Source organism: Streptomyces sp. NPDC057428, assembly GCF_042803195.1.
Classification (GTDB): Bacteria; Actinomycetota; Actinomycetes; order Streptomycetales; family Streptomycetaceae; genus Streptomyces.
Genome location: NZ_JBHVCT010000011.1, coordinates 55,783 through 109,343 on the forward strand (window position 1 = coordinate 55,783; position 53,561 = coordinate 109,343).

A 53,561-nucleotide genomic window follows, 5' to 3' on the forward strand; every position below is an offset into this window, starting at 1 on the left:
CGGCAGAGGCCCTCCGTGCCGAGCAGACTGCTGCCGAACGGCTCAAGGAAGCGGACGGCAGGCTCGCCGACGCTGCGTTCCGGGCCGGGTTCGACACCCCGCAGGCCGCCGCGGCGAAGGTCCTCGGCGACACGGCGCAGCGGGAACTCCAGCACCGTATCGACGCCTGGCAGACGGAAGCCGCCACGGTCGCCGACCGGCTGGCCGAGAAGGACGCCGGGGCGGCAGCGCAGCGTCCGCCTGCCGCGCCGGGCGACGCACAGGCGGCGTACGACCTGTCGGTGAGGGCACTGCGCGAGAGCGCGGCCTCCCATGCCGCCGCTCGGGAGCGCGGCACCGAACTCGGCAGGCTCTCGCGCCTTGCCGCGGACGAGGTGCGCGGGCTGGGTCCGCTGCGCAAGGAGTACGAGCGGGTGGCCCGGCTCGCCGGCCTGACCGCGGGTACGTCGGCGGACAACGAACGCAAGATGCGGCTGGAGGCGTACGTGCTGGCGGCCCGCCTGGAACAGGTGGCCGCCGCCGCCACGGCCCGCCTCCAGCGCATGTCGTCCGGCCGCTACACGCTGGTCCACTCCGACGAGCGCAGCGGGGGCCGGCGGGCGGGGCTCGGCCTGCACGTCGTCGATTCCTGGACGGGCAGGGAGCGCGACACGGCGACCCTGTCCGGCGGAGAGACGTTCTTCGCCTCGCTCGCCCTGGCTCTCGGCCTCGCCGACGTGGTGACGGACGAGGCGGGCGGCGTGCGGCTGGACACACTCTTCATCGACGAGGGCTTCGGCAGTCTGGACGACCAGACCCTCGACGAGGTGCTGGACGTCCTGGACTCCCTGCGGGAGCGGGACCGCAGCGTCGGCATCGTCAGCCACGTCGCCGACCTGCGCCGCCGTATCCCAGTCCAGCTCGAAGTGGTGAAGGAGCGTCACGGGTCGGCGGTGCGGCACCGGGCGGGCGGCACGCTCAGCGGCTGACGGCCCGCCCGGGCAGCGGCGAGGAGTACACGACGCTCGTGGTCACGGAACCGAGGGTGCCGATCCGGCCCGCGACCTGGAACGGCTTGTAGTTGCCGGCGCGGGACCTGCCGGGACGTCTCCCGCGCGCAGGGGCTGCCAGGCACTGCGCGGGGTGAGATCCTCGAACGTCTCGTACCAGCACGGGAGGTGGCGGGGCCCGGTCTAACGGGCCCCGCCACCGGCGCGATCAGAGCCTGGACAGCTCGTCCACCAGGTCGTCGAGGCCGAGCGACCCCTGCGACAGGGCGGCCATGTGCCAGGCCTTGAGGTCGAACGCGTCCCCGTGCGCCTTGCGGGCGTTCTCCCGGCCCAGCAGCCAGGCGCGCTCGCCCAGCTTGTAGCCGATCGCCTGCCCCGGCATCGACAGGTAGCGGGTCAGCTCGCTCTCCACGAAGTCCGCCGGCCGGCCGCTGTGCGCGCCGAAGAACTCCTGCGCCAGATCCGGTGTCCACCGCTCACCCGGGTGGAACGGCGAGTCCGCGGGGATCTCGAGCTCCAGGTGCATGCCGATGTCGACGATCACGCGGCAGGCGCGCATCATCTGGGCGTCCAGGTAGCCGAGGCGGCGCTCCGCGTCAGGCAGGAAACCCAGCTCGTCCATCAGCCGCTCGGCGTACAGCGCCCAGCCCTCGGCGTTGGCACTGACGTGACCGATCGACGCCTGGTAGCGGGAGAGGCTCTCGGCCACGTGCGTCCACTGCGCGATCTGCAGGTGGTGACCGGGCACGCCCTCGTGGTACCAGGTGGACACCAGGTCGTACACGGGGAAGCGGGTCTCGCCCATGGTCGGCAGCCAGGTGCGGCCAGGGCGGGAGAAGTCCTCCGAAGGGCCGGTGTAGTACGGCGCTGCGGCGCCGCCTGCGGGAGCGATGCGCGACTCCACCTTCCGCACCCGCTCGGCGAGTTCGAAGTGCGTGCCGTCCAGGGCTTCGATGGCCTCGTCCATCAACTGCTGAAGCCACTCCCGCACCTCCTCCACGCCCTCGATGTGCTTCCCGTGCACATCGAGATGGGCGAGTGCCTCCCACGGGCCCGCGTCCGGAAGGATCTTGTGCGCCTCGGCCCTCATCTCGGTCAGCAGCCGGTGGTACTCGGACCAGCCGTACGCGTACGCCTCGTCCAGATCCAGGTCCGTGCCGTTGAACTGGCGCGCCCAGCGGGCGTAGCGCTCACGGCCCACGGTGTCCGGGGCGCCCTCGATCGCCGGGGCGTACACCTCGCTCAGCCAGTCGCGCAGCGCGACGAGCGCCGCGGTGGCCTGCGTGGCCGCTTCGTCCAGCTCCGCGCGCAGGGAGTCGGGTCCCTGGGTCACGAAGTCCTCGAAGAACGCGGGGCCGTCGTCGCCCGACCAGGCTCCCAGCTGTCCGATGAACGTGGCGGTCGGTCGCGGCCCGCCGTACAGCTTGCGCTCCAGCCCGAGTGCGAGCGAGGCGCGGTACCCCTCGATCGCGGCGGGAACCGCCCGCAGGCGCTCTCTGACGGCCGCCCAGTCCTCGTCCGTCGCGGTGGGCGTCGCCGAGAAGACGTCCCGCAGGCTGTGTACGGGGGAGTGGATGTTGGAGACGGCCCGCAGGCCCTCCTCGGCCTCGTGGATGGCGAGTTCGGCCGTCAGTCGCTCCCGCAGCAGCCGCGCGCAGCGCCTCTCCTCCTCGGCGTCCGCGCCCGGTACCCGCTCGGCGGCGTCGAGTTCCACCAGGGTGCGCCGGACGAGACCGGCCATGGCCGCCTGACCGTCGGGTGAGAGATCGGGCAGCCTGCGGGAGCTTTCCGCGACACCGAGGTAGGTGCCTGTGATCGGGTCGAGTTCGATGTACGCGTCGACGTATGCGTCGGCGACCTGGCGGGGCAGCGGGCTGCTCGATGTGTCTGACATGTGGACATCCTCGTACGGCCGGGGCCCTCACGTCACGGGTAATACGACTTCGGCCGGGAAAGATCCATTACGGGGCCGGAGGATCCTGATGCTGTTCCTGGACGGCGGCGGGGGACCGCGGGCCGGCCGGTGGCGGCATCAGCGGGCCGCACTCCCACTGCTGGAAGATCAGCCGGGTCTCCACCCGCGCCACCTCCCGGCGCGAGGTGAACTCATCCAGTACCAGCCGCTGCAGGTCAGCCGGGTCGGCGACTGCCACGTGCACCAGGTAGTCGTCCGGGCCGGTGAGGTGGAAGAAGGCCCGGGACTCCGGCAGCGCCCGGATCCGTTCGACGAACGGGCCGATCAGTTCCCGGCGGTGGGGCCGTACCTGGATCAGCAGGAGTGCCTCCAGACCGCGGCCGATCCGTGCCGGGTCGATGCGGAGCCGGTGTCCGAGGATGACTCCCGAGCGGCGCAGCCGCGCGACCCGGTCGAGACACGTGGAAGGCGCCACGCCCACCTCCGCGGCGAGTTCCCGGTACGTCGTCCGGGCATCGTTCTGCAGCAGTCGCAGAATATGCAGGTCTACCGGATCGAGCGCGACAGATTCAGGCATTCGGCGAACGTAGCACGGCGTTCCGGCCCGTTCGCCCGTTGATTGTTCAGGCTGGCGTCATGGACACCGAAGCCTCCTCCCTGACATCCCAGGCCCCCTTCCGGTCCAGGGCGCTCGCCACCGAAGCCGTGCACGCCGGACGCGACGATCTCGCCTCTCTCGGTCTGCACGCCGCGCCGATCGACCTGTCCACCACCTACCCGTCGTACGACTCCCGGGGTGAGGCCGAGCGCATCGACTCCTTCGCCACGACCGGGGCCAGGCCCGACGGGCCGCCCGTCTACGCACGGCTCGACAACCCCACGACGGCCCGCTTCGAGACAGCGCTCGCCCGGCTGGAAGGCGCCGAGAGCGCCGTGGCCTTCGCCAGCGGAATGGCGGCTCTCACCGCCGTCCTGCTGGCCCGGGCGAGCCTGGGGCTGCGGCACGTGGTGGCGGTGCGTCCCCTCTACGGCTGCAGCGACCACCTGCTGAGCGCCGGGCTGCTGGGCACCGAGGTGACCTGGACGGATCCGGCGGGCGTCGCGGAGGCGATCCGCCCGGACACCGGTCTGGTGATGGTCGAGACGCCCGCCAACCCGACCTTGGCCGAGATCGACATCAGAGCCGTCGCCCACTCCTGCGGATCCGTGCCGCTGCTGGTCGACAGCACCTTCGCCACGCCGGTGCTGCAGCGGCCGGTCGAGCACGGGGCCCGGATCGTCCTGCACAGCGCGACCAAGTACCTCGGCGGACACGGCGACGTGATGGGCGGAGTGGTCGCCTGCGACGAGGAGTTCGCCTCGACGCTGCGGCAGGTCCGGTTCGCCACCGGCGGTGTGCTGCACCCGATGGCCGGATACCTGCTGCTGCGCGGTCTGTCCACGCTGCCGGTCCGGGTCAGGGCCGCATCGGCGTCCGCCGCGGAACTCGCCCGCAGGCTCGCGGGCGACCCCCGCATCGCCCGCGTCCACTACCCGGAGGTGGGCGGTGCGATGGTGTCCTTCGAGGTGTACGGGGACCCGCACCGGATCATCGCCGGGGTCCGCCTGATCACGCCCGCCGTGAGCCTCGGCAGCGTGGACAGCCTGATCCAGCATCCGGCCTCCATCAGCCACCGCATCGTGGACGAGGGAGACCGGCGGGCCTCGGGCATCGGCGACCGGCTGCTGCGCATGTCGGTCGGTCTGGAGGACGTCGAGGACCTGTGGGCGGACCTCTGTCAGGCACTCAGTGACGGAACGGCCGTCCCGTCCGTCCGGGTCGGGGGAGCGGCTGGGGCGGCTGTCCCGAAGACCCGGTAGCCGTCCGGTCCGCGGGCTCCGAGGCCGGCCGGGCAGGCGACGGGGCCAGCCGCGCGGTGATGACGAGCGTGCCTTCCTCGATCTGGTAGTCCAGGGGCAGCGACAACGCGCGCATCGCCGCGACCATCCCCGTGTTGTGGGCCTGCGTCACGGCGTAGACGCTCTCGCATCCTGCCTCGACCGCCAGCCCCACCAGGCGCTCCAGGAGCTGTGAACCGATTCCGCGGCGCTGCCAGTCGTCCTCGACCACGAGGGCGACCTCGGTCTCGTCCCCGTCCCAGAGCAGGTGTCCGAGCGCCACCAGGCGGCCGGAAGCCGTCTGCACGGCGAGGGTGCGGCCGAAGCGCGGGCTCAGCAGGTGGTCCAGATAACGGTCGGCGTCGCGGACCGGGCCGTGGTAGCGGAGACCGAGGGTGCGCTCGGAGCAGCGGTCGTGCATGGCGACCGCCGCGTCCAGGTCGCCCTGATCGGCCCGGCGGACCGTGATCTCGTTGCCCTCCGGCAGCGTGAGGATGTCCTCGCTGCGAGGTACCCGGGGTCCGAGCCGGGCGTCGAGCTCCACCAGCGCTCGCGCGCGGGCGAACTCCGTGGGGGTGAAGGGGAGGTAGGGGCGTTCGACGCTGATGACACCGCCGGACGGATCGCGCAGCCTCATCACGGTGTCCTCCAGGGCACCTTCGACCGGCGCGCTCTCCCCGGTGGGCCGCCCGGTGACCGACAGGGCGGGCAGCGAGTGGATGGTGCACCTGCCGAGGAGCTGACGCAGGGCGAGGGGCAGTTCGGCCGCGTCCAGGGCCGTGCGGGTGGCGAGGCCGAGGACCCGGGTGGGCGTGTCGACCAGGTCGTGCGCGTCCGCGCGCTCGATCCATGTGGACGTCCCGCCGGCCGCGGCGATCTCCCGGGTGAGCTGCTGCGCCGGGAGCGCGCCGGGCGCCCGCAGCAGGAACTCGTCGACGGTGCCCTCCGCCAGCGGGTGCGTCTGCAGGGTGAGGATGTCGATCCTGTGGCGGGCGAGTGCGATGCAGAGGGCCGCCAGGGTGCCCGGTGTGTCCTGCACTGTTGTCCGCATCCGCCACAGCACCGTCTCCACCTCCTCGTCCCCGCCTGCCGAGGCGAGGTCCGCCCGTGCGGCGGCCACGGCACCGGTATCCGGGGGCGGTGCGTGGCTGTGCCGGCGTGACCACCACGTGTGGAACGCGGCCGTTGCCGTGAGGGCCATGGCGGAGGCGACGAGCAGATAGGGGCCGTCGGGCTGGTGCCCGATCAGGTTGGCGATCGCGTCGGCCACCGCTACCGCGGTGAAGAGTGCGGCCAGCTCGATCAGATCCCGCCGCCAGTGGTGCGGACGGCGGGCACTCTTCGCGGATGTCACATCAGTCATGCGGCTACTGTGACCGAGCGGTGTTGCCTGACCACGAACGCACTGTGACTGATGGGTTACGTGTGGATCCGGTCGTTCTGGACGCCTTCGGCACCTTTTTTCGGGCGGCTCACTGACCGGCGCGCCCAGGCTTGCAGCACCCTGTCGAAGAGGGACCGTGCCGGCCTGTGCCCGCAGTCGTAGCTTCAGGCGGCGAGGTCAGGGGTCGGCGCGATTCCCGCTGGACACCCTCCGGTGCCTCGGCTGGGATGGCGAAGTGACTGCCGTTCGGTGTGGACGGGGAGGTGGACACCGTCTTCCAGACCGAGGTCACCGACGGGGCCATCCGGTGTGTCTACCTGATCCGCAACCCCGACAAGCTGTCAGGGCTTCACGTCGGCTAGCGCGCGGACCTGCCCGTCCTGCCCGGCCCCGACCGGGCCCCGGGGCTGATCACCCATGGCGCACTCCGCACCGAATGCGCACGGGCGCCGGCCGCTCGGGTGCGTGCTGCCCCCACGCCTGTGGCACTGCGACGTCCCACCCGTAGCCGCGCGGCGCATGCGTCACGACTCCCGACGGATGGTCTGTCGTGGGCTTCGTGTTGCCTGGGCTCACGGCCGCGCGAACGTCCCGTGAACGCTCTGCGGCAAGTGCCGTCTCTCTCCGTTACCGAGCGATGATTGGTCTTGACCAAGGTGGTGAGGCGCCCTAAGGTCTGAACGTTAAGGCAGGAACCTTTAATAAATAACGTCTCGGAAAGCCGTCGAGCGATTGCGGAGGACAGGGTGGGGACCACGCAGCTGGAATCGGTACAGGAGCCGAAGTACTGGCACCTCAAGACCGTGCTCAGTGAGGCGCTCGACTCGGACTTCGCGGTGGGAGAGGTACTGCCCAACGAGCGGGATCTCGCGGCGCGCTTCGGTGTCGCACGTGCCACGCTCAGGCAGGCACTGGAGCAGCTCGAACTCGAGGGACGGCTGCAGCGGCGCCGCGGCGTCGGCACGACCGTCGCTCCGCCGCGCGTAGGGGTGGCCGTCGCCAACGCGCAGCACGGCTGGTCCGGAGACGCGGACGAGGCGTGGCAGCCCGTCGAGTGCACCGTCGGCGCCGCACCCGCAATGGTGGCCACCGCCCTCGGCGTGGACGCCGGTGAGACGGTGCACGTGGTGCGCCGCATCCGGGCCACCCAGGGGCAGGCCGTCGCGGCCGAACTCCTGTACGTCCCGGCATCGTCCGTACCCGAACTCTCCGTCATCGACGCGGCATCCGGTCCGGCAAGGGCCCGTGGGCTCCTGCGGGAGCTGCACCGCCTCGAACTCGACGGCCAGGACCGCTCGGTCGAGCTCGGATCGGCTCGTGCGGACGACGCCAAGGAACTCGACCGGCTGCCGGGCGCCCCGGTCCTGGTGGTCACGACTCGTTACCTCGCCGCGAGGAGCACGGTGGCCGTCTCCGTCGCCACCTATCGGGCGGACACCTGCAGGCTCACCTTCGGGGACTCGGGAGCCCTCGAAATCAGCCACGACGCGCAGGAACGCAAGGCCTCCTGACCGCCTACGGGTGATACAGGGTGTGCCTGAGCCCGACCGGCACAGGTGTGCCGGGGCCGAGGAACGGGCCTCTGCGTCATGGCTTTTCGGTATGGCCCGTCGCTGTCAGCGGCGGGCCGTCACCGTTGTCTCGACGGCGAAGAGCTGCTTTTCCACGTGGTCCAGCGCCAGCCGCAGCGCGCCGGTGGCGACGGCGGCCTCACCCAGGAGCGAGAGAGTGACCCGCGGCGGCCGCAGACAGTAGCGGGCGAGCTCGACACGAAGAGGGTCCAGAACCCCGTCCAGGCCGGCGGCCCAGCCGCCGATCACCACGACCTCGGGATCGAGCGCCAGGACCAGAGCGGCGACGTCGTGGACCAGCCGCTGATTGAACCGGGCGACTGCCGCCTGGGCCCCCGTGTCCCCGTCCCTGGCCTTGGCGAACACCGCGGCGACCGCGTGCTCGTCCAGAGGGTCGAGCGGTGTGTCCGTCGTGGAGAGCAGGTGTTCCGGTGTGACGTCCCTGCCCAGCAGATGCAGCGCGCCGATCTCCCCGGCCGCACCACCGAACCCACGGTGCAGTCGCCCCCCGATCAGCGAACCCGCGCCCGGGCTCAAGCCCGCCAGCACGAACACGATGTCGTCGGACTCCGTCGCCGCGCCCTTCCAGTGCTCGGCCACCGCCGCGGCGTTGGCGTCGTTCTCCACCAGGACCGGACAACGGAAAGAGCGCCGCAGTCTCTCGCCGAGTGGGAGACCGGTCCAGTCGGGCAGCGCCGTCCCCAGTCGTACGGTGCCGTCCGCCTCCACGATGCCCGGACTGCCGACCCCCACCGCACGCAGACTGTTCCGCGCCACCCCGGTACGCCGCAGCAGATCTACGATCATGGCCCTGACCTGTTCGAGCCTGTCATCCGCACACGCAGTCTCCGAGACGTCACGCGAACCCGCGCCGACCACTCTCCCGTCCAGCCCCGACAGGAGGGCGGACACCCGATGAGAACCGATCTCGACGCCCAGCAGGTACCCCGCCTCGGCACGGAACCTGAACCGCCTGGCCGGCCGCCCCTGGCGCCGGGCTCCGCTGTCGTCAGGCAGCGCCTCGACCACCAGACCCTCACCGAAGAGGCCCTCGACGACCCCCTCGACCGTGGGGCGGGACAGGCCGGTGATCCGCGTCAGGTCAGTGAGTGTGGGCGCATCCGCGCCTCGCAGGGCGTGCAGCACCACTGCGGAATTGATCCGCCGAAGCAGAGACGGGTCCCCACCGGTCAGCCTGCCCACCGTGTGTCCTCCCAGGTCGTGCGTGTCAGCCGGATGCTACTCGCTGCCCCCGGCCGCGGCGACCAGCACTCGTGGAGAGGCCGAAGCCGCCGCGTCGGGTGGACGGAGCACGGCGGGGCCGATCCCGGTCGGCTCGGAGTCACGGGCACCGGCACGCAGGCGGCGGTCACCGCCTGGGTCCGATCCCCGGCGCCCAACTTCACCGGAACCGAACCGAGATGACTCTCCACCGCGGAGCCGGCGCGGTTCCGCACGAGCGCGCGGCGCCCTGACACCGACGTAACTCCCCGACCCGGCTCGAGTCGGCCGAACGCCGCGCACACACAGGTACGGGTGATCGCGACCTGTTGGTGGAGCCGGACGCCCGGTGCACTGCCCGACGCACCGCCATGTGTCAGTGGGCAGGGGTTTACTGACGATATGACGACCGCACATCACCTCGGCCTCATCGACGGATTGCGCGCCCAGGACTTCCCTTCGGAGCGAGTTCACTCGGGCACAGGCGTCAGCGGACCCGGCTACCACACAGCACTCCTTCTCCGAGAGGACGTCTGCGGGGAGGGCGACACCACGGATGGGGTGGAACAACGAGCGCAGTGCCTGGCGGAGCATGACGCCTTGCTCGTGCTGCTGACGCTTCGCTGGGGCAAACCTCAGGTCGTCGGAGTGTGGAGCGCCCAGGAGCGGATGGCGGCAGGCGAGGTGATGGCCGAGCCGTGGGCCGAACCTGTCGGTGGGTGCGAGTACCTGCGGCTCTGGCGGGTCGACGGGCGGTGGATAGCGATGGTGCTGTACCTGCGGGAGGCGCGGCCGGGGTGCGAGCTGGGCATCATCGTGACGGTGGTGGACCCGCCCTGACGGAGTGGAGACCGGAGGCGATTCACGTCCTGCTTGCGGCGACCGTCTCCCGGAAACGCGCGTACTCGTCGGCCATGGTCGCCACTGTCCAGTGAGCGTTCAGACCACTGGGGTTCGGCAGGGCCCACACGCGAGCGCCGCCGACGGTGCGCTCCTGCGGACCGATCTGTGCGCGGCGGTCGCCGAAGGCCGTCCTGTACGCGGTGACACCCACCACGGCCAGCCACGACGGCCCGAGCTCCTCGACCTTCGCCGTAAGGGCTCGGCCGCCCGCGCGGAACTCTTCCGTACCCAGTTCGCTCGCTCGCGCCGTGGGTCTTGCCACGACATTGGTGATGCCCAGGCCGTAGTCCAGCAGTTCACGCTGTTCGGACGGCCTCAACTGCCGGGCGGTGAAGCCCGAAAGGTGCAGCACGGGCCAGAAGCGATTGCCCGGATGCGCGAAGTGGTGCCCGGTGGCAGCCGTCATGAGGCTGGGGTTGATGCCGCAGAACAACACACGCAGACCGCCCGCGACCACGTCGGGTACGACGTGGTCGCGGGCGGCCGGTGACGCTTCGGGTGCCATCCGGTGCAGTGCCGTCAGAGGATGGAACCGGGGGTGTACCCAGCGGCCTCGGGGTGCTGCTTGGCGATCTCCTCGATCCGGGCCACGAGAGCGCTGACCTGGTCGCCTGCCGCACCGGTGAAAGAGAGCTTGTCGGCCATCAGGGCATCGAGCTGCTCACGGGAGAGCGGGATGCGCTCGTCGGCCGCGAGCTTGTCCAGCAGTTCGTTGCGCTCCGCGCCCTGTTCCCGCATGGCGAGTGCGGAGGCGACCGCGTTCTCCTTGATGGCCTCGTGGGCCACCTCACGGCCGACCCCGGCCCGTACCGCGCCCATGAGCACCTTGGTGGTGGCCAGGAAGGGCAGGTAGCGGTCCAGCTCGCGCGCGACGACCGCGGGGAAAGCGCCGAACTCGTCGAGCACCGTGAGGAAGGTCTCGAGGAGACCGTCGAATGCGAAGAAGGCGTCGGGGAGCGCGACGCGGCGGACCACGGAACAGGACACGTCGCCCTCGTTCCACTGGTCGCCCGCCAGCTCACCCGTCATCGACGCGTAGCCGCGCAGGATGACCATCAGACCGTTGACACGCTCGCAGGAGCGGGTGTTCATCTTGTGCGGCATCGCCGACGAGCCGACCTGGCCCGGCTTGAAGCCTTCGGTCACCAGCTCGTGCCCTGCCATCAACCGGATGGTCTTCGCGACCGACGACGGTGCGGCAGCCAGCTGCACCAGGGCCGTCACCACGTCGTAGTCGAGGGAGCGGGGGTAGACCTGGCCGACGGAGGTGAAGGCGTGTGCGAAGCCGAGATGTCCGGCGATGCGCTGTTCCAGGTCGGCCAGCTTGTTCGCGTCGCCGCCGAGCAGGTCCAGCATGTCCTGAGCCGTGCCGACCGGCCCCTTGATGCCACGCAGCGGATAGCGGTCCAGCAGGTCCTCGAGCCGCCCGTACGCCACCAGCAGCTCGTCCGCCGCGGTCGCGAAGCGCTTCCCGAGCGTCGTCGCCTGCGCGGCGACGTTGTGGGAGCGGCCCGCGATGACCAGCTCGCGGTACTCCCCGGCCAGCTTGCCGAGGCGGGCCAGGACCGCCACCGTGCGGTCCCGCATCAGTTCCAGCGAGAGCCGGATCTGCAGCTGCTCGACGTTCTCGGTGAGGTCCCGGGAAGTCATGCCCTTGTGGACCTGCTCATGGCCGGCGAGAGCGTTGAACTCCTCGATCCGGGCCTTCACGTCGTGCCGGGTGACCTTCTCGCGCTCGGCGATGGAGGCCAGGTCGACCTGGTCGAGCACACGCTCGTAGTCGGCCAGCGCCTTGTCGGGAACCTCGATCCCGAGGTCCTTCTGAGCGCGCAGCACCGCCAGCCACAGCTGACGTTCCAGCTTCACCTTCTGCTCGGGGGACCAGAGGACGGCCAGCTCCGTGGAGGCATAGCGGCCGGCCAGGACATTGGGGATGCGAGGCTTCGCAGACACAGCAGTCACGTGTCCGGATTCTACTGGCGGTTTCTGCAGGTCCGCGCCGAGGGTCGGTCTGTGGCTTCCTACGAAGAGCTCCCCGTGCGGCAGGAGCGGGGGAAGTCCCCGCGCAGCCGCCCGGTCCGACCGGTCCGGCGCGAGCCGCACCGCGGCCCGGCCCGGTCGTGGCCCGTAAAGCGACGTCAGTGCTCCGGCGGGTCAGCCGTCCAGCCGACGCCAGCCCGTGACGGGTCCGGGAGCCGACGCGTCCTCGGGTGTGATCCAGAAGCCCTGCCCGAGCCCCGCGTCGTACTGCGCGCCGGCCCGTCCGTCGCCCGAGGAACGTCCGGTGAGGCGCCGCCCGATCCACGGCATCAGATGCTGCCTGGCGAACCGCACGTCGTCGACGCGTCGACGGGCCCAGCGAACGGGCGCGGTGGCGGCCATCGGAGTCTGCCAGTCGCTCTCCCCGGGCAAGCCCAGCGTCTGCCAGACGGCCTCCGCGACCCTGCGGTGCCCCTCGGTGTTCAGATGCAGCCGGTCGACGTCCCACATCCGCGGATCGCCCAGCGACGGCGCGCCGTACAGGTCGGTCACCAGCGCGCCGTGGCGGTCAGCCAGGTCTCCGACCAGCGAGAACAGCTCCTCCATACGCGGGCGGAACCGCTCCATGACGGGGCCGTTCCGACCGGGGCTGCGCATCAGGACCAGCGTCTTGCACGCCGGCGCGAGACGCTCCACCGCCTCCTCCAGCCGACCGCGCACCATACCCATGTCGCACTTCGGCCGCAGGGTGTCGTTGAGTCCGCCGACGAGTGTGATCACATCCGGCTGGAGCGCCACGGCGATGGGGACCTGCTCGTCGACGATCTGGCCGATGAGCTTTCCGCGCACAGCGAGATTGGCGTACCGGAAGCCGGGGGAGCGGGTGGCGAGGCGGGTGGCGAGGACGTCGGCCCAGCCGCGGTACGAGCCGTCGGGCAGCAGGTCCGACATGCCCTCGGTGAACGAGTCGCCGACCGCTACGAGACTGGTGTAGGAGGCATTCAATTCCATGGCGAAGCCGATCGTACCGCGTACGCGCCGGGGCACGACGTGGAAGCGGAGAGGTGCGCGGCCACCGCCTCGCACCTCTCCGCCGGCCCCGGCGCGCCGGTGTCAGCGGGCCTGCGGCCTGCCCACCAGCTCGCGCAGCACGTCCTCCATCGTCACCATGCCGGCCAGCCGGCCGTCCTCGTCCAGCACCGCCGCAAGGTGCGTGCGGCTGCGCCTCAGCGCGGTCAGCACGTCGTCCAGCGGGGTCGCGGCGCGCACCCGGGCGATCGGCCTGAGGGCCGACACCGGGAACGGGACGTCTCGCGGCGTGGCGTCGAGGGCGTCCTTCACGTGCAGGTAGCCGATGATGCGCCGCTCGCTGTCCATGACCGGGAACCGCGAGAAGCCGGACTCGTGCGAGAGCCGCTCCAGCTCCTCCGGAGTCGTGCCGACCCTCGCGTACAGCACGCGGTCGACCGGCATGATCACGTCCTGGACCGGACGTCGGCCCAGCTCCAGGGCGTGACGCAGCCGGTCCGCCGAACGGTCGTCGACGAGTCCGGAGTCCTCGGCGTCCTTGACGAGGCGGGCCAGTTCGTCGTCGGAGAAGGTCGCGGAGACCTCGTCCTTCGTCTCCACGCGAAGGATCCTGAGCAGGGCGTTCGCGAAGGCGTTGATCGCGAAGATCACCGGCTTGAGCGCCCTGGCCAGGGTCACCAGGGGCGGCCCGAGCAGTAGCGCGGTCCTCGCGGGCTCGGCCAGTGCGATGTTCTTCGGCACCATCTCGCCCAGCAGCATGTGCAGGTACGTCGCCACCGTCAGGGCGATGACGAAGGAGATCGGGTGCACGAGCCCGTGGGACACACCCACCGCGTCGAAGACGGGCTCGAGCAGATGGGCGATGGCGGGTTCGGCGACGATACCCAGCACCAGGGTGCAGAGCGTGATGCCGAGCTGCGCCGCCGCGAGGAGCGCCGACACGTGCTCCAAGCCCCAGATGACACTGCGCGCGCGCCGGTTCCCCGCCTCGGCCTCAGGCTCGATCTGGCTGCGGCGCACGGAGATCAGGGCGAATTCGGCACCGACGAAGAAGGCGTTGACGACCAGGGTCAGCAGGCCGATGAAGAGCTGGACGACGGTCATCGTTCGTCCTCCGCCGGCTCGTCGTCACCGATCAGCGGTGCGTGCAGCAGGGCGCGAGCCGCACGGTGCCCGGATGCGTCCACGACGTCGATCCGCCAGCCGGCCAGTTCGACGGTGTCGCCGACCACGGGGATGCGGCCGACCTTTGTCGCGATCAGGCCGGCCAGCGTCTCGTAGGGACCGTCCGGCACCCGCAGCCCGATCGTACGGAGCTGGTCCGTGCGGGCCGCTCCGTCGGCCGACCACAGAGTGCGGCCGTCGGCGTCCTCACCTGCCGGGGCCAGGTCGGGCGTCTCGTGGGGGTCGTGTTCGTCCCGCACCTCGCCGACGACTTCCTCCACGATGTCCTCCAGCGTCACGACTCCCGCCGTGCCGCCGTACTCGTCGATGACGACCGCCATGGCCGGCTTACCGGAGAGCCGGTCCAGCAGGCGGTCGACGGTGAGGGTCTCGGGCACGAGCAGCGGTTCGCGCAGCATGTCCGACACCCTCTTGCGGGGCCGCTGGTCGGCCGGGATGGCCAGGACGTCCTTGATGTGCGCGATACCGACGACCGTGTCCAGGCTGCCCCGGTAGACCGGGAAGCGGGAGAGGCCCGTCGCCCGCGTGGCGTTCGCGACGTCCTCGGCGGTCGCCTGAACTTCGAGGGCGGTGACCTGCACGCGGGGCGTCATCACGTTCTCCGCCGTCAGTTCGGACAGGTTGAGTGTGCGTACGAAGAGCTCGGCGGTGTCCGCTTCAAGTGCGCCCTCCTTCGCGGAGTGACGGGCCAGGGCCACCAGTTCCTGCGGGCTGCGCGCGGTGGCGAGCTCCTCGGCCGGCTCCAGGCCGAACCGGCGCACGATCCGGTTGGCCGTGTTGTTGAGGTGGCTGATGAAGGGGCGGAAGACCGCGGTGAACATGCGCTGCGGTGCGGCGACCCTCCTGGCGACGGCCAGCGGGGACGAGATCGCCCAGTTCTTCGGGACGAGCTCGCCCACCACCATCAGGACCACGGTGGACAGCGCCGTACCGATCACGAGCGCCAGCGAGGAGGACACGCCGGGCGACAGCCCGATCGCCTCCAGCGGCCCCCGGATCAGCGCGGCGATGGACGGCTCGGAGAGCATGCCGACCACCAGATTGGTGACGGTGATGCCGAGCTGTGCGCCGGAGAGCTGATAGGTGAGGCTGCGTACGGCCTTGAGCGCTCCCGCCGCCCCGCGTTCCCCCTGCTCGACGGACCGTTCGAGCTGGCCGCGCTCCACCGTGGTCAAGGAGAACTCCGCCGCCACGAAGACACCGCAGGCGAGGGAGAGCAGCAAGGCCGTGAAGAGCAGTAGTACTTCGGTCATCGGTTCACCTCCGTCCCATGATCGGGCAGTGGCTGGAGGATCGCGCGATGTCGGCGGAATCGACTACTGGGGGGCTCGCCCATGGGCGGACGCTCACACCTTTCGAACGGGTCGGACGGTCGAACGTCCATAGTAAAGGGTCGGCAAAAAGCTGACGGCGTCGGACGGTCCCGGCGCGGTCGCCGGCGGCGGCCGGCCGCTGCGCCCCGCACACGGGGACTTGATCCGGCGTCGCCGGTTGTCCTCGCGATGGTAGCGATCAGTGTCGGTGCTCATGCCCGCGACGCCTGCGGCTGTTCCGGGCTCGGGCGCACGGGCCATCGCCGATCAGCTGCGCCGATGGAGCCTCTGGCCGGGCCCTCTCAGCCCGCCTGCGCCATCCGGTCCACCACGGCGGACCTGCGGGCGACGCCGAGCACGCAGGGCGTGGTCGGCAAAGACACCCCTTTCTCCGGGATGCGGAACCTGCGGTACGTCCCCATCCGGAAGTCGGCCTCCTCGATCGCCGCGACGGTGTCCCGCGCTGTGTGACAGCCACCGAACAGGAGCGGCCACACCGTGCGGTCCGCCACCCGCTGCGTCGTCGCCAGCGTCCGGCCGGACGCGAGGGTGTGCTCGAAGAAGCGCAACTCGCCATCCGGCCGCAGCACCCGCTTGATCTCCGCCAGGGCCCGGGGGAGGTCGCGTACGGTGCACAGGACAAGCGAGGCGACAGCCGCGTCGAACGCCTCGCTCTTGACCGGCAGGGCCTCCGCGATTCCCGGCACCACGTCGACAGGCACCTCCGCCCGCATCGCGGCGGCGGCCGCCAGTCGCCGCAGACTTCGCTCGGGCTCGATCGCCACAACCTCCGAGACGGCTCCGGGGTAGTGCGCGAAGTTGAGACCGTTGCCCGCGCCGATCTCGATGACCCGGCCGGACAGCCCTGCGAGAAGTTCCTCGCGACGGGCGGCGACGCCCGCCTTGAGATCGGCCGTCACGCTCATCCGGGCGTAGAAACGGGCGAACACGGGGTGGTGCACGGCGTCGCGGGGGACATTCGTGCTGCGCCGACGCATGGCAGGCCTCCTCGGAGGACGCGGAGATACGGCTCCACTTCGATTCTCCCCCGTACGGGCGTACTCAGCCCCTCAGCCGCACCGACGATTTCCTCCGAGCTCGGGGGCGAGCCAACTCCGCGCGCATGCACGGAAGTCGGCCGGAGCCAGCGCGCCCGCCCCGGCCGGAACCGCGCCGAGCAGCGGAGCCCCCGCAGAGACCGGGAGGTCCTCCATGTTGCACCGGGATGCCAGGTCCGGCTCGGCCGGCATGCTGCCCACGACCACACCGAGGCAGGTCAGGCCTCTGGTCCGCAGCGCCTCCGTCGTCAGGGCGGTGGCGTTCAGCGTGCCCAGGCCGGCGGGGGCCACGACCAGGACGGGCGCGGCCATCAACCGGGCGGCGTCCGCGAGCGTGGACCCCTCGTCGTCGTAGCGCACGAGCAGTCCACCCGCTCCCTCGACGAGCACCAGGTCGTGTTCCGTCGCCAGTTTCCGCGCGGCCTCCACGATCTCGAAGGGGCGTACGGGTGCCATGCCGGCCCGGCGTGCCGCCGTCCCGGGCGCCAGCGGCTCCGGGAAGCGGGCCAGTTCGACCGCGGTCACATGGCCGCCCGCCAGCCGTACCACCTCCGCGGCGTCCCCCGGCTCGCCCGGCGCCAGGCCGGTCTGGGCCGGTTTGAGGACAGCGACCCGCCGCTTCGCGGAGGCAGCCGCCACCGCCGCCGTCACGATCGTCTTGCCGATCTCGGTGCCCGTCCCGGTCACCACCAGGATCGCCATCTCAGCCCTCCTTCGCCGCCGCGCACACGGCCCGGCCGATCCTCGCGACGTCGTCGTCGCCTGTCACGTAGGGCGGCATCGTGTACACGAGATCGCGGAACGGCCGCAGCCACACGCCCTCGCGCACCGCGGCCCGTGTCGCGGCCGCCATGTCGACCTCGTGATCGAGCTGTAGGACGCCGATGGCGCCCAGCACCCTGACGTCACGCACGCCCGGGAGCTCCGCGGCTTCCGCGAGACCGTCCCGGAGCCCCGCACCGATCCGCTTCACCTCCGACTGCCAGTCCTGGCCCAGCAGGAGGTCCACGGACGCGCACGCCACGGCCGAGGCGAGCGGGTTGCCCATGAACGTGGGCCCGTGGGCCAGCACGGGTACCTCTCCGCGGGAAATGCCCTCCGCCACCCGCGTGGTGCACAGCGTCGCAGCCAGCGTCAGGTAGCCCCCGGTCAGCGCCTTGCCGACGCACATGACATCCGGTGACACCCCCGCGTGTCCGGCCGCGAAGAGCTCCCCCGTCCGCCCGAAACCGGTCGCGATCTCGTCGAACACCAGAAGCACGTCGTTGGCGTCGCACGCCTCGCGCAGCACCCGCAGGTAGGCCGGCGAATGGAAGCGCATCCCGCCCGCTCCCTGGACCACCGGCTCCACGATCACGGCGGCCAGTTCGTCACGGTGGGCGGCGATCAGGTCGTTCACGTGCCGTACGTACGCGTCGTCCGGTTCCGCGTCGAAGCCGTCGGGCGGTGCGTCCGCGAAGACCTGCCGGGGGAGCGAGCCCGACCAGAGGTCGTGCATCCCGCCCTCGGGGTCGCACACCGACATCGGCTGCCAGGTGTCCCCGTGGTACCCGCCGCGCCAGGTCAGCAGCCGGTGCTTGCCCGGCCGCCCGGCCGAGCGCCAGTACTGCAGGCACATCTTCACCGCGACCTCGACCGAGACCGAACCGGAGTCGGCGAGAAAGACGTGTTGCAGTGGCTCCGGGGTGATCTCCACCAGCCGGGCGGCCAGCCGGACGGCGGGTTCGTGCGTGAGCCCGCCGAACATCACATGACTCATCCGGTCCAGCTGGCTCCGGGCGGCGTCGTTGAGCACCGGATGGTTGTAGCCGTGCACCGCCGACCACCAGGACGACATACCGTCCACCAACTCGCTCTGCCCGAGGACGGATTCGGCGAGCCGCAGCCGCACCCCGGATGCGGACCGGACGACCAGTGGCTCCTGGCGGCCGGGCATCGGTCCGTAGGGGTGCCAGACGTGGGCCCGGTCCAGGGCGCGGAGTTCGGCGGGGGTGAACAGGTCAGGCATTGGGTGCGAGATCCGTCCCGGCGCCGCGGCGGCGCACCGCCACCAGATCCGTACGTGCCGCCTGCGCCTCCGCCGGCTCCGGGGCCGTCCGAGGGGAGTCGCCGCACGGAGCGCAGCCGCCCTCGTGCGAACCGCAGCCCGCGGAAGGCTCCGCCCGGTGCTCGGGGAGTGTCTGCGTCCCCGCCCCCTCCACCTCGAAACCGGCGTCCGCGATCATGTCGAGGTCGGTCTGCCCCGCCTGGCCCTCGCTGGTCAGATAGTCGCCCAGGAAGATGGAGTTGACCAGGTTGAGGGCGAGCGGCTGCATCGAGCGCAGGTGGACCTCACGGCCGCCCGCGAGCCGCACCTCCACGTCCGGGCACACGAACCTGACCATCGCGAGGATGCGCAGGCACCGCTGAGGAGTGAGGTGCCAGTCCTTCGCGAGCGGGGTCCCTTCCATGGGGATCAGGAAGTTGACCGGCACGGAGTCGGGATCCAGCTCACGGAGCGAGAAGACGACGTCGACGAGGTCGGCGTCGGTCTCGCCCATGCCGGCGATCAGCCCGGAGCACGCCGAGAGACCGGCGGCCTGGGCCTGCTGCACGGTGTCCACCCGGTCGGCGTACGTATGGGTGGTCGTGATGTCCCCGTACGTCCCCTCGGAGGTGTTGAGGTTGTGGTTGTACGCGTCGGCGCCGGCGGACTTGAGGCGCTCGGCCTGACCCTCGGACAGCAGACCGAGACAGGCGCACACCTCGACGTCCTCGTGCTGCCCCTTGATCGCCTCGATCGTCTTCGACACCCGGTCGACGTCCCGGTCGGTCGGCCCCCGGCCGCTGGCCACCAGACACACGCGCTTGGCGCCGCCGGCCACCCCGGCGGAAGCGGCCTTCTCCGCCTCGTCCGGCTTGATCCAGGTGTACTTGAGGATCTCGGCCTTGGAACCGAGCCGCTGCGAGCAGTAGGAGCAGTCCTCGGGGCAGAGCCCCGACTTCAGGTTGACCAGGTAGTTGAGCTTGACGCGCCTGCCGAACCACTGGCGGCGCACCTTTCCGGCAGCGGCCACCACATCGAGCAGTTCGTCGTCGGAGGTCGCCAGTACGGCGAGCGCTTCGTCACGGGTCGGCAGTTCGCGCCGCAGCCCCTTGTCCACCAGCGTGTTCAGCAGGTCCATGGCGTTGATCCTGACGTACGACACCGCCTCCGGCCAAGGAGGAACCGGACAGGACCGTCGGACGATGCTGTGTGTATTGCCACACCCTGGCCTGTTGCGCCCCGGGCTAGGGTCTGTGAACTGCCTACAAAGGGACCCGCTCATGTCCTACGCCCCGTTCGACTGGATCGACGACGAGACCCGCCGCCGCACAGACGCCGGACTCGTCCGGACCCTGCGCCCCCGGGCCTCCCGGACGGATCTGCTGGACCTCGCGAGCAACGACTACCTGGGGCTGACCAGGCATCCCGAGGTCACCTCCGCCGCGGCTGACGCAGCACGTGAATGGGGCGCGGGAGCCACCGGTTCGCGGCTGGTCACCGGAACCACCGCGCTGCACGCCCGCCTCGAACGCGAACTCGCCGACTTCTGCGGCTTCGAGGCGGCCCTGGTCTTCTCGTCCGGCTACGCGGCCAATCTCGCCGCCCTGACCGCGCTCACCGGACACGACTCTCTGATCGTGTCCGACGCCGGCAACCACGCCTCGATCGTGGACGGCTGCCGGCTCTCCCGGGCCGCCACCGCGGTCGTGCCGCACGCGGACCCCGAGGCCGTGCGCAAGGCGCTCCGGACGCACACGGGACGGGCTCTGGCCGTGACCGACTCCGTCTTCTCGGTCGACGGTGACGCAGCCCCGCTGGCGCCCCTCGCCGAGGCATGCAGGGACGCGGGCGCAGCCCTCCTGGTGGACGACGCACATGGTCTGGGCGTGCTGGGGGACGGCGGGCGCGGCGCCCTCGCCGCCGCAGGACTCGCGGGCGGGGAAGGGATCGTCGCCACGCTCACCCTCTCGAAGTCACTGGGGAGTCAGGGTGGAGCGGTGCTCGGGCCGGACAGGGTCATCTCCCATCTGGTCAACTCCGCCCGGACGTTCATCTTCGACACCGGTCTCGCCCCGGCGGCTGCCGGCGCGGCCTCCGGTGCACTGCGGCTGCTGCGCCGCGAACCCGGACGAGCAGGCCGGGCGCGGGAGGTGGCCGCCGAACTTCACGGCCGGCTGACCGCCGCCGGGCTCACCGCGGTGCGCCCGGACGCGGCCGTCGTCTCGGTCCGCGCACCGTCGGCGGAATCCGCGGTGCGCTGGGCCGCGGACTGCCGTGCCGCAGGCCTCGCGGTGGGGTGCTTCCGGCCGCCTTCGGTGCCGGACGGGATCTCGCGACTCCGGCTGACGGCCCGGGCGGACCTGACGACGGCGCAGATCGAGTCCGCGGTGGCCACGATCGTCGGATCGGCGCCCCCGCAGGTCAGCTGAGGTCCCCCGACGCGGTCACCGCGGACCCGGCGGGCGTGGAGTCCGGTGACGAAGGATCGGTGTGCCACCAGCCGCTCCCAGTGGCCAGTGGGACCATAGGGAAGCAACCGTCACCTTCCGAGCGACCCGGTCTCGGTGTGCGCTGGGCCGTCCCGGCCCAGACCTGACCGGGGTTCACGGCGTGCCGGTCCGGCCGAAACCGCTCCGCAGCAGCGCCAGGAGCGTCGTGGCGGCCGCTCGCGCTCATCTGGAAACCGGCCGGGGACCGCCTCCGCAGGTGGCTGCGCCGGCCGCGTACCGCCCGCGCTGTCGAGGGCGGCGGCGGCGCGGCGTTCACCGCGCTGGGACTCGTGCTGGTGACGGGTCCCTGCCGCACTGGGCCAGGTGAGGAGCGGTGCCGGCGTCAGAGGTGCCGGCACCGGGCGGGCGCAGGAGTCAGCGGACCCTCCCGTACCAGACGCTGTTCGACCAGATCTTCTCCAGCCGGACCACCGCCCCGGTCTTCGGTGAGTGCCAGATCCTGCCGCTGCCGGCGTAGATCCCGACGTGGTAGACACTGCGCCCCGCGTGAAAGAAGACCAGGTCGCCGCGTTTCCGCTGCGACCTGGAGATATGGCGGGTCTTGTTGTACTGCTGCTGCGCCGTGCGGGGAAGTTTCTTGCCCGCTTTCCGGTACGAGTAGAGCGTCAGCCCGGAGCAGTCGAACCGGTGCGGACCCGCGGCGCCGTATCTGTAGGGCGCGCCCTTCTTGGAGGCGGCGATGTCGAGAGCCCTTGTCGAACGGCTCGCGGCCTCGGCGTCGTCGACGAAGCCCGGGGCCAGCATCGTGGTGCCTACAGCGAATGTGAGAACCGAGGCCGTACCGACCCGGGCGAACAGAGACGGGACATGAACCTGCGCAGTCATGCGCAACCCTTCGTCAGCCGCCTGTGAAGGATGACCTGTCGGGTTCGGGCTGGCGAAGTTGCCCGGCCGCGCTAGGCGGCTTCACCCCGAGGGCCGTCCGGATGTCCGGGCGGCCCGTTGTGCTCGGGTCCTCCACTCCTGCCGATCCACTCCTGTCGACCAGGCATCCGGACAGCGGCAGGACTCGGCGTCCGCCCGGACCGCCCCGCCGCGGTGGCGGGGGCTTGTCGTCCCACGGATCTTTACGCACGCACTGCCGGATTTCCTCGTTGAAGCTGCGATATGTGAGAGTCGTCACCACTCATCCGTTCGGGTGGACGGGGCTGATCCGGGCGGCCGGCGGCTGTGCCGGACCAGCCCCGTACCAGCGGCGGAACGACAGATTCCGTTCAGTGTCCGTGCTAGTTGCGCAAGTTGGGCTGTCCCTCGGGTGGGGGACCTTCTACGCCGAACGAGCGAGGAAAACTCATCGGGTCGTCGGGCGTGTCGGCGCGGGACGCCGAGAAGGTCCTGTTTGTCGCAACCTCACCTCAACGCACCAAACGTGGGGGCCGTTGAGTCGCCGTTCCCGACCGGCGGTTTTCGGCTGCGGAGTTTGGACGTGTTCGCGTCTGCCGCCCACCCGCGGGCCTGCGTCGCCGGCAAGCGCAGGCAGATCAACGTCAGGACCACCTCCCACGGGATCACCTCGCGTTTTCTCCCACGCCAACGGCCAGAGAGCCGCCACGAGCTCTGACCGGCCAAGCTGACGACTCCACTGAGGGGGATCACCGCGGTACTCGGGTACCCGAGCGCCATCTACACATCCCCCTGCCTCTATCCGGACGGCACTCTTGTCGGAATGACACGGCACCGTCATGCTTGGCCCGGCCGGTATCTACTCGCATAGATTCCGGCCTCTTCTCCGCCCTGGCCGTACGTCCCATGCGTTGCACGCTCCCAGGAGGAATGCTCTCGTGAGACACCACCACACTCGTCGGCGCGGCGTTGTGCCCCTCATCGCCGCCTGTCTGCTGGCCCTGCCGGCCGCCCAGACCGCCACCGCGCTCCCCGCCACGGAGGCACCGCGAACGCAAGTACCGTCTTCCACCGTTACCGAGACGGAAAACCAGGCCGCCCGCGCCATCGCCACATCACTGTCGGACTCCACCTGGCGCGCCCGGATGCGCGATGCCGCGCTCACCTCCGATGAGTTGGCTGTGACCGCCCTCGCAGGCAAGGCTCCCGGCCGGCTCCAGGCCGCCCTGATCAGAGCCGACCGACGGATCGCCACCGCCAAGGGTCTGGACCCGGGGGTCGGCTCGCTGCTGCGGCTGAGACTCGGAGCCGATTCCATGCGCGGCGCATTGGCGGCCGGTGCCACGCCGTGGGTGGCCGCGAGCGCCGTCGATGAGGACGCCCGCACTGTCACGGCTTACGACAGCCTGGGCCGGACCCACATACTCGACGCTGGTGCGGTGCCCAGCCACCCGGTGTACATCGTCGACATCGACGCATCCAAGGCCCTCGCGGCGGGGCTCAAGGTGCTCAACGACGAGCTCAGCCGTCAAGGTCTGACCTCACCCGCCGAGACGCCGTCGGCTGCCACTTCGGGGTTCTGGACCACCCGCATCTCGGAGATCAGGCTCTCCGACGACGAGGAGCCCTGGGTCAAGGGTGACGCAGAGATCTACACCCTCGTCACAGGGTTCGGCCTTGACGGCAAGGTTCGGGTCGACCCGGTCGACATGCCGTACCTGGACAACGACGGAACCACATACCGGCCGAACCAGATCCTGGTGAACTGGTCCAACTACAAATACAACCTGGCCGACGCCGTCATGATGGAGGAGGACGGGAGCACCAATTACCGCGACTTGGCCAAGGCCATCGCCGCCGTTCTGCTCACCGTCACCGATCAGGGTGTATACGTCCCGCTGGTCAACGCCGTGCTGGACGCCATTCCCGATGACTGGTGGACCGACGACCCCGACTATGTCGACTCCTGGTACACCCTGGCACAGAGCGATAACGGTATCCGGTACGGGGCACGCGGCAACGGCTGGATGGGCGTGCAGCCGTACTACGTGGAACAGTTCTGACACCTGGTACCGAGCGGAGTTGTGCGGCGTGAAGTCGGGGGTGCGCCCTTCCACAACGACGGCGGCAAGACATCCCGACAGGCCTGGGTCCGCTAGGCGATGTCGCCGGTAGTTGCCGGGCGGGGACATAGTTCCCGCCCGGCACGACTCAGCGGACGTCGTGCAATTGGGCTCAGCTTTCGCCGTGCGGTCTGGCGCCGGTGGGCGATAGCGATGACGGGTGAGCTTGCTGTGCCTGCGCGGCCTTGAGTTCGACTGCGCCCGAGCCCGGCAGGGTGTCCAGACCGTGTGGCGGTTCGGCGAAGAACTGCGCAGAGAAGCCCCTGAAGGGGTCAAAGCACCCCTCGAGGGCCTGAGTTCGCTCAGCGGGACAGCGCGCACCGGCTATTGGTTCGGTAAAGAAACAGGTGTACGCCCTGTTCTCAGCAACCTCACAGACGAAAGGATCTGCCGGACGCACGACCAACGGCGCCGTCATCGGCGGCGCATCACCTAGGGGGAGGTGCCACTTTGAGACGCACAGCACTGCTCGGTTCGGCCGGCACTCTGATCGCGGGCACGCTCATAGCGGGCGCGATAGCCGCACCGGCCGCCGGTGCCGACGGCCGCCACCACGGCGACCGCGAGGCGCGCGGGGTGCAGACTGCCGCCGCCAGGGCCGCCAGGGCCGGTATCGACTGGAAGGACTGTCCGGCGGACTGGGCGATCGCCGCTCCCATCCAGTGCGGGTGGGTCAGCGTCCCACTCGACTACAGCAAGCCGGACGGCAAGCAGATCAAGCTCGCGGTCGACCGGCACACCAGCACCGGCACGAAGGCCGAACGGCAGGGCGCCCTAGTCTACAACCCCGGAGGCCCCGGCGGCTCCGGAATGGCGTTCCCGAAGCGCATCGTGACCAAGAACCCCCTCTGGACGAACACCGCGAAGTCGTACGACTTCGTCGGCTTCGACCCGCGCGGGGTCGGCCACTCGGCGCCGATCTCCTGCATCGACCCGCAGGAGTTCGTCAAGGCCCCGAAGGCCGACCCGGTTCCCGACAGCGAGGCCGACAAGCGGGCACAGCGCAAGCTGGCGGCCGAGTACGCCGACGGCTGCGCCGAGCGCAGCGGTCAGATGCTGCCGCACATGACCACCCCCAACACCGCACGCGACCTGGACGTCATCCGTGCCGCGCTCGGTGAGCGGAAGCTCAACTTCCTGGGTGTCTCCTACGGCACCTACCTGGGCGCGGTCTACGGGACGCTCTTCCCGTCGCACGTACGCCGCATGATCGTGGACAGCGTCGTCGACCCCTCGACGGACAACATCTGGTACGAGGCCAACCTCAACCAGGACGTCGCCTTCCAGATGCGCTGGGACGACTGGAAGGCCTGGGTCGCCAAGAACGACGCAGCGTTCCACATCGGGAACACGCCGGCGAAGGTCGAGCAGGCCTGGCTGACATTGCGTGCGGCCGCCAAGAAGAGCCCGATCGGTGGCGTCGTGGGACCCGCCGAGCTCATCGGCTTCTTCCAGAGTGCGCCGTACTACGACTCCGCCTGGGCACCCACTGCGCGGGTCTGGAGCGCCTACCTGGGCGGCGACACCCAGGCCCTGATCGACGCCGCGGCACCCGACCTGTCGGACACCGCGGGCAACATCAGCGCGGAGAACGGCAATGCCGTGTACACGGCGGTCGAGTGCGCCGACGCCAAGTGGCCCACCAGTTGGAAGAAGTGGGACCGCGACAACACGAGGCTGCACCAGGACTACCCGTTCATGACCTGGGCCAACGCCTGGATGAACCTGCCCTGTGCGACCTGGTCGGCCAAGCAGCAGCGCCCGTTGGAGGTCCGAACCGGCAAGGGGCTCCCCCCGGTGCTGATCGTGCAGTCCACGCGTGACGCCGCCACCCCGTACGAGGGCGCCGTCCAGCTGCACAAGCGCTTCAAGGGCTCGCGTCTCATCACCGAGAAGGACGCGGGATCACACGGCGTGACCGGACTGGTGAACCCCTGCATCAACGAGCGGGTGGAGACCTACCTGCTCACCGGGGAGACCGACAGGCACGATGTGACGTGCACCCCGCACGCCACGCCGAAGCCGTAACACCCCTCTGGACGTGGGCGGGCGGCCGATGTTTCCCGGCGGTCGCCCGCCCACCCCGGTGGGCGCTCACGCTCCCCAGCGGGCCCGGGCCGCTCATGAATCCGGACGGTACCGCTCCAGCCAGGCATCCTCGGCCGCGTAGTCGAAGAGCGCCTCGCCGTAGGTGCGTGCCATCTTCGGGAAGGCCTGCCACCACTCCCGCCCGTCCAACCGCGCCGCCAGCCATTCGACGGTCTCCGGCAGCGACCGGACGTAGTCGGTCACGGGGCGATAGCCCAGCGCCCTCCCGGCCGCGGCCATGTCGTAGACGACGGGATGCGCACCGCTCCACGGTGTCTCGCCGATTCCGCCTCTGGGCGGAGGACCCGCCACCAGCACCGTTTCGGTCTTCAGCCCGAGCACGTCGTCCACGGCCACGCCGATCTCGGCGACGGTCGGCGCGTCCGGATCGGCCGCGTTGAGGACCCGTGAGGCCGGCCGCGCGGCGGCGAGCCGGATGAGCTCGGCGACGTTGGACACATGGACCGGATGGAACCGACTCAGCCCGTCGTGGGCGAGTACCCGCCGCCGGCGGCCGTCCATCAGCCGCTTCACGAAGTAGAGCTCGCGCGGTGTGCGGCAGTGCTTCCCGTGGACCGCTCCGGCCCGCAGGAAGGTCACGGGCAACGCGGCGCCCAGCGCCAGCAGTTCATGCTCCAGCAGCACCTTCCGTGTCCCGTACGTGGCGTCGCCCGGGGCGACCGTCCGCTGCGACTCGGGGATCGGCACCGGGCAGCGCGGGAAGCCGTCGGGCTCACCCTGTGTGTCGAAACTGCGGCCCCGGTCGTCCTCGTACACCGCGCCGCTGGATATGACGACCGCGGATCCGGTCCGGTCGGTGAGGGCCGCCAACTGCGCCGCGTGACGCCGGTCGAACGCGACCATGTCGACGAGTACGTCGCATCCGTCGCCCAGCGCGGCCTCCAGCGCCCCCTCCTCGCCACGGTCGACAGCCACGACGCGGACATCGTCGTGCCATCCGTCATCACGGCCGCCACCGCGCGAGGCCGCTGTCACGTCCCATCCGTCCTCGGCCAGGGCACGCACGGCGACCCGGCCGATCTGTCCCGTGGCGCCCAGCACGAACGCTCGTCCTTTGCTCATACGGAAGACGCTACGGCGCATCCGGCGGCCGGACCAGGCGGATCGGCTGCCAGCAGATTTCCCGCTCAGCGTGACCGGCGTGGGAACTTCTTGGGCTGGTCGGTGGCTTGGGCCGCCTTCGCCTTGACCGCGTACTCGTCGACGTACTCCTGCCCGGAGAGACCGAGGATGGCGTACATGATCTCGTCGGTGACCGCCCGGATGGCAGCCTTCTGGTCCTCCAAGCCCGCGTAGCGGGAGAAGTCGAGCGGCTCGCCGAAGCGGATCGCGACGCGCTTCACCTTGGGCATCTTCTGTCCGGGCGGCTGGATCTCGAAGGTTCCCACCATCGCGCACGGGATGACCGGGACCCCGGCCTTGATCGCCATCACCGCGACGCCGACCTTGCCCTTGTAGAGCCGTCCGTCGTGGGACCGGGTGCCTTCCGGATAGATGCCGAGCAACTCGCCCCTGCTCAGCACTCCCAGCCCTTCGCGGATGGCGGCCTGTCCCGCTTCCTTGCCCGAACGGTCCACGGGGATCTGGCCGATGCTGTGGAAGAAGGCCGCGGTCAGCTTCCCCTTGACGCCGGGGCCGGTGAAGTACTCGGCCTTCGCGAGGAAAGTGATGCGCCGCTTGAGGATCGCGGGCATCAGGAAGTGGTCGGAGAAGGACAGATGGTTGCCCGCGACGATGGCCGCACCGTCGTCGGGAATGTGTTCCAGCCCCTCGATGCGGGGCCGGAAGACCAGCCGCAGCAGGGGGCCCAGCACGACGTACTTCAGGACGTAATAGAACACAGCTTCTCTCCTAGCCTTCTTGACCGGGCTGGTGGCCGCGTTCTGCCAGGTCACGCATGATGTTGTCGCTGGCAAGGTCCGGTCGGACCCCCGTCGGCTCCTCGCCGACCTACCCCGATGCGTCCCCTCGGTATGGGCCGGACCGTCTCCGGTGATCGATCGTAGCCGTGTTCCAGTTGCCTCCAAAGGCTCTGGGAAGCAGATCGTTCCGATCGTGTGCGGACGGCCGCGAGAGGGTGCCCAGGTGAGCACGCACCCGGGCCTGGGCAGTACGCTCCGCGGGTGGCGCCCCGTCACCTGACCTGAAAGAGCGTCACGTCACGCTGCCTTGTCGTGTGCCCACCCAGGCTCTGGGAAGCAGACATGACGCCCGAGCGGCGGCGCCAGGTCCTCGGCCGCCCTGAGGCGCCGGAGCGGCGGCGCTCCGGACCGAGCAGGTGTGTGGCGCCGAGATCGGGTGTGGATCTCCCGGCGGGGACGGCGCAACCTCCGGGAAGGGCCGCAGGAACAAGGCGGAGCAGCCGAGGGTTTCAGCCGGGCCGGCTCACCCCGGGTTCCGGGACAATCCTCAAGTGCGGCGGCGGGCGCGGCCGGTGGCCTTGCCGCCCGACCGCGCTGCCGCGCTGCCGGCCTTCCTCGCCGCAGGCTTCGCGGAGGACGCCTTCCTTGCCGCTGTCTTCTTGGCGGGGGAGGTCCTTCTCGCCGGAGCGGTCCTGTCCTTCGTCTTCGTACCCGAGCGCGGCTTGTCCGCACCGCCGGCGTGTCCGGCACCGCTGGACTTCGAGCGGCGTCGCTCGGGAGCCCGGTGCGGACTCCTGGTGGGTGCGTGTTCCTCCCCCTCGCCGTGCGGCTCCGTCTCGGTCCGGGCGACCCCGACGGCGTCCTCGGCGCCAGCGTTCACGGCACTGTCGCCGACGGCTTCCACACCCCCGCGGATCACTTCTCCGGCGTCTGCACCCTCCACCGCCGTACCCGCGCCCTCACCGACGGCCTCGGCTGCCGACCCGGCGCCGCGCCCGACATCGCTCACCGCCGTGCCGGCTCCCTCGCCCAGTTCTCCGACGGCCCGCCCGGTGCCGGACGCGATGTCCTCGACCGCCGTGCCGAGGTCGCGTGTCAACTGCTCCAGCACCTGGGGATTGCGGTCCACCGTGGTGAGGAGTCGGGTGACGATCACGGCGATGTTGTGGAGCCGCACCCTGAGCTGTGCCTGCACGTCCACGCCCTCGATGTCGAGTTTCACGTGTCCGAGCCGCACATCGGCGCCGACGTTCAGTTTGAGCAGGTCCAGTACCTCCGCCTGCAAGGAGACGTGGGCCTCGAGGTCGTCGACCTCCAGGTCGAGTTCGTCCACATGGAGAGCGGGAACATCGAGAAAGACGTCCGACGGTCCCCTGTCGGGGCTACGGTCCTGCGGGCCTCCGATCTCGTGGCCGTTCGAGCCGTTGGTCTCGCGATCGGCGCTTTCGGAGCTGGGCATGATGCGCACACATCCTCGATCGTTGTCCCTGGCGATCTCCCCGTTCAAGTGTCGACCGGGCGAAACCGAGACGCAATCTCCGAGGCGACGTGCGGCAGTCAGCTGGAAACAGCGGGTGCCGCACCCCGGATGCGCGCCTGAATGGGCATCCTGTTCGACGGAGAAATGCCTCGCGGTGCGGTCGAGATGCGGAATGCGCCGGCCGGCACGCGTCCTCGGTGGCGAAGAGCGCGGAGTTTCTGTCCCACCCCACAGGGTACGAGGCGGATGAACGTGATCGCGGCGCCGTCAGAGGCGCTGCGACGACGAAAAGAAGGAGACCCTCACATGCTCAAGGCAATCGCGGATGTCCTCCGTTCCATCGGTGGAGCCATCGCCACGGTGGTGACCCTTCCCTTCCGTGCCGTCGCCCGGCTCTTCGGCGGCGCCTCCGACACAGCGCACGGCCACCACTGAGGCGTCGTGCGGCGGAAACGGGCGTGCCGGTCCGCCCGATCGACGCGGAGCGGCCGAGGCTGCTCTCGGCCCGCTCCGGGTCGGGGTATGAAAGCGCCGATCCGGTGACGCCCCGGTATCGGAATTCCGAAGCGCGAGGAGTACTCCGCCTTCGGTAAAACATAGGACGTCGGTGCTGCGCGTCGGCCTGCCCGGCGGATATCGCCCGACTGGCATCCCGATTTCACGGCCTGACTTTTCTGGCCGCCTGGGGGCGTGGGAAAGGCCGCCCCCTATGCGATTGGCCCGCGGAGATCGACGCCACGCAGCATTACTTCCGCCTCAGGCGTATGCGGCTCCGAACAACCGCTTTCCCCCGGCTCCGACCCGCCCCCTCTGCGACAGATGGACGAAATTGCGCATAGGTATAGCGGCGTGCGATCAGATCGCCCCCAGCCCCCGGACACGTCCGGTGTCCGGCGCTCAGCCGCCGGGGAGGAAGTGGCAGAACGGGTGGCCGTGAGGGTCGCGCAGGACCCGCACGTCCCTCTGGGGCTGGTGTTCCTCGAGTGTGGCGCCCAGGGCGCAGGCCCGCTCGGTCTCGGCGTCGATGTCGTCGACCTGCAGGTCCAGATGCGCCTGCATCTGCTGAACGCCCGCGCGCTGGGGCCAGGCCGGGGGAGTGTGGTCCGCTTCGAGCTGGAAGCTCAGGCCGGGCCGCTCCTGTTCCGGAGCCCGCAGCCGGACCCATCCGGGCTCCCGGTCGACTTCCTGCCACCCCAGCAGGGCGCGGTAGAAGTCGGCCAAGGCGGGCGGATCGGGAGTCCCGAGTACGAAGGCGCCGAGGGTTGTCGTCATGGCCACACCCTGCCCCCGGACGCGGCCCTCACGCCCTTCGTACGCCGTCGGGCCCGCAGTGCTGCCCGGTCGGCCGCCGAAGCCGATCCTCCGGGGTGGGCGGGCATGATCGTCCGGTCCACCGGGCGAGTCAGCCCCGGACCAGCCGGGCCAGCGCCCATCGCGCCGGAGCCGCGTAGGCCGCCAGGGCGACAGCCGGGCCCTCGACGACGAGGCTCGTGGCCGAGCCTCCCGGCCGGCGGAACACCTGGTGACGCAGCCGCAGACGGACGGGGCCGAGCCGCACCCGCCACACCCACTCCCACCGTTCGTCGTCGACGGAATCGACGACGAACGCCGCCGTCACGCCGAACAGCGAGACGACCTCGCCCCGCATGCCCGGAGCCAGGCGCTCCCCGTCCGCGCGGACGGCTCTGATCTGTGGGGACCAGCTGGGCCAGCGTGCCGGCGTGACGTAGCGCAGCCATACGTCCTCCGCCTCGGCGCGCCCTGTGGCGCGCAGCGTCATGACGGCCATCGGTCGGCTGCCCCGCCCGTCAGACCTGGTCGTTGACGAACTCGTTGAGAGCTATGCCAGGCCGCAGGCTCGCGCCGCCGTCGGCGTGGTGGAAGCTGCCGAAGCCCATCAGGGTGACCGCTCCGCCCGTCCGGATCGCCTCGGCGATCGCACCCGCCTCGGCGACGGTTCCGAAGAGTGCGTCGATGACGCGGCCGATCCGCTCGGCCGACAGCTCGGCGTCGTCCGCCGTCCTGCGCGCGACCGCCTCGATGAGCCCGGACCTGTCCATACGGAGCACCTACTTCTCGACGTCGGGACCCGTGGCCGGCAGGAGCGTGAAGCGACATCGGCCGCCGGGTATTACACAACGTCACCATCGTGGCACTTTCTGTACCTGACCGCACCCGGCGGCGGGCCACGCCGGCGCCGCCCCTGACTACGCTGGGCGTGTGCACAGTGTGGAACTGCTGCCCGACACCTCGACGGAGAGCGCCGTCCGGGACGTGTGGGAGAGGCTGGCGCGTGCGGGGCTGCCCAGCCTCGCCGCCCATCGCCATCCGACGAACCGCCCGCACCTCACGCTGGCCACCGCCCACGCTCTTCCTCCGGAGGCTCGGGAGCGGCTGGGTGAGGCGCTGGCAGTCCTGCCCGTCCCGTTGCGCCTCGACGGCCTACAAAAGTTGAGGCCCGCGCCGCACGGGCCAGGTCACGTGTCCGGACATACGCACCCACTCCGACCGCACGTGCATGAGCCGACTGCGGCGGTGCGGCCCCTCAGGTGTCGCGGGTGGCGGCCATCCCCAGGGTGGCCAGCCCGAGCACCACCCAGAAGAACCAGAGCCAGCCGTTGCTCCCCAGCGCCACCGTGTACGCGGTCACAGCGACCAGCGTGGCGACAGTGAGTACTCCCATGGTCTTCGTGGATCCGGGCATGAGCGCACGCTCCTCACCGGCCGCACGGCCGTTGAAGCCATGGTCACCCCTGGAGTGCCCCCACCGCTACCGTCCGCGTGCCTGCAAAGACGCGAGATAGGCGTTGTACGCGTTCAGCTCCTGATCGCCGTCACGGTCGGCGGCACGGTCGGAGCGCTTGGCCGTCCGCTGCTCGGAGCGGTACCACTGGAAGACCAGCGCGATCAGCACCAGCACGGACGGGATCTCGCTGAACGCCCAGGCGATACCGCCCGCGACCGACTGGTCACTCAGGGCGTCGATGCCGAGGGAGGCCGGGGGGTTCTCGTAGACCTTCACCATCGGCTGGCTCGCCATCATGAGGGCGATGCCGAAGAAGGCGTGGAACGGCATGCCCGCGAAGAGCTCGAGCATCCGCATCACGTACCCGGGCCTGTGCGGCCCCGGGTCGACACCCATGATCGGCCAGAAGAACACCAGGCCGACGGCGAGGAAGTGCACCATCATCACGAGGTGGCCGGTCGTCGAGCCCATCAGGTAGTCGAACAGCGGGGTGAAGTAGAGCCCGTACAGGCTCGCGATGAAGAGCGGGATCGTGAACGCCGGGTGCGTGATGATCTTCATGTAACGGCTGTGCAGCAGCATCAGCAGCAGCTCGCGCGGGCCGGTGCGGCCCCGTCCGGCGACCGGCAGGGCCCGCAGCGCCAGCGTCACCGGAGCGCCCAGCAGCAGCAGGATCGGCGAGACCATGCTGATGACCATGTGCTGCACCATGTGCACGCTGAACATGACCATGCCGTAGTCGTTGAGGCCCGTGCACATCACGAGGGCGATCGACAGCACGCCGATGACGAAGAAGACGATCCGGTTCACCGGCCACCCGTCGCCGCGGACGCGCAGCCGCACGACCCCGTACCCGTACAGGGCGAGGGCGAGGACGCAGCCGATCAGGAAGACCGGGTCCGCCGAGAACGCGAGGCCCCGCCCCAGCGTGAACGGCGGCAGATCCATGTTCATGCCGTGCCCGCCGTGATCCATCTGTTCACTCCCGCTGGGGACGTCCCCGTTTCGTGCCGGTTGTCCGGACCAGACTAGAACCGCCCCCGGCCGCTGATGCGGCCGGGGGCGGTTCACGGTGCGTCGTGGCGCTCAGAGAACGACCTGTGCCTCGGCGTAGCGCTCGGCCGGGACCGTCTTCAGGGTCTCCACGGCCGCCGCCAGCGGAACCATCGTGATGTCCGTGCCGCGCAGCGCCGTCATCATGCCGAACTCACCGCGGTGGGCCGCCTCCACCGCGTGCCACCCGAACCGGGTGGCGAGGACGCGGTCGTACGCGGTCGGGGTGCCGCCGCGCTGGACGTGGCCCAGTATGACGGGGCGCGCCTCCTTGCCGAGGCGCTGCTCCAGCTCGCCGGAGAGCTGCGTGGCGACTCCCGCGAACCGTTCGTGGCCGTAGATGTCCTTGGTGCCCTGGTTGAAGTCCATGGAGCCCTCGCGGGGCTTCGCGCCCTCCGCCACCACGACGATCGCGAACTTCTTGCCGTCGGAGAAACGCCGGCCGACGAGTTCGGTCAGCTCCTCGATGTCGAACGGGCGCTCGGGGACGACGATCGCGTGCGCGCCCGCCGCCATTCCGGAGTGCAGGGCGATCCAGCCGGTGTGGCGGCCCATGACCTCGACGATCAGCACGCGCTGGTGCGACTCCGCCGTCGTCTTCAGACGGTCAAGGGCGTCGGTCGCGACCCCGACCGCCGTGTCGAAACCGAAGGTGACGTCGGTGGAGGCGATGTCGTTGTCGATGGTCTTCGGCACACCGACGATGGGCAGCCCCGCCTCGGAGAGCAGGTTGGCGGCCTTCAGGGTGCCCTCGCCGCCGATCGGGATGATCGCGTCCAGGCCGAGGTCCGCCACATGGCCCCTGGCCCGCTCCACGCCGTCACGCAGGTGTGCGGGCTGGACACGGGAGGAGCCGAGGATCGTGCCGCCGCGGGCGAGGATGCCGCCGACCGCGTCGAGGTCGAGCTTGCGGTAGTCGCACTCGAGGAGCCCCTTCCACCCGTCGTGGAAGCCGATGACCTCGTCGCCGTGGTCGACCACCGCACGGTGCACGACGGATCGGATGACTGCGTTGAGGCCGGGGCAGTCGCCGCCTGAGGTGAGCACACCAATTCGCATTGCCCGAGAAACCTTTGCAACGTGGGCCGACGCCGGACCACGTCGTCCGGTTGGATCCCCGCCACCCTACCGGCGCCGGGTGGCCGGACCGAACCCACTGTCCGACTGCTGGACGGCCGCCGGATGTACGAGGGCCGTTGGATGTGCCGGACCGGCCCGTGAACGGGCCGGTCCGGCGTGATGCGTCAGGCGGGCTGCGTCGCCGCCGAGATGCGTTCGGCGCGCAGCGCCTCGTACCACCGGTCGTCGCTCGGCGGCAGGGCGTTGACGTCCAGGGCCAGCTTCAGCAGGTGGTCCGCGATCAGCGGATTCCGTGCCAGAACCGGTCCGTGCATGTAGGTGCCGAACACGGTGTCGTTGTACGCGCCCTCCGTGCCGTCACCCGTGCCGTTGCCCCGGCCGAGCCGGACCCGGGCGAACGGGCGCGCCGACGGTCCGAGGTGGGTGACGCCCTGGTGGTTCTCGAAACCGGTCAGGGGCGGGAGCCCCAGATTCGGGTCGATGTCACCGAGTACGTCGCCGACGCATCGCGCGCCCTCGCCCCGGGTGGAGACGACGTCGAGCAGCCCGAGGCCGGGCTCGCGCTCGCCGAGGTCGTTGATGAACTCGTGGCCGAGGATCTGGTAGCCCGCGCAGACGGAGAAGATGATCGCGCCGTTCGACGCGGCCCTGCTCAGTCCGCCGTCGCGGCGCAACCGCTCCGCCGCCAGCCGCTGCGGCCGGTCCTCACCGCCCCCGATCAGGTAGATGTCGCCCGACGTCGGGATGGGCTGGTCGCTGCGCACGTCCACGCGCGACACGTCGAGGCCGCGCTGCCGTGCCCGGCGCTCCACGACCAGGGCGTTGCCCTGGTCGCCGTAGGTGCTGAGGAGGTCCGGGTAGACCCACACCAGCCGCAGGCTGTTGTTGCTCATGCTTCGTCCTCTCCGGGGGGAGCCCGCGCGGGGGTCAGTTGCCGACACGACGGCGCAGATCCTGGAAGGCGGTGTAGTTCGCGATGACCTCGATGCGGCCGGGCGGAGACATCTGGACGGCCTCGTCCAGGTTCTCGCAGACGCGGAAGTCGAGCCCGGCCACCTCGAGCCGGACCGCCAGGTCCAGCTTGCGGTCACCGAGCACGAAGATCGGGTGGCCGTAGAGCTGGGTGTAGTCGACGTCCCACAGCCAGGAGGTGTCCGTGCCGTCGGCGCCACGTGCGTTCACCGAGAGGATGACCGGCGTGGGCGGCGGGTCGATCAGGGAGAACGTCTCGAGCCAGCCCGCCGGGTTCTTCGCCAGCAGGAGCCGGAGCTCGCGGCCGAGGAAGGACACGACGTCGTAGCGGCCGGCCACCGCCTGCACCTGGTACATGCGCTCCAGCGCGACCTGCGGCGGGACACCGAAGACCGCGGCCACGGCGGCCGAGCTCGTGGCATTGGCCTTGTTGGCGCGGCCCGGCAGCTGGAGGTGGATCGGCCACGCGGAACCGTGGGGATCCAGGACGTAGTCGCCGTTGAGCGCCCAGCTGGGTGCGGGGCGCCGGAAGCCGCACTCACCGCAGAACCAGTCGTCGCCCGGGCGCTGCATCACACCGCCGCAGGACGGGCAGGACCAGGCATCGTCCTTCCATGCCTGCCCCGCCGCCACCCACACCACGTTGGGGGAGGAGGAAGCGGCCCAGACGATCAGCGGGTCGTCGGCGTTGGCCACGATCACGGCCTTGGAGCCCGACAGGCCCTCACGCCACTTCTCGGCCAGCATCCGGGTCTCCGCCGCGCGGTCCAGCTGGTCGCGGGAGAGGTTGAGCAGCGCGATCACCTTCGGGGTCGTGTCGCGCGCCACGCCGGCGAGGTACTTCTCGTCGACCTCGATCACGCCGTACCTGGCGTCCGAGCCGCCCGCCAGCGCGGAGGTGATCCCCGCCGGCATGTTGGCTCCGAGCGCGTTCGACACGACGGGCCCCGCGGCCGTCAGCGCCTCCGCGATCAGCCGGGTCGTGGTCGTCTTGCCGTTCGTCGCGGACACGAGGATCACGTCCAGGTGCTGCGCCAGCCGCCCGAGCAGGTCGGGGTCGAGCTTGAGCGCCACCCGGCCGCCGATCACCGATCCGCTGCCGCGCCCCGCGGCGCGCGACACCGCCGCCGCGGCCTTGCCCGCCGTCACGGCGAGCTTGGCCCGCGGCGACAACGGCTCCGTGTTGCCTGCCATCGTCCTAGGTCCTCCTTGCGTAAGTCCGCGCCCAGCCTATCGATGTCCGGTGCGGCGACCGCACCTCGGCACCATGCGGAACGTGGAGGTCACGTGGAACGTACGCTTCTCCCCATGCGAAACCGCCCGATCCCCGGCAGTTCCGGACGCGTTCGTGCCATGAGCCTGTTCGGCGCACCCGCGCTCCACAGCCCGTGCGACGACGTCACCGACTTCGGGCCGTCGCTCGCCCGGCTGGTGGAGGACATGTTCGCCACCATGTACGCCGCGAACGGTGTCGGGCTCGCCGCGAACCAGATCGGCGTCCCGCTCAAGGTGTTCGTCTACGACTGCCCGGACGACGACGAGGTCCGGCACCTCGGTCACCTCGTCAATCCGGTACTCGTCGAGGCGGACGGGATCACCGTACGCGGACCGGAGGGGTGTCTGTCGCTCCCGGGTCTCGAAGCGGGTACGCCGCGTTTCGACCACGCCGTGGTCGAGGGACGGAGCGTGACCGGGGAGCCGGTGCGGATCACCGGCACGGGCTGGTTCGCCCGCTGTCTGCAGCACGAGTGCGACCACCTCGACGGCCGCGTCTACACGGACCGGCTGTCCGGGTTCCGGCGCACCAGGGCGCTGCGGGCCGTACGGCGTGCTTCGTGGGGGCGTACGTCCACGGTCTGACCCGCGTCGGCGTGGGCGCCGGCTCAGAAGCCCTGGCCGCCCGGACGGTCCTCCGCCTCGGCCAGCCTGCCCCAGAGCAGATCGGCGAGGCTGCGCACCAGTTGCTCACGCGAGCAGGGGCGGTCGCCGAGCCACCAGTCCCCGGCCGCGTGCATCATGCCGACGATGCCATGGCCCCAGATGCGAGCCGTCTGTTCGCCCTCCGGTCCGAGGTCGACCCGTTCCATGATCACTTTTCCCAGCTCCTCGCCGAGGCGGCGCAGCAGCGGGGCGGAGTGGCGACCGACGTCGAAGCCCTGCTCGGGCGAGGGGGCCGCGTCGTCCGAGGGGTGCATCAGGAATCGGTAGACCTGCGGGCGCGCCTCGATCGCCGCCAGGTAGGTGTCCAGGGTCGCCTCGACGCGCTCGCGGCGGTCGGAGGGGGCGTCCAGGGCGGCCCTGAGGGCGCTGAGCAGGGCGTCGGTGTGGCGCTTGCCGAGGGCGCGGTACAGGCCACCCTTGTCGCCGAAGTGCCGGTAGAGGATGGGCTTCGTGATTCCGGCCTCGGCGGCGATGGCGTTCATCGACGCCTTGGGCCCGTCCCTGAGCACCACTCGGTCCGCCGCTTCCAGCAGTTCCCTGCGGCGCCGTTCCGCCGCTGTTCGCTGCCGTTCGGCTCCTCGTGCGGTCTCCATGTCGTCTCTCCCCGCCCCACCAGGCTGTCCTCGATCTCGTCACGCTCGGGCAACGTAACACCCCGCTCGGCCGTGCGTTGATCCGCCGCTGAGCGGTTGACAGAAGCTACTTGCTGGTAACAGACTAGTTGTTACCGCTAGTAACAGGTTGATCCGGAAGTGCTTGGAGGGAACATGGCCGAGTTCACGCTCGAGCTGAACGACGACCAGAAGCAGGTCCGTGACTGGCTGCACGGATTCGCCGCCGATGTGATCCGGCCGGCCGCTTCGGAGTGGGACGAGCGTGAGGAAACGCCGTGGCCCGTCATCCAGGAGGCGGCCAAGGTCGGCATCTACTCCCTCGACTTCTACGCACAGCAGTTCTTCGACCCGACAGGCCTCGGGATCCCCATGGCGATGGAGGAGTTGTTCTGGGGTGACGCCGGAATCGCCCTGTCGATCGTCGGTACGGGCCTGGCGGCCGTGGGCGTCCTCGCCAACGGCACCGAGGAGCAGATCGGCACCTGGATTCCGCAGATGTACGGTGACGCCGACGACGTGAAGGTCGCCGCCTTCTGCTCCTCCGAACCCGACGCCGGTTCGGACGTGGCCTCGATGCGCACCCGCGCGGTGTACGACGAGGCCAAGGACGAGTGGGTGCTCAACGGCACCAAGACCTGGGTGACCAACGGCGGCATCGCCAACATCCACGTCGTCGTCGCCGTCGTCGACCCCGAGCTGGGCTCGAAGGGCCACGCCTCCTTCGTCGTCCCGCCGGCCATCCCCGGCCTCTCGCAGGGCCAGAAGTTCAAGAAGCACGGCATCCGCGCCTCGCACACCGCCGAGGTCGTCCTGGAGGACGTACGGATCCCCGGCCACTGCCTGCTCGGCGGCAAGGAGAAGCTCGACGAGCGCCTCGCCCGTGCCCGCGAGCGCGTCAAGCCGGGCGGAGAGCCCCTCAAGAACGCGGCGATGGCCACCTTCGAGGCGTCCCGCCCGGCCGTCGGGGCCATGGCCGTCGGCACCGCCCGGGCCGCCTACGAGGTCGCCCTCGACTATGCGAGGACCCGGACCCAGTTCGGCCGCCCGATCATCGACAACCAGGGCATCGCCTTCCAGTTGGCCGACATGCGTACGCAGATCGACGCGGCGCGGCTGCTCGTATGGCGGGCCTCCTGGATGGCGAGCGCGGGAAAGCCGTTCACCGCGGCCGAGGGCTCGATGTCCAAGCTCTACGCGAGCGAGACGGCCAAGACGGTCACCGCGCAGGCCGTGCAGATCCTCGGCGGGAACGGCTTCACCCGTGAGTACCCGGTGGAGCGCATGCACCGGGACGCCGCGATCTACACCATCTTCGAGGGCACGAGCGAGATCCAGCGCCTCGTGATCGCCCGGACCCTGTCGGGGATGCCGATCCGCTAGGCCTCGCCCGGATCACGAACGCCCTTGGGCACCACGAGGGGCCGGACCGTCTCGGCGGCCCGGCCCCTCGTGCTGTCCAGCCCTTAGCGCGGCAGGTTCGCCTCGATGATCGCCACGACCTCGGGGGCCTCGGGCTCGGTGCGGGGGCGGATCCGGGCGACCGGCTCACCTGCCGGGGAGATCAGGAACTTCTCGAAGTTCCACTGGACGTCACCGGCCGCGCCCTCGGAATCGCCGAGCTTCGTCAGCTCCGTGTAGAGCGGGTGCCGGTTCTCGCCGTTGACGTCGACCTTCTCCAGCAGCGGGAAGCTGACCCCGTACGTCGTCGAGCAGAACGTCTGGATCTCCTCCGCCGTGCCCGGCTCCTGGCCCGCGAACTGGTTGCAGGGCACCCCGAGAACCGTGAACCCCCGGTCCCCGTAAGCCTTCTGGAGGTTCTCCAGGCCGGCGTACTGGGGAGTGAGCCCGCACTTGGAGGCGACGTTCACCAGGAGGACGGTCGAGCCCTTGTAGGCGCCCAGGGTCGTCGGCTCGCCGGTGAGTGTGCGGAGCGGGATGTCGTGCAGCGTCATGGGGTATCTCCTCGATAGCGTGGCGTCGTTCCCATTGTGCCGCCCTTCAGCCGGAGGCCTCGGGGTGGCCGAGGGCCCGGTAGTAGAAGGTGGTGTCCCTGAGCGTTCCGTAGGGGTCCGCCGCGTAGTCCGGGACCGAGCCGCACGGCGTCCATCCCTCGGAACGGTAGAGGCGTTCGGCGTCGCCTCCCGTCTCGGTGTCCAGGACCAGGAGGGTCAGCCCCGCCGCTGCGGCCCACTTCTCGACGGCGGCGAGCAGCGCCCGGCCGATGCCCCGGCCCCGCGCGGACGGCCTCACCACGAGCTTGGCGACCTCCGCGCGATGGCGGGCATTGGGCAGGGCCGTCCTGGCGAGGCTGATCGTGCCGACCACCTGCGTGTCGTCGTCCCGGGCGATCCAGACCTGCTGGCTGCCAGACTCCACGGCGGCGGCCCGCTCCCGCCACCAGGCGGCAGCGCTCTCCCGCTCCAGCGGTGCGAGGAATCCCACGGAGGCGCCGCCCTCCACGGCCTCGATCAGCAGGGCGGCGAGTTCATCGGCGTACGTGACCAGTTCGGGGCCGGACACGGGGACGATATCGATCATGGCGCGGGTCCTTTCACGTTCACGGCAGGACGATCATCAGGGCGTAGCGGACCGGATCCGGCCCCGGACAGCGGAAGTGGGAGGGGCCACGCAGCCGGAAGCGCAGGCAGTCACCCCGGCGCACGGTGTGCACGGCGCCTTCGACGGTGATCTCGACCGTGCCGTCGAGCACCCAGACGTGCTGCTCCACTCCTGGCACGGGGGCGTCCTCGTAGGCGATGGCGGCGCCTGCGGCGAGTGTCCCCTCGATGACCTCGGCGCGCAGAGCGGGATGCGGCGGGGAGACGGACCGGCGTACGAAGCCGGAGCGCTCGTCGGTCCAGACGGGTTGGCTCGCGGCCCGTACGAGTGGGGCCGGTTCCTCCTCCACCTCCGTCAGCAGGCGTGACATCGTCCGCCCGTACACCGTGCACAGCTGTCCCAGTAGGGACGTGGTCGGGCTCAGCTCGCCGCGCTCCAGGCGCGAGAGCGTGGAGCGGCTCACGCCCGCCCGGCCCGACAGCTCGTCGAGGGACCAGCCGCGTTCGGCACGCAGTGCGGCCAGCCGAGCCGCGAGCCGGGCGTCGACGGAGTCCCGCAGCTCCTTGTCTCTCATATTCAGGATCATATCTCTGTCCTGATACGGGAGTGGGTCGCCCGTGTGCTGATCGGGTGATGGCGTGTCAGTCTGAGTAAGAGAGACATAAGCCGCATATCGGTACGTCCGTGCCGAAAGCGGCCGTGGAACCTAGGAGGCCGACATGGCTGGAAGCATGAGTGGGACGCGAGCGGGTCACGACTCCGGCAGCGGGCGCAGGGTCGCCGCGACCGGCTGGACCGTGTTCGCCGCGGTGATGATGATCTTCGGCGGAGCGATGGCCATCCTGGAAGGGATCGCCGCGATCGCCAAGGACGACGTGTTCGTCTCGACCCGCAACTACGCGTTCCAGTTCAGCCTGACCGGCTGGGGCTGGGTGCACCTCATCCTGGGCATCGTCGTCGTGCTCGCCGGCTTCGCGCTGTTCACCGGAGCGTTCTGGGCCCGGGCCGTCGGCGTCCTGATCGCGGGCCTCCTGGTGGTCGCCAACTTCCTGTGGCTCCCGTACTACCCGTTCTGGTCGATCGTCCTCATCGCGATCAACATCTTCGTCATCTGGGCGCTGTGCTCGCCTTCGTCGAGGGACGCTCGAGTCTGAGCACCAGGACGTAGGACACCACCACGGAGACGATCACGAGCGGCATAACGGTGATGCCCTCGCGTCCCAGCAGCAGCGTGGCCAGCAGGACCGATGTCATCGGCAGGCGGAGCATCGCCACGCACATCGCGCCGATGCCCATCGCGAAACCCGAGGTGGCGTTCAGGCCGGGCAGATGCGACATGGCCAGCCCGCCAGCCGCGCCGAGGAACATCGACGGGAAGATGGGGCCGCCCCTGAAGCCACTCAGCGAAGCGGAGTAGGCGAGTGACTTGCAGACGAGCAGCACGAGAAGGGTGGCGACCGTGTAGGTGGCGTCCTCGGCGAGCAGGCCGCCGAGGTCGTCCTGGCCCGAGTAGAGCACCTCGGAGGCGTCCCTGCCCGTGCTCTCGGCGTACAGGAGGGCCAGCACGCCGATGGTCAGGCCCATCACCACGGTCGCGACGACCCGCCGCTGCGCGACCCGGTCCCTGAGTGACAGGGCGAGCCGTTTGATGCCTGTGCCCGCGAGGGCCGCCGCCACCCCGAGGGCCAGTGCCCAGCCGAACTCGGCGAATGTGGGCTGCGGGGTGTGCGGCACGTGAGGAAGTGTCAGGGAGTACGTCCCCAGACCTGTCCACGAGCCCAGGCCGATGAAGATGAGCGAACCGATGCCCGAGGCCAGCAGCCCCGGCACGAGGACGAGGCCGAGCGTCATCCCGGCGAGTCCTGACGCCTCCATCAGCAGGAACGCGCCCAGGAGCGGTGACCCCAGCAGTGCGCTGACGGCGGCGAAGCTCCCGGCCGCCGCCACCATCGCGCCCGCGCTCGGCTCGATGCCGGGCTTCAACAGGCGCGCCGCGTACGCGGCCAGTCCGCCGCCGAGGGCGATGAGGGGGGCCTCCGGACCGAGGACCACGCCGAGCCCGAGGGATGCCAGCGCGGCGAGCGCGATCCCCGGGAGCTGCGCGGCGGTCGGAGCCGCCGAATTGACGAATCCCTCTGCCGGCTCGTGCCCGCCCGTACCCGGGAGGTAGCGGACGGCCAGCCCGGTCAGCAGGCCCGACACGGCGAGCAGCGGCACCGGCCACCACGAAGGTGTGCCGTGGAAGCCCAGCGCGCGGGGGAGGTCGTCGTAGGTCAGTGAGCCGAGTTCGTGGACGAGGGAGAGGAACCCGAACGCCGCCGCGGAGAGGGGGACCCCGAGGAGCGCCACCATGACCAGCAGCACCGCGTATCCCCGGGTGCGGACCACCACGAGCGGATCCGGGGCCTCCGTGCCGTGTGCTGCGACCGGTTCGGCCGACATGGTCATGGTCTCCTCGGTGTCGGGTCCCGGCCGGGCGTGCCGCCCGGCGGGGGTCCACACGGTGATACCACGATGTCCGCTTTTGTCTGCGATGTACCCGCTGTCGGACGGCAGTGAATGCTGGTCCGTTACGTGTCACCCTCCGGGGCGGCCGGAAGAGTGCCGGCGGACACCGCGTCGACCAGCGCCCGGTGGTCCCGCTCGTTCTGGTCGGCGTACAGCTCGGCGAACGTCACCAGTGCCCGGTCGAACACGTCGCCGTGGCCGAGATAGGCCGCGATGGCGATGCGGTCGCCGGAACGTGCGTGCGCACGGGCCAGCGTCGAGCCGCACAGCTCTCCGAAGGCGGCCATACCGCGCGGCACCATCACTTCCGGCTCGGCGATGCCCTTCCAGTCCCGCAGTTGGCGCACGTAGAAGTCACGGCGCTTGCCGTCGAAGCCCTCCACCCTCTCCCAGCCGAGGAAGATGTCACCCGCGGCCTGCATCAGACGCTGGCCGGCCACCACCCGCTCGCCCTGGTTCCGGTAGGCGCTCGCCCCCGCGTGCGGCGCGAGCACGGAGGTGTCCGCCTCCTTCGCCTGGAGGAAGAGCGGGTCCCGGCCGTCCCTGCCCAGCAGCAGGATGATCCAGCACCGCGTCCCGACGCTGCCCACCCCCACTACCTTGCGGGCCAGGTCCACGGGCTCGAAGTCGGCGAGCAAGGCCCGCCGGTCCGAGGGCAGGCTGCGGCCGTAGCGCCGCAGGAGCTTGCGGAACTGCCCTTCCGTCGCACGGCGTTCCGCATCGGGCAGCAGATCGGCGACGGGCACGACCAGGGGCGGATCCGCGGCGATCCTGAGCCTCCCGCCGCTCACCTCGGTGAGCTTGCCGAACGCCTGCAGACTGTCCCGGGTGCGGGCCTTGGCCGTCGCCCTCGCCACCCGCTTGCGGCCCCTCGCGGCGAGCTTGTCCGTGGCCACCGCCCGCAGGCGGTCCACGTCGGTCTTCGTGTACCAGACATCGAGATTCCGCATCTCCGCGAACCTGATCATCGACTCCCTGTAGGAGCGCACGGTTGCCCGCACGATGCGGGCCCGTTCCTTGTCGGAGAAGCCGTTGGCACGGGCCGCGATGACGAGACTGGCCGCCAGCCGTTTGACGTCCCATTCCCAGGGCCCGGGCAGGGTCTCGTCGAAGTCGTTGATGTCGAAGAGCAGATTGCGTTCGGGGGAGGCGAGCAGCCGGAAGTTCAGCAGGTGGGCGTCACCGCAGAGCTGGGTCCTGATCCCGGAGGCCGGCGTCCCGGCGAGGTCGGAGGCCATGATCGCGGCGGCTCCCCGGTAGAAGCGGAACGGCGACTCCGTCATCCGGCTGTACCGGATCGGGACCAGTTCCCGCACCCTGGCCGCCGACTGGGCCTCCAGGAGGGCCAGTGGATCCGGCCGGCCCGCCGGTGGGTCGTACGTGCGATGGCTGGACCGGGGGGCCCGCTTGCGGGCGGCTCTGCCGAGCGCTGCCCGTTCCCCGGGGCTCGCGCCCGGCTCGGCACGGAGCGGTGAGGTGTGTTCCTGGGGCATGGCGGCCCTCCTGGCTGCTGGCGAGGCCTTGGGGGCGGCCCGCGCCCCTCCATCATCCCGGGTCGGCCCGCTTCCGGCCGCTCGGCGCGGTCCGGTACCCGCTCGGCCCCGCCAGGGACCGCGGGACAGCCCTCAGGTGCGGGGACCGCCGAGGATCCCGCCACGGCCCGCGCGCCGCCAGATCGCCCGCTGGCATCTGAGCGCACCCGCGCCCACCACGATGAGGACCGAGATGTTGACCAGCAGCTGCACCAGGGAACCCCACGCCTCTGACCAGCTCGCGAAGGCAGTCGAGACGCTGATGGCCGCGGCCGCCGGGATGGTCGTGACGGAGATGAACACCCCGAGCAGGGCGCTCGTGCGCGCCTCGGTGAGCGAGACGATGCCGACGACGCCGGCGAGCGCCGCCACTGCGAACGAGAAGAAGTTGGGGGTGTTGATGAGGTCCGAGACGGGACGCAGCCCCCGGTCGAACGCCTCGGACTGAAGACCGAAGGCGCGGATGAGCAGACTGAAGAGCAAGGTAATGGCGATCGTCAGCAGAAGCCCGGAGCCGAGCGCGGACAGCCCCTTTCGGACCATGGGCCGGTCCTTGCGGTCCATACCCAGCGCCACCGCGACGATGGCCCCGTACTCGGGTCCGACGACCATGGCGCCGACAATCAGGATCTGGGAGTTGGTCACGATGCCGACCGAGCCGATCAGGCCCGCGACGACCAGGTAGAAATAGAAGCTCGGAGGGTATCTCCCGCCGGACCGGATACGTGCCTCCACCTGCTCCCAGACCGGTGCCCCGACGAACACCCCGAGTCTGCGTGCCGCATCGTCCGTGGCCCTCCCCGGGAAGGCCATGTCGACGGACTCGAGGACGACGGAGCCGCGCCGGTCGACCTGGAGTTCCCGCAGGCCGCGCAGCACCTCGTCCGCAGCCCCCGTCAGCACGTCGAAGGCGACGGAGTCGCCGTCGGGCCCGCGGGCCGCACCCCGCAGGACGACCAGGTTCAGGACGTACGGATCACTGGAGAGGATCTCCTCCACCCGCTCGGTGAGATCCGGAGGACTGACGGCTCGGACGTGGATCATGTCCACGCGACACCTCCCTGAGGCCGGGGGAGCCGCCCGGGACGCCCTGTCGGACAGGTGTTGCGCGGGGTTCTGTCAGAGATTGGGCGGTCATGGAGCGATACCCTCCCACAGCCGTACACGGTCCGGTGGGTGCCCTGCGGACGGGTGCGCCGGTGTCGGCGCGGGTCGTCGGGCGGTACACCGCGCCGCTCCGAAGCCGATCACCCCGCTGTCCCGGGTCACGGAGTCCCGGCCGCTCGCGGAGGAACCGGGGCCGAAGCGTCACCGCTTCTCGCCGTGCCCCACCGGCTTGAGAGGATCATCCCGTGGAGTCCCCCGAGCCCTTTCCCGAGTTCCCCGAACCGCAGTCCGAGCCAGCGCCGGCCACCGGTCAACGCGTTGTGCGGTGCGCGCTGTGCGGACGCCCCCTCACCGGGGCGGAGTCCCGCCGTGCCGGGCTGGGACCCGCCTGCGACGCCAAACTGCATCCGGCGGGCCCGGACATCCGGACCCGCCGGCACGAGGTGGACCAGGACCCGCTGCCCGGCACCTGACCCGCTGCCCTCCCTACGCGCCGTCGAGGCGGCGGAAGAGGCCCTCCTGCACCACGGACACCAGCAACTGGCCCTGGCGGTCGTAGATCCGGCCCCTGGCCAGCCCCCGGCCACCCGTGGCGATCGGCGACTCCTGGTCGTACAGGAACCACTCGTCGGCCCGGAACGGCCGGTGGAACCACATGGCGTGGTCCAGCGACGCCATGTCGAAGCCGCGCGGCCCCCACAAAGGTTCGACCGGAATCCGTACCGCGTCCAGCAGCGTCATGTCGCTCGCGTACGTCAGCGCGCAGGTGTGCACGAGCGGATCGTCGCCCAGCGGGCCGACCGCGCGCATCCACACCGCGCTGCGCGGGTCCGCGCCCTTGATCTCCTCCTGCGTCCAGCGCAGCCGGTCCACGTAGCGGATGTCGAAGGGCTGGCGCCGCGCCATCCGTTCCAGGGCCTCCGGCAGCCCGCCCAGGTGCTCGCGCACCTCGTCGGCGACCGTCGGCAGGTCCTCGGGGTCCGGCACGGTGCGGGCGGGCGGCAGCTGGTGCTCGAAGCCCGCCTCCTCCGGACGGTGGAAGGACGCCGTCAGGTTGAAGATCGTCCGGCCCTGCTGCACGGCCGTGACGCGGCGCGTGGTGAAGGACCGGCCGTCCCGCACCCTCTCCACGTCGTACACGATCGGCACACCGGGGCGCCCCGGCCGCAGGAAGTACGCGTGCAGGGAGTGCACCGGACGGTCCCCGTCGGTGGTGCGGCCGGCGGCGACCAGAGCCTGGCCCGCGACCTGACCGCCGAAGACCCGTTGCAGGGACTCCTCCGGGCTGCGGCCGCGGAAGATGTTGACCTCGATCCGCTCCAGGTCGAGAAGCTCGACCAGGCTGTCGGCGGGGTTCGTCATGCGGTTGTTCTCCACTCTTCCGGCCGGTTCGCCGTCACAGCTGGCCCACGGCCGTGACCCGGACGACTGCCCGGCCCTCCTCGTCGGAGGCCGCGAGGTCGACCTCCGCACTGATACCCCAGTCGTGGTCCCCGGCCGGGTCCGCGAACGCCTGCCACACCCGCCACAGACCGTGCCCGGGGTCCTCGTCGATCTTCAGCAGCTTCGGTCCGCGTGCGTCCGGGCCGGTGCCCAGCTCCTCGTGCGCGTCCCAGTAGGCGTCCATCGCCTCGCCCCACGCGTCCTCGTCCCAGCCGGCGTCGGCATCCAGCTCGCCCAGGTCCCGGACCCTGTCCAGGGCCGCCAGCTCCACCCGGCGGAACATCGCGTTGCGCACCAGGACCCTGAAGGCACGGGCGTTGGCCGTGACCGGCTTGACCTCGTCGGCACGCTCCTGCGCCTGCTCCGCGGTCTCCACCTCCGGGTTGGCCAGCTGCTCCCACTCGTCCAGGAGGCTGGAGTCCACCTGGCGCACCATCTCGCCCAGCCAGGCGATCAGGTCCTCCAGGTCCTCGGACTTCAGGTCGTCGGGAATGGTGTGCTCGAGCGCCTTGTACGCGCTCGCCAGGTAGCGCAGCACGATTCCCTCGGTGCGGGCCAGCTCGTAGTTCGAGGTGAACTCGGTGAAGGTCATGGCCCGTTCGTACATGTCCCGGATCACCGACTTCGGCGACACGGGGTGGTCGCCGACCCACGGGTGGCTGGTGCGGTACACGTCGTAGGCGTGCCACAGCAGCTCGCTCAGGGGCTTGGGATACGTGACCTCCTGGAGCCGCTCCATGCGCTCCTCGTACTCGACGCCGTCCGCCTTCATCTGCCCGACCGCCTCGCCACGCGCCTTGTTCTGCTGGGCTGCGAGGATCTGCCGAGGGTCGTCGAGCGTCGACTCGACCACGGAGACCATGTCCAGGGCGTACGAGGGGGATTCGGCGTCCAGCAGGTCGAACGAGGCCAGAGCGAACGTCGACAGCGGCTGGTTGAGCGCGAAGTCCTGCTGCAGGTCGACGGTGAGCCGTACGATACGGCCCTCGGCGTCGGGTGTGTCGAGCCGCTCCACCACACCGCCGTCGAGAAGCGAGCGGTAGATCGCGATGGCCCTGCGGATGTGCCGCAGCTGGGCGCGGCGAGGCTCGTGGTTGTCCTCCAGCAGATGGCGCATCGCCGCGAAGGCGTTGCCCGGCCGGGCGATGACCGACAGGAGCATCGTGTGCGTGACCCGGAAGCGCGAGGTCAGCGGCTCCGGATCCGAGGTGATCAGCTTGTCGAAGGTGGTCTCCGACCAGGCGACGAAACCTTCGGGTGCCTTCTTGCGGACCACCTTGCGCTTCTTCTTGGGGTCGTCGCCCGCCTTCTTGACGGCCTTCTCGTTCTCGATGACGTGCTCGGGAGCCTGCGCGACGACGAAGCCAGCCGTGTCGAATCCCGCCCGGCCGGCACGGCCCGCGATCTGGTGGAACTCCCGCGCGCGCAGCGTACGGACCCGGGTGCCGTCGTACTTGGTGAGTGCCGTGAACAGCACCGTACGGATGGGGACGTTGACGCCGACGCCCAGTGTGTCCGTCCCGCAGATCACCTTCAGCAGGCCCGCCTGTGCCAGCTTCTCGACGAGGCGGCGGTACTTGGGGAGCATGCCCGCGTGGTGCACCCCGATCCCGTGGCGCACGTACCGCGACAGGTTCTGGCCGAACTTGGTGGTGAAGCGGAAGTTGCCGATCAGGTCGGCGATCTTCTCCTTCTCCTCCTTGGTGCACATGTTGATGCTCATCAGCGACTGGGCGCGCTCGACCGCCGCGGCCTGCGTGAAGTGCACGATGTAGACGGGCGACTGCCTGGTGTCGAGCAGCTCGGTGAGCGTCTCGGTGATCGGCGTCAGCCGGTACTCGTAGCTCAGCGGCACCGGCCGCGTCGCGGAACGCACCACCGACGTCGGGCGCCCGGTGCGGCGGGTCAGGTCCTTCTCGAACATCGAGACGTCGCCGAGGGTCGCCGACATCAGCACGAACTGTGCCTGCGGCAGTTCCAGCAGCGGGATCTGCCAGGCCCAGCCCCGGTCGGGCTCGGCGTAGAAGTGGAACTCGTCCATCACGACCTGGCCGATGTCGGCGTACTTGCCGTCACGCAGAGCGATCGAGGCGAGGACCTCGGCCGTGCAGCAGATCACCGGGGCGTCGGCGTTGACCGAGGCGTCGCCCGTGAGCATGCCGACGTTCTCCGTGCCGAAGAGCTTGCACAGGTCGAAGAACTTCTCCGAGACCAGCGCCTTGATCGGCGCGGTGTAGAAGGTGACCTTGTCCTGGGCCAGCGCGGTGAAGTGCGCGCCCGCGGCGACCAGGCTCTTCCCGGAGCCGGTGGGGGTGGAGAGGATCACGTTCGCCCCGGAGACCACCTCGATCAGCGCCTCCTCCTGAGCCGGGTAGAGGGTGATGCCCTGCGATTCGGTCCATGACGAGAAGGACTCGAAGAGGGCGTCCGGGTCGGCGGTCGGGGGGAGCTGATCGATAAGGGTCACGTCCCCATCTTGCCTGTCTCCGGCCCGGATGAGGGAACCGGAGGACCGGGCGAAGATCACGGACGATACGCTGCCCACTCAACTCGGCCGCCGCGCAAAGACGATGGCGGCCCGGCCGCGACACACGGCCGAACCACGATGGGGGCGGGAAAAAGCCATGATGGGACCGGCGCACTCACTGTCAGGGGCAGCGGCCTGGCTGGGGGTGGGTGCCGCGGCCGCAGCCACGGGTCACACGATGCCCTGGCCCGTGCTGGTCGTCGGAGCTCTGATCACCGCCGGTGCCGCACTCGCCCCGGACCTCGACCACAAGTCGGCCACCATCTCGCGCGCCTTCGGTCCCGTCTCCAAGGCGATATGCGAGATCGTCGACAAACTCTCGTACGCCGTCTACAAAGCGACGAAGGGACCGGGGGACCCGCGCAGGACCGGGGGCCACCGCACTCTCACCCACACCTGGCTGTGGGCGGTGCTGACCGGTGCCACCGCCTCGGCCGCCGCGGTCTTCGGCGGCCGGTGGGCCGTCCTGGCGATCCTCTTCGTCCACCTCGTCCTGGCCGTGGAAGGGCTCCTCTGGCGGGCGGCCAGGGTTTCCAGCGACGTCCTCGTGTGGCTGCTCGGCGCGACCAGCGCCTGGATCCTGGCCGGTGTCCTCGACGAAACGGGGAACGGCTCGGGCTGGCTCTTCGACGCCCCGGGCCAGGAGTACCTCTGGCTGGGGCTCCCGATCGTGCTCGGCGCCCTCGTTCACGACATCGGCGACGCGCTCACCGTTTCGGGCTGCCCGATCCTGTGGCCCATCCCGCTCGGCCGTAAGCGCTGGTACGCGCTCGGACCGCCGAAGTTCATGCGCTTCCGCGCCGGCAGCTGGGTGGAGATCAAGGTGCTGATGCCGGCGTTCATGATCCTCGGGGGAGTGGGCGCGGCGGCGGCCCTCAACGTCATCTGACGCGACGGGCGCTCCTGCCCGGGCTTCTGACGAAGGGGCGTCCCGTGACGGTGCTCGGAGCCGTTCCGGGGGCGGCGGGCGCGGCGGCGTAGCACCATGGCCGCATGCTGCTCGCCCGGCTCGCCCACGTGTCCCTGGAGGTCGCCGCGACGTCGGCCCGGACCAGGAAGACCGCGCTCCTGGCTGCCCTCTTCCGGGAAGCGGGACCCGACGACGTCCCGGTCGTCATCCCGTACCTCGCCGGCCGCCTCCCGCAGGGACGGCTCGGCATCGGCTGGAGCGCCCTGCGCGGCGACGTCACCCCCGCGGGCAGCCCCACGCTGACCGTGGCCGGGACGGACGCGGAGCTGACCGCGATCGGCGCTCTCAAGGGTCCGGGTTCGCAGAGCGCCCGCAAAGAACGTCTGACCCTGCTGTTCGGCGCCGCCACAGCGGAGGAACAGCGTTTCCTGCGGGCACTGCTCACGGGTGAGGTGCGTCAGGGGGCACTGGACGCCGCGGCGGCCGAGGCCCTCGCCGACGCCGCCGGGGCGCCGGCCCCCGAGGTGAGGCGCGCCGTGATGCTCGCCGGGTCGCTGGGAGACGTTGCCGGGGCGCTGCTCCAGGAGGGCCCCGGAGCCCTCGCGTCCTTCCGGCTCACCGTCGGCCGTCCGGTCCAGCCGATGCTCGCGCACACCGCACGCTCGGTCCTCGAGGCCGTCGACAAGCTCGGCCCCTGCGCGGTGGAGGAGAAGCTGGACGGCATCCGCGTGCAGGTGCACAGGGACGGTCCGAGCGTGCGGGCGTACACCCGCACGCTCGACGACATCACCGACCGGCTCCCCGAACTCGCGACGGCCGTGGCCGGATTCCCCGCCGGGCGGTTCATCCTCGACGGCGAGGTGATCGCACTCGGCGCCGACGGCAGGCCCCGGCCCTTCCAGGAGACCGCCGGCCGGGTGGGCTCCCGCCGCGACGTCGCCGACGCCGCGGACACCGTCCCCGTGGTCCCGGTCTTCTTCGACGTGCTGTCCGTCGACGGACGCGAGCTGCTGGACCTGCCCTTCGCAGACCGTCACCGGGAGCTGGCGGCCCTGGTGCCCGAACCGATGCGGGTACGGCGCTTCGTCGTAGAGGACACCGGGGAGGAGGGCCTGCGAGCCGCGGCGGTGGCGTTCTTCCATGACACCCTGGTCCGCGGGCACGAGGGCGTGGTGGTCAAGGGCACGGTGGCGCCCTACAGCGCGGGCCGGCGGGGCGCGTCCTGGCTGAAGGTGAAGCCCGTGCACACGCTGGACCTCGTCGTCCTGGCCGCCGAATGGGGGCACGGCAGGCGTACCGGGAAGCTCTCCAACCTCCACCTGGGGGCACGCCGCGAGGACGGTACCTTCGCCATGCTCGGCAAGACCTTCAAGGGACTCACCGACACCATGCTCGGCTGGCAGACCGAACGGCTCCAGGAACTGTCCACCGGCGACGACGGACATGTGGTGACCGTGCGCCCGGAGCTCGTCGTGGAGATCGCCTACGACGGACTCCAGAGCTCCACCCCTATCCGGCCGGCGTCACGCTGCGGTTCGCCCGTGTCCTGCGCTACCGCGAGGACAAGCGCGCCGACGAGGCGGACACGGTCGGGACGGTGCTCTCGCGCCGTACATGACGCCCTTCGCCGCGCGCGGTCGCGGCCCTCGCCCCGGCGGTCCGCCCCGTCAGGGCCGCAGACCCGGCGGTCAGCCCCGGGTGTGCACCCCGGCCGTGTGCGCCCGGAGCTCCTCCGGCGAGAGGTAGGCGTCGGTGTACTCGAAGTCGCGCAGCGTGGCCTGCTTGCGGGCCTGGAAGCCCGTACGCACGAAGTCGTCACCCGCGACGGCGTTGAGCAGCCAGTTCGTCATGACGCGGGTCTTGGCCACATTGGTCCGCAGCGCCGCCCAGTGGTACCCGCGGGCCGCCACCTGGGCGGGCAGGCCCTTCAGCTCGATGCCCAGCGGCTTGGACACCGCGTCCCGGCCGCCGAGGTCCACGACCAGACCGAGGTCCTTGTGGACGTACGGCTGGAGGGCGCTGCCGCGCAGGGAAGCGATGATGTTGTCCGCGAGTTTCCGGCCCTGGCGCATGGCGTGCTGCGCGGTGGGCGGGCAGATCGCATCGCCGCCCTTCGCCAGGTCGGGGACCGCGGCCGCGTCACCGAGCGCGAACACCCCGTCGGCGCCCGGCAGGGTCATCTCCGGAGTCACCGCGAGCCTGCCGCGTACCGTCTCGGCGCCGAGGGTGGAGATGAGCGGACTGGCCGCGACCCCGGCTGTCCAGATCAGCGTGCGGGAGGGCAGCACCCGGCCGTCCGTGAACGTCACCTTGTCCGGGCCCGCCTCGGCGACGGACACACCGAGCGAGACCTCGATGCCGCGCTTGCGCAGGATCTCCAGCGCACTCGTCCCGAGCTTGTCACCGAGCTCCGGCATGAGCTTCGGCGCGATGTCGATCAGGTGCCACCTGATCAGCTTCGGGTCGAGCCGGGGGTAGTGCTTGACGGCGTTGGTGGTGAGCAGCTGCAGGCACGCGGCCGTCTCCGTACCGGCGTAACCACCGCCGACCACCACGAACTGGAGCCTGGACGCCCGCTCCTCCTCGTCGTGGCTGGCGTCGGCCAGATCCAGCTGGGAGATGACGTGGTCACGGATGTATGCGGCCTCGGCCAGGGTCTTCATGCCCCGGGCGTTCTCGATGAGCCCCGGGATGTCGAACGTCCGGGTGACGCTTCCGGCCGCGAGCACGATGTAGTCGTACGGCTCGTTCACGATCTCGTCGGTGATCTTGCGGACCACGCAGACCTTGGCCTTGGTGTCCACTCCGATGGCCCCGCCGGGCACGATCCGGGTGCGGTGCCGCCTGCTGCGGCGCAGGGACACCGCGACCGACTGCGGGGTGAGCACCCCGGAGGCCACCTGTGGGAGCAGCGGCAGGTAGAGCTGGTACGAGAACGGGGTGACGAGCGCGATCTCCGCCTCGCCCGGGGCGAGGGTGCGTTCCAGCCTGCGCACGCACTCGACCCCGGCAAAGCCGGCGCCGACAACGAGAATCCTGGGTCGTGCCACGGTGTGCGTCCCTTCTCGGGTCTACGCGGTCATCGCTCGCCTGCCCCGTATCCGGGGCCAGTCACCCTCATCCTCACCGGACAGGGCGGAGTCCGCCTCCCGTGCGGCTCGGCGGTGCCGGTGGGGGCGCCCCCACCGGC

General features: G+C 70.6%; 48 protein-coding genes, 4 pseudogenes and 1 riboswitch (1 of these 53 running past the window's edge). Of the genes and pseudogenes, 16 read left to right on the forward strand and 36 right to left on the reverse strand.

Annotated elements, in window-relative coordinates; genetic code table 11:
• Nucleotides 1–968: the end of an AAA family ATPase gene (locus tag ACFU5K_RS06935; RefSeq protein ID WP_384057752.1), read on the forward strand. It extends 2,107 nt beyond the left edge of the window; the window shows 968 of its 3,075 coding nt (coding positions 2,108–3,075); its start codon lies beyond the left edge, outside the window; the stop codon is at nt 966–968.
• On the opposite strand, the pseudogene ACFU5K_RS06940 reads toward ACFU5K_RS06935, so the two are convergent.
• From ACFU5K_RS06940 to ACFU5K_RS06950, 3 genes and pseudogenes are all read right to left on the reverse strand, one after another.
• Nucleotides 958–1,047, reverse strand: a pseudogene (locus tag ACFU5K_RS06940) (Lrp/AsnC family transcriptional regulator); the annotation flags it as partial. The gene ACFU5K_RS06935 and the pseudogene ACFU5K_RS06940 sit on opposite strands and share 11 nt — an antisense overlap.
• 150 nt (nt 1,048–1,197) lie before the next feature.
• Nucleotides 1,198–2,883, reverse strand: a complete 1,686-nt coding sequence (locus ACFU5K_RS06945; RefSeq protein WP_384057754.1) for a DUF885 domain-containing protein — start codon at nt 2,881–2,883, stop codon at nt 1,198–1,200.
• A gap of 67 nt (nt 2,884–2,950) precedes the next feature.
• Nucleotides 2,951–3,481: an Lrp/AsnC family transcriptional regulator gene (locus ACFU5K_RS06950; RefSeq protein WP_384057756.1), complete on the reverse strand. Its 531-nt coding sequence runs from the start codon at nt 3,479–3,481 to the stop codon at nt 2,951–2,953.
• A 59-nt stretch (nt 3,482–3,540) separates the two neighbouring features.
• Between ACFU5K_RS06950 and ACFU5K_RS06955 the strand changes: the two genes are divergently transcribed.
• Nucleotides 3,541–4,764 (forward strand): trans-sulfuration enzyme family protein, encoded by a 1,224-nt coding sequence (locus ACFU5K_RS06955; protein ID WP_384057758.1) that lies wholly within the window; start codon nt 3,541–3,543, stop codon nt 4,762–4,764.
• On the opposite strand, the gene ACFU5K_RS06960 is transcribed toward ACFU5K_RS06955, so the two are convergent.
• Nucleotides 4,691–6,136, reverse strand: coding sequence for a GNAT family N-acetyltransferase (locus ACFU5K_RS06960; protein WP_384057821.1), 1,446 nt, complete (start codon nt 6,134–6,136; stop codon nt 4,691–4,693). The two genes, ACFU5K_RS06955 and ACFU5K_RS06960, sit on opposite strands and share 74 nt — an antisense overlap.
• 281 nt (nt 6,137–6,417) lie before the next feature.
• Between ACFU5K_RS06960 and ACFU5K_RS06965 the strand changes: the two are divergent.
• Together ACFU5K_RS06965 and ACFU5K_RS06970 are read left to right on the forward strand one after the other, a co-directional pair.
• A pseudogene (locus ACFU5K_RS06965) lies at nt 6,418–6,528 on the forward strand (RNA polymerase subunit sigma-24); the annotation flags it as partial.
• Nucleotides 6,529–6,912: 384 nt separating this feature from the next.
• Nucleotides 6,913–7,677 carry a GntR family transcriptional regulator gene (locus ACFU5K_RS06970; RefSeq protein ID WP_384057760.1) on the forward strand — a complete coding sequence of 255 codons (765 nt, stop codon included), beginning with the start codon at nt 6,913–6,915 and terminating at the stop codon, nt 7,675–7,677.
• Between the two features lie 105 nt (nt 7,678–7,782).
• Here the strand turns inward: ACFU5K_RS06970 and ACFU5K_RS06975 are convergent, their stop codons facing one another.
• Nucleotides 7,783–8,940, reverse strand: a complete 1,158-nt coding sequence (locus ACFU5K_RS06975) for an ROK family protein (RefSeq protein ID WP_384057761.1) — start codon at nt 8,938–8,940, stop codon at nt 7,783–7,785.
• A 420-nt stretch (nt 8,941–9,360) separates the two neighbouring features.
• Here ACFU5K_RS06975 and ACFU5K_RS06980 point away from each other — a divergent pair, with 420 nt between their 5' ends.
• Complete coding sequence (locus ACFU5K_RS06980; protein ID WP_384057763.1) at nt 9,361–9,798, forward strand: hypothetical protein; 438 nt, start codon at nt 9,361–9,363, stop codon at nt 9,796–9,798.
• 22 nt (nt 9,799–9,820) lie between these two features.
• On the opposite strand, the gene mug is transcribed toward ACFU5K_RS06980, so the two are convergent.
• From mug to bioB, 9 genes are all read right to left on the reverse strand, one after another.
• Nucleotides 9,821–10,366, reverse strand: coding sequence for a G/U mismatch-specific DNA glycosylase (mug, locus tag ACFU5K_RS06985; RefSeq protein ID WP_384057764.1), 546 nt, complete (start codon nt 10,364–10,366; stop codon nt 9,821–9,823).
• A 14-nt stretch (nt 10,367–10,380) separates the two neighbouring features.
• Entirely contained in the window at nt 10,381–11,823 is a 1,443-nt protein-coding gene (purB, locus tag ACFU5K_RS06990) for an adenylosuccinate lyase (RefSeq protein ID WP_384057766.1), read from the reverse strand.
• A 192-nt stretch (nt 11,824–12,015) separates the two neighbouring features.
• On the reverse strand, nt 12,016–12,852 hold the full coding sequence (locus ACFU5K_RS06995; protein WP_384057767.1) for an SGNH/GDSL hydrolase family protein: 837 nt from the start codon (nt 12,850–12,852) through the stop codon (nt 12,016–12,018).
• 102 nt (nt 12,853–12,954) lie between these two features.
• A complete protein-coding gene (locus ACFU5K_RS07000; protein ID WP_384057769.1) occupies nt 12,955–13,974 on the reverse strand; it encodes a hemolysin family protein in 1,020 nt (339 codons plus the stop codon).
• On the reverse strand, nt 13,971–15,308 hold the full coding sequence (locus ACFU5K_RS07005) for a hemolysin family protein (protein WP_384057771.1): 1,338 nt from the start codon (nt 15,306–15,308) through the stop codon (nt 13,971–13,973). The genes ACFU5K_RS07000 and ACFU5K_RS07005 overlap by 4 nt, the downstream gene beginning before the upstream one ends.
• Nucleotides 15,309–15,670: 362 nt before the next feature.
• Nucleotides 15,671–16,366, reverse strand: coding sequence for a class I SAM-dependent methyltransferase (locus tag ACFU5K_RS07010; RefSeq protein WP_384057773.1), 696 nt, complete (start codon nt 16,364–16,366; stop codon nt 15,671–15,673).
• Nucleotides 16,367–16,438: 72 nt separating this feature from the next.
• Nucleotides 16,439–17,128 carry a dethiobiotin synthase gene (bioD, locus tag ACFU5K_RS07015; RefSeq protein ID WP_384057775.1) on the reverse strand — a complete coding sequence of 230 codons (690 nt, stop codon included), beginning with the start codon at nt 17,126–17,128 and terminating at the stop codon, nt 16,439–16,441.
• 1 nt (nt 17,129) lies between these two features.
• The gene (locus ACFU5K_RS07020; RefSeq protein ID WP_384057776.1) at nt 17,130–18,434 is read right to left on the reverse strand and encodes an adenosylmethionine--8-amino-7-oxononanoate transaminase; all 1,305 of its coding nucleotides are present in this window, start codon (nt 18,432–18,434) and stop codon (nt 17,130–17,132) included.
• Entirely contained in the window at nt 18,427–19,590 is a 1,164-nt protein-coding gene (bioB, locus tag ACFU5K_RS07025; RefSeq protein ID WP_384057778.1) for a biotin synthase BioB, read from the reverse strand. Before bioB ends, ACFU5K_RS07020 begins: the two co-directional genes overlap by 8 nt.
• 142 nt (nt 19,591–19,732) lie before the next feature.
• Here bioB and ACFU5K_RS07030 point away from each other — a divergent pair, with 142 nt between their 5' ends.
• Together ACFU5K_RS07030 and ACFU5K_RS07035 are read left to right on the forward strand one after the other, a co-directional pair.
• Nucleotides 19,733–20,881 carry an 8-amino-7-oxononanoate synthase gene (locus ACFU5K_RS07030; RefSeq protein WP_384057779.1) on the forward strand — a complete coding sequence of 383 codons (1,149 nt, stop codon included), beginning with the start codon at nt 19,733–19,735 and terminating at the stop codon, nt 20,879–20,881.
• A gap of 236 nt (nt 20,882–21,117) precedes the next feature.
• A pseudogene (locus ACFU5K_RS07035) lies at nt 21,118–21,249 on the forward strand (LysE family translocator); the annotation flags it as partial.
• A gap of 67 nt (nt 21,250–21,316) precedes the next feature.
• Here ACFU5K_RS07035 and ACFU5K_RS07040 read toward each other — a convergent pair.
• On the reverse strand, nt 21,317–21,787 hold the full coding sequence (locus tag ACFU5K_RS07040; RefSeq protein WP_384057781.1) for a C40 family peptidase: 471 nt from the start codon (nt 21,785–21,787) through the stop codon (nt 21,317–21,319).
• Between the two features lie 3 nt (nt 21,788–21,790).
• Nucleotides 21,791–21,987: riboswitch (cyclic di-AMP (ydaO/yuaA leader) on the reverse strand.
• A gap of 756 nt (nt 21,988–22,743) precedes the next feature.
• On the opposite strand from ACFU5K_RS07040, the gene ACFU5K_RS07045 reads away from it, so the two are divergent.
• Nucleotides 22,744–23,868 carry a DUF3103 family protein gene (locus tag ACFU5K_RS07045; protein ID WP_384057782.1) on the forward strand — a complete coding sequence of 375 codons (1,125 nt, stop codon included), beginning with the start codon at nt 22,744–22,746 and terminating at the stop codon, nt 23,866–23,868.
• 510 nt (nt 23,869–24,378) lie between these two features.
• Nucleotides 24,379–25,956: an alpha/beta hydrolase gene (locus ACFU5K_RS07050; protein WP_384057784.1), complete on the forward strand. Its 1,578-nt coding sequence runs from the start codon at nt 24,379–24,381 to the stop codon at nt 25,954–25,956.
• A gap of 93 nt (nt 25,957–26,049) precedes the next feature.
• Here ACFU5K_RS07050 and ACFU5K_RS07055 read toward each other — a convergent pair whose 3' ends face one another.
• The 3 genes from ACFU5K_RS07055 to ACFU5K_RS07065 all read right to left on the reverse strand — a co-directional run bounded on the left by ACFU5K_RS07055 (nt 26,050) and on the right by ACFU5K_RS07065 (nt 29,358).
• Complete coding sequence (locus ACFU5K_RS07055; protein ID WP_384057822.1) at nt 26,050–27,078, reverse strand: NAD-dependent epimerase/dehydratase family protein; 1,029 nt, start codon at nt 27,076–27,078, stop codon at nt 26,050–26,052.
• Nucleotides 27,079–27,164: 86 nt separating this feature from the next.
• Nucleotides 27,165–27,878: a lysophospholipid acyltransferase family protein gene (locus ACFU5K_RS07060; RefSeq protein ID WP_384057824.1), complete on the reverse strand. Its 714-nt coding sequence runs from the start codon at nt 27,876–27,878 to the stop codon at nt 27,165–27,167.
• Nucleotides 27,879–28,446: 568 nt separating this feature from the next.
• A complete protein-coding gene (locus tag ACFU5K_RS07065; RefSeq protein WP_384057785.1) occupies nt 28,447–29,358 on the reverse strand; it encodes a hypothetical protein in 912 nt (303 codons plus the stop codon).
• Between the two features lie 327 nt (nt 29,359–29,685).
• Between ACFU5K_RS07065 and ACFU5K_RS07070 the strand changes: the two genes are divergently transcribed.
• Complete coding sequence (locus ACFU5K_RS07070; RefSeq protein ID WP_267883626.1) at nt 29,686–29,814, forward strand: LPFR motif small protein; 129 nt, start codon at nt 29,686–29,688, stop codon at nt 29,812–29,814.
• A 462-nt stretch (nt 29,815–30,276) separates the two neighbouring features.
• Here ACFU5K_RS07070 and ACFU5K_RS07075 read toward each other — a convergent pair whose 3' ends face one another.
• From ACFU5K_RS07075 to ACFU5K_RS07110, 8 genes are all read right to left on the reverse strand, one after another.
• On the reverse strand, nt 30,277–30,651 hold the full coding sequence (locus ACFU5K_RS07075; RefSeq protein WP_384057787.1) for a VOC family protein: 375 nt from the start codon (nt 30,649–30,651) through the stop codon (nt 30,277–30,279).
• A 130-nt stretch (nt 30,652–30,781) separates the two neighbouring features.
• A complete protein-coding gene (locus ACFU5K_RS07080) occupies nt 30,782–31,168 on the reverse strand; it encodes a polyketide cyclase/dehydrase (protein ID WP_384057789.1) in 387 nt (128 codons plus the stop codon).
• A 19-nt stretch (nt 31,169–31,187) separates the two neighbouring features.
• Entirely contained in the window at nt 31,188–31,439 is a 252-nt protein-coding gene (locus ACFU5K_RS07085) for an HU family DNA-binding protein (protein WP_384057790.1), read from the reverse strand.
• Between the two features lie 485 nt (nt 31,440–31,924).
• Nucleotides 31,925–32,083 carry a hypothetical protein gene (locus tag ACFU5K_RS07090; RefSeq protein ID WP_384057792.1) on the reverse strand — a complete coding sequence of 53 codons (159 nt, stop codon included), beginning with the start codon at nt 32,081–32,083 and terminating at the stop codon, nt 31,925–31,927.
• A 66-nt stretch (nt 32,084–32,149) separates the two neighbouring features.
• On the reverse strand, nt 32,150–33,100 hold the full coding sequence (locus tag ACFU5K_RS07095; protein ID WP_384057793.1) for a cytochrome c oxidase assembly protein: 951 nt from the start codon (nt 33,098–33,100) through the stop codon (nt 32,150–32,152).
• Between the two features lie 111 nt (nt 33,101–33,211).
• A complete protein-coding gene (locus tag ACFU5K_RS07100) occupies nt 33,212–34,237 on the reverse strand; it encodes a 6-phosphofructokinase (RefSeq protein WP_384057795.1) in 1,026 nt (341 codons plus the stop codon).
• Nucleotides 34,238–34,422: 185 nt separating this feature from the next.
• Entirely contained in the window at nt 34,423–35,151 is a 729-nt protein-coding gene (locus ACFU5K_RS07105; RefSeq protein ID WP_329035151.1) for a glutamine amidotransferase, read from the reverse strand.
• Between the two features lie 34 nt (nt 35,152–35,185).
• Nucleotides 35,186–36,424, reverse strand: coding sequence for a MurT ligase domain-containing protein (locus tag ACFU5K_RS07110; protein ID WP_384057797.1), 1,239 nt, complete (start codon nt 36,422–36,424; stop codon nt 35,186–35,188).
• 114 nt (nt 36,425–36,538) lie between these two features.
• On the opposite strand from ACFU5K_RS07110, the gene def reads away from it, so the two are divergent.
• Nucleotides 36,539–37,090 carry a peptide deformylase gene (def, locus tag ACFU5K_RS07115; protein ID WP_384057798.1) on the forward strand — a complete coding sequence of 184 codons (552 nt, stop codon included), beginning with the start codon at nt 36,539–36,541 and terminating at the stop codon, nt 37,088–37,090.
• Between the two features lie 23 nt (nt 37,091–37,113).
• Here def and ACFU5K_RS07120 read toward each other — a convergent pair whose 3' ends face one another.
• Nucleotides 37,114–37,764, reverse strand: a complete 651-nt coding sequence (locus ACFU5K_RS07120; protein WP_384057799.1) for a TetR family transcriptional regulator — start codon at nt 37,762–37,764, stop codon at nt 37,114–37,116.
• 174 nt (nt 37,765–37,938) lie between these two features.
• Here ACFU5K_RS07120 and ACFU5K_RS07125 point away from each other — a divergent pair, with 174 nt between their 5' ends.
• Entirely contained in the window at nt 37,939–39,165 is a 1,227-nt protein-coding gene (locus ACFU5K_RS07125) for an acyl-CoA dehydrogenase family protein (RefSeq protein WP_384057801.1), read from the forward strand.
• Between the two features lie 83 nt (nt 39,166–39,248).
• Here the strand turns inward: ACFU5K_RS07125 and ACFU5K_RS07130 are convergent, their stop codons facing one another.
• From ACFU5K_RS07130 to ACFU5K_RS07140, 3 genes are read right to left on the reverse strand one after another with little or no spacing between them, the layout of a single operon-like run.
• Nucleotides 39,249–39,737, reverse strand: a complete 489-nt coding sequence (locus ACFU5K_RS07130; RefSeq protein WP_384057803.1) for a glutathione peroxidase — start codon at nt 39,735–39,737, stop codon at nt 39,249–39,251.
• Nucleotides 39,738–39,783: 46 nt separating this feature from the next.
• Nucleotides 39,784–40,323 (reverse strand): GNAT family N-acetyltransferase, encoded by a 540-nt coding sequence (locus ACFU5K_RS07135; protein ID WP_384057804.1) that lies wholly within the window; start codon nt 40,321–40,323, stop codon nt 39,784–39,786.
• Between the two features lie 19 nt (nt 40,324–40,342).
• On the reverse strand, nt 40,343–40,918 hold the full coding sequence (locus ACFU5K_RS07140; RefSeq protein WP_384057806.1) for a helix-turn-helix domain-containing protein: 576 nt from the start codon (nt 40,916–40,918) through the stop codon (nt 40,343–40,345).
• 145 nt (nt 40,919–41,063) lie between these two features.
• Between ACFU5K_RS07140 and ACFU5K_RS07145 the strand changes: the two genes are divergently transcribed.
• Complete coding sequence (locus ACFU5K_RS07145; protein WP_384057807.1) at nt 41,064–41,498, forward strand: hypothetical protein; 435 nt, start codon at nt 41,064–41,066, stop codon at nt 41,496–41,498.
• Here ACFU5K_RS07145 and ACFU5K_RS07150 read toward each other — a convergent pair.
• The 3 genes from ACFU5K_RS07150 to ACFU5K_RS07160 all read right to left on the reverse strand — a co-directional run bounded on the left by ACFU5K_RS07150 (nt 41,452) and on the right by ACFU5K_RS07160 (nt 45,434).
• Nucleotides 41,452–42,786 (reverse strand): chloride channel protein, encoded by a 1,335-nt coding sequence (locus tag ACFU5K_RS07150; protein ID WP_384057809.1) that lies wholly within the window; start codon nt 42,784–42,786, stop codon nt 41,452–41,454. The genes ACFU5K_RS07145 and ACFU5K_RS07150 overlap by 47 nt on opposite strands.
• A gap of 128 nt (nt 42,787–42,914) precedes the next feature.
• Nucleotides 42,915–44,345: a DUF2252 domain-containing protein gene (locus tag ACFU5K_RS07155; RefSeq protein ID WP_384057811.1), complete on the reverse strand. Its 1,431-nt coding sequence runs from the start codon at nt 44,343–44,345 to the stop codon at nt 42,915–42,917.
• A gap of 132 nt (nt 44,346–44,477) precedes the next feature.
• Nucleotides 44,478–45,434, reverse strand: coding sequence for a DUF389 domain-containing protein (locus tag ACFU5K_RS07160; RefSeq protein ID WP_384057813.1), 957 nt, complete (start codon nt 45,432–45,434; stop codon nt 44,478–44,480).
• A gap of 302 nt (nt 45,435–45,736) precedes the next feature.
• Between ACFU5K_RS07160 and ACFU5K_RS07165 the strand changes: the two genes are divergently transcribed.
• Nucleotides 45,737–45,964 carry a DUF6011 domain-containing protein gene (locus ACFU5K_RS07165; RefSeq protein WP_384057815.1) on the forward strand — a complete coding sequence of 76 codons (228 nt, stop codon included), beginning with the start codon at nt 45,737–45,739 and terminating at the stop codon, nt 45,962–45,964.
• 13 nt (nt 45,965–45,977) lie between these two features.
• On the opposite strand, the gene ACFU5K_RS07170 is transcribed toward ACFU5K_RS07165, so the two are convergent.
• A complete protein-coding gene (locus tag ACFU5K_RS07170; RefSeq protein ID WP_384057817.1) occupies nt 45,978–46,853 on the reverse strand; it encodes an acyl-CoA thioesterase in 876 nt (291 codons plus the stop codon).
• A gap of 34 nt (nt 46,854–46,887) precedes the next feature.
• Complete coding sequence (locus ACFU5K_RS07175) at nt 46,888–49,401, reverse strand: DEAD/DEAH box helicase (protein WP_384057818.1); 2,514 nt, start codon at nt 49,399–49,401, stop codon at nt 46,888–46,890.
• A gap of 157 nt (nt 49,402–49,558) precedes the next feature.
• Here ACFU5K_RS07175 and ACFU5K_RS07180 point away from each other — a divergent pair, with 157 nt between their 5' ends.
• Both ACFU5K_RS07180 and ACFU5K_RS07185 read left to right on the forward strand, forming a co-directional pair.
• Nucleotides 49,559–50,350 carry a metal-dependent hydrolase gene (locus ACFU5K_RS07180; RefSeq protein ID WP_384057819.1) on the forward strand — a complete coding sequence of 264 codons (792 nt, stop codon included), beginning with the start codon at nt 49,559–49,561 and terminating at the stop codon, nt 50,348–50,350.
• Between the two features lie 104 nt (nt 50,351–50,454).
• Nucleotides 50,455–51,989 (forward strand): annotated as a pseudogene (locus ACFU5K_RS07185) (ATP-dependent DNA ligase).
• Nucleotides 51,990–52,059: 70 nt separating this feature from the next.
• Here ACFU5K_RS07185 and ACFU5K_RS07190 read toward each other — a convergent pair.
• A complete protein-coding gene (locus ACFU5K_RS07190; RefSeq protein WP_384057820.1) occupies nt 52,060–53,421 on the reverse strand; it encodes an NAD(P)/FAD-dependent oxidoreductase in 1,362 nt (453 codons plus the stop codon).
• Between the last annotated feature and the right edge of the window lie 140 nt (nt 53,422–53,561).

What these genes read in the sequence shown, in the direction of transcription:
- ACFU5K_RS07105 (WP_329035151.1), bottom strand. Translation starts at nt 35,151, where the DNA reads ATGAGCAACAACAGCCTGCGGCTGGTGTGGGTCTACCCGGACCTCCTC.
- bioD (WP_384057775.1), bottom strand. Translation starts at nt 17,128, where the DNA reads ATGGCGATCCTGGTGGTGACCGGGACGGGCACCGAGATCGGCAAGACG.
- ACFU5K_RS07140 (WP_384057806.1), bottom strand. Translation starts at nt 40,918, where the DNA reads ATGAGAGACAAGGAGCTGCGGGACTCCGTCGACGCCCGGCTCGCGGCT.
- ACFU5K_RS07065 (WP_384057785.1), bottom strand. Translation starts at nt 29,358, where the DNA reads ATGCCCAGCTCCGAAAGCGCCGATCGCGAGACCAACGGCTCGAACGGC.
- mug (WP_384057764.1), bottom strand. Translation starts at nt 10,366, where the DNA reads ATGGCACCCGAAGCGTCACCGGCCGCCCGCGACCACGTCGTACCCGAC.
- ACFU5K_RS07110 (WP_384057797.1), bottom strand. Translation starts at nt 36,424, where the DNA reads ATGGCAGGCAACACGGAGCCGTTGTCGCCGCGGGCCAAGCTCGCCGTG.
- ACFU5K_RS07095 (WP_384057793.1), bottom strand. Translation starts at nt 33,100, where the DNA reads ATGGATCACGGCGGGCACGGCATGAACATGGATCTGCCGCCGTTCACG.
- ACFU5K_RS07155 (WP_384057811.1), bottom strand. Translation starts at nt 44,345, where the DNA reads ATGCCCCAGGAACACACCTCACCGCTCCGTGCCGAGCCGGGCGCGAGC.
- ACFU5K_RS06980 (WP_384057763.1), top strand. Translation starts at nt 9,361, where the DNA reads ATGACGACCGCACATCACCTCGGCCTCATCGACGGATTGCGCGCCCAG.
- def (WP_384057798.1), top strand. Translation starts at nt 36,539, where the DNA reads ATGCGAAACCGCCCGATCCCCGGCAGTTCCGGACGCGTTCGTGCCATG.
- ACFU5K_RS07125 (WP_384057801.1), top strand. Translation starts at nt 37,939, where the DNA reads ATGGCCGAGTTCACGCTCGAGCTGAACGACGACCAGAAGCAGGTCCGT.
- ACFU5K_RS07150 (WP_384057809.1), bottom strand. Translation starts at nt 42,786, where the DNA reads ATGTCGGCCGAACCGGTCGCAGCACACGGCACGGAGGCCCCGGATCCG.
- ACFU5K_RS07135 (WP_384057804.1), bottom strand. Translation starts at nt 40,323, where the DNA reads ATGATCGATATCGTCCCCGTGTCCGGCCCCGAACTGGTCACGTACGCC.
- ACFU5K_RS07005 (WP_384057771.1), bottom strand. Translation starts at nt 15,308, where the DNA reads ATGACCGAAGTACTACTGCTCTTCACGGCCTTGCTGCTCTCCCTCGCC.
- ACFU5K_RS07100 (WP_384057795.1), bottom strand. Translation starts at nt 34,237, where the DNA reads ATGCGAATTGGTGTGCTCACCTCAGGCGGCGACTGCCCCGGCCTCAAC.
- ACFU5K_RS07180 (WP_384057819.1), top strand. Translation starts at nt 49,559, where the DNA reads ATGATGGGACCGGCGCACTCACTGTCAGGGGCAGCGGCCTGGCTGGGG.
- ACFU5K_RS07010 (WP_384057773.1), bottom strand. Translation starts at nt 16,366, where the DNA reads ATGCGTCGGCGCAGCACGAATGTCCCCCGCGACGCCGTGCACCACCCC.
- ACFU5K_RS07090 (WP_384057792.1), bottom strand. Translation starts at nt 32,083, where the DNA reads ATGCCCGGATCCACGAAGACCATGGGAGTACTCACTGTCGCCACGCTG.
- ACFU5K_RS07085 (WP_384057790.1), bottom strand. Translation starts at nt 31,439, where the DNA reads ATGGACAGGTCCGGGCTCATCGAGGCGGTCGCGCGCAGGACGGCGGAC.
- bioB (WP_384057778.1), bottom strand. Translation starts at nt 19,590, where the DNA reads ATGGACCTGCTGAACACGCTGGTGGACAAGGGGCTGCGGCGCGAACTG.
- ACFU5K_RS07020 (WP_384057776.1), bottom strand. Translation starts at nt 18,434, where the DNA reads ATGCCTGACCTGTTCACCCCCGCCGAACTCCGCGCCCTGGACCGGGCC.
- ACFU5K_RS07040 (WP_384057781.1), bottom strand. Translation starts at nt 21,787, where the DNA reads ATGACTGCGCAGGTTCATGTCCCGTCTCTGTTCGCCCGGGTCGGTACG.
- ACFU5K_RS06945 (WP_384057754.1), bottom strand. Translation starts at nt 2,883, where the DNA reads ATGTCAGACACATCGAGCAGCCCGCTGCCCCGCCAGGTCGCCGACGCA.
- ACFU5K_RS07080 (WP_384057789.1), bottom strand. Translation starts at nt 31,168, where the DNA reads ATGGCCGTCATGACGCTGCGCGCCACAGGGCGCGCCGAGGCGGAGGAC.
- ACFU5K_RS06955 (WP_384057758.1), top strand. Translation starts at nt 3,541, where the DNA reads ATGGACACCGAAGCCTCCTCCCTGACATCCCAGGCCCCCTTCCGGTCC.
- ACFU5K_RS07120 (WP_384057799.1), bottom strand. Translation starts at nt 37,764, where the DNA reads ATGGAGACCGCACGAGGAGCCGAACGGCAGCGAACAGCGGCGGAACGG.
- ACFU5K_RS07030 (WP_384057779.1), top strand. Translation starts at nt 19,733, where the DNA reads ATGTCCTACGCCCCGTTCGACTGGATCGACGACGAGACCCGCCGCCGC.
- ACFU5K_RS06995 (WP_384057767.1), bottom strand. Translation starts at nt 12,852, where the DNA reads ATGGAATTGAATGCCTCCTACACCAGTCTCGTAGCGGTCGGCGACTCG.
- ACFU5K_RS07145 (WP_384057807.1), top strand. Translation starts at nt 41,064, where the DNA reads ATGGCTGGAAGCATGAGTGGGACGCGAGCGGGTCACGACTCCGGCAGC.
- ACFU5K_RS07075 (WP_384057787.1), bottom strand. Translation starts at nt 30,651, where the DNA reads ATGACGACAACCCTCGGCGCCTTCGTACTCGGGACTCCCGATCCGCCC.
- ACFU5K_RS07070 (WP_267883626.1), top strand. Translation starts at nt 29,686, where the DNA reads ATGCTCAAGGCAATCGCGGATGTCCTCCGTTCCATCGGTGGAGCCATC.
- ACFU5K_RS06950 (WP_384057756.1), bottom strand. Translation starts at nt 3,481, where the DNA reads ATGCCTGAATCTGTCGCGCTCGATCCGGTAGACCTGCATATTCTGCGA.
- ACFU5K_RS07000 (WP_384057769.1), bottom strand. Translation starts at nt 13,974, where the DNA reads ATGACCGTCGTCCAGCTCTTCATCGGCCTGCTGACCCTGGTCGTCAAC.
- ACFU5K_RS07130 (WP_384057803.1), bottom strand. Translation starts at nt 39,737, where the DNA reads ATGACGCTGCACGACATCCCGCTCCGCACACTCACCGGCGAGCCGACG.
- ACFU5K_RS07170 (WP_384057817.1), bottom strand. Translation starts at nt 46,853, where the DNA reads ATGACGAACCCCGCCGACAGCCTGGTCGAGCTTCTCGACCTGGAGCGG.